The following is a 57,671-nucleotide window of genomic DNA, read 5'->3' on the forward strand; positions in this document are numbered from 1 at the left end:
CGTCTAATTTCAGCAGTGACTGTCTCTCTCTCTGCTCTCGTGAGCGCAGCGAACCTCTCGACAACGCTCTTTCTCGATGGTCTTTGTTTTCCCGGCGCAAGCCGAACTGGCCTGCGCAGCAGACTGCCCTTTGCGAAGAAAAGAGTGGCCACCGAAGGTGACTGGCGTTTATTTCCCTCCTGCGCAGCAGCATCACTTCCCCGGATGTACTTCCCAGCCTCACTTCCCGACGAAGTCGGCCTCGCCTCCTTCCGAAGGCAGCCTTGTGTCTTCCAACTGCTGTTTCACATGGATTACGTCCATAAATCAATCTTGGTATAATCAAGAATCGCGATACTGTCTGGAATTCTTGCAGCTTCTGCAGGGGAGATGAGTCTTTGAGATCGAAAGTGGGTAACGCAACCGTCTATGCTATTCTTGGAATTCTTTTGGGAACTCTTGCTCTTCTAGACTATCTCTTCCCGTTGAATCACATGCCTGTACCTGACGGACCTCATAAGGTTGGATTTCGTTCTTTCGAAGTAAGAAATCCCGAACCGATTGGAGTTGCTGGTCTAAGCTACTCGGATTCTACGAAGATAGGTCTGGATATCTGGTATCCAGGAGATGAGGTTTCCGGTTATGAAAGAAAGGGTTGGATAAACAATGATCCGATTATCTTTGAGGGGTTCGAGATAATGACCGGTTACCCGAAGGGCCTGTTCGAGCATCTATACCGAGTACGAACTAATTCATTCATAGGCGCGCCGCCATCCATGAACTCGTCTGGCTGGCCCGTTATCATATTGCTTCTCGGTTGGTCATCAATAAGTGAATTACATACCTCCCTGGCCGAGTCCCTGGCTAGCAGCGGATATCTTGTCGCAGGAATAGAGCACCCGGGCGCCTGTGCAGTAGTGACATTTTCGGACAATAACGTCTACTATTTTTTGGGAAACGACCTTCTTGACGGCTTGCCTGAAGGCACAAGAGAGAATAAGCTCAGGTTTCTGTCAGAGTATCTTTCTCGTGATATAGACTATGTAATTGAGTTTCTAAAAGAGATGAATGAAGATCCTTATTCAGATTTCTATGAAAGATTGAATATGGAGGACATCGGTCTCTACGGCCATTCCGGAGGCGGGAGCGTTGCCTTACGGTATGCGCTTTCAAACGAAGAAGTTCCGATGGTCCTGGCCGATCCTACCCTTGAAGGTTTCACCATTCAGGAATTGGTTTCAGGGCTTTCAAATCCAGTATTATTGATGACTTCAAGTGAATGGGAATCCGGTGTCAATGGCGAGTTTCTTTCAGTGGTTTCGAAAGATTCTGCCAAATCGAACTACAACTTAAGCATAAGCGGCATGAGACATGTCGACTTTGCAATGGTCAGAAATCTCTCTCCACTAACTTACTTCTTCGGCGAGACAGGAAGGTTCATGAACAAGAGAGATGCGGTAAATTACCTGGACAGCGCGGTGAAGTTCTTCTTTGATAGTATCTTTTTCGGAAGAAGCATAGAGGAGCTTTTCAAGCTCTCGGATTCCGTGCCCGAATTCTCTTTGAGTGAGTATTAGTCTCTTCTATTGAAGTCATATTCACTATTTATCAGTAGCTCGGCCATCTTGAAGTCGAGAGGAGTAGTTATCTTTGGGTTTGGAGCGATCGAGTCGACAGTAACCACTCTGCCGCCAAATCCTAAGAAAAGTTGCGCATCATCAGTTGAGCAATGAATCCCTTCTGCGGCTGCTTTTCTGTGTGCCTGCAGGATTTCGCAGAACGGGAAGGTCTGTGGGGTCTCTGCCCGTCTGAGATTACTTCTATTAGGAACGTCAACCACCACTTCATCTTCCACCAGATAGACTGTATCTGTTGCTTTCTCAGTTACTACGACTCCCGTTCCAGGTGTAATAAGTCTAAGGATCTCCGGAATCTGCTCTTTCGAAAAGAAAGGTCTTGCTGCATCGTGGATCATGACTATCTCTGGTTTGATTCTTTCGCAGAACAAAAGCCCGTTGTGAACGGACTCTTGCCTTGTCTCTCCTCCAGATACCATACTTACCGAGTCGATTCCTCTTTTCTCGAGAATCTTCCTCGCCTGACCTATCCAGTCTTTGTGAACGACCAGCACAATGAAATCAACATAAGCAGATCCGTGAAATACTTCCACGGATCTGACGAATATCTCTTTTCCTGAAAGAGGCATAAACTGTTTTGGAAGAGAGGAATGCATTCTCAGTCCTAGACCGCCTGCTATTATTAGAGCCCCTGTTTTCATCTAAGTAAATGAACCACAAGTCCACTGCGCAGTTTTGGTTCGAACCAGGTTGATTTCGGAGGCATTATCCTTCCCTGATCGGCGACAGCCAAAAGCTCCTCCATCGAAGTGGGGAACATTGAGAACGCGACCGCCCAGCCATTGGCTATTCTGTTCTCAAGAGCCTTCAGTCCTCTTATTCCTCCTACGAAGTCGATTCTGGAATCCTTTCTTGGATTGTCAATTCCAAGAATGGGATGGAGAAGATTCTTCTGAAGAATGTCTACATCGAGGCTTGAAACAGGATCGCTTTCATCAAAAGTGCCCTCTCGGGCCGTCAATCTGTACCACTTGCCTGTCAGACACATTCCAAATTCGTGTCTCTTAAGAGGCCTGTATGGAATATTGGGAGCTTCTTCAACATCGAAAGCCTTGCTTACCTTTTCGATGAAATGCGATTCGGTCATGCCGTTCAAATCCTGAACGACTCTATTGTAGTCCATTATCTTTAGATGAGAATGCGGAAACGCAACGGCCATGAAGAAGTTGTATTCTTCGTTCCCTGTATGTGCTGGATTTTCCTTCTTGAAAAGCTCTCTTACCCTGGAAGACGAAGCTGCTCTGTGATGACCATCGGCAATATACATGCACTCGACACTTGAAAATGCAGCTCTCAGTTCATCGACCTTCTCTCTTTCCTTTACTGCATAAAGTCTATGTTCAACATCATTTTCATCGATAACACGCATTGATAATGGCAGTTCCTTGGAGTATCTCTGAAGAATCTTCTCAAGCCCTTCATTTGCTCGGAACGTCAGGAAAACCATGCCCGTATTTGCACCGGTGGTTCTTATGTGTTTAACTCTGTCCTCTTCCTTGTCCTGCCTCGTTAGCTCATGTTTCTTTATGAGGTCTTTCTGATATTCATTTACACTGGCTCCTCCAACCACTCCGATCTGAACGTGGTCTTTCATCTTCTGCCAATAGATGTAGTACATCGGCTCATCTTCCTGCACGAGAATTCCATCCCGGATCATTCTATCAAGGTTATCCCTTGCCTTCAAATAGATCGTGTCGGCGTAATGATCGGTTTCCATTGGAAGGTCGATTTCTGCCCTAATCACATGCATGAAACTCTCGGGACTCCTCCCGATCTCTCTCGCTTCTTCAAATGAAACAACATCGTATGGTGGGCAGTTCACCTTTTGCGCCATTCCTTCTGCAGGTCTTACTGCTCTAAATGGTCTAAAATCAGACAAAGCCTATCCCTCCTTAACAAAGCGCGTGAAATAATCTTTTTGGAGATCAAACATCTCTTCTCCTCCATTATCGTATCCTTCATGAGTGTACCCTAGAACATGTAGGACGCCGTGAATGAGAATGTAGTATAGTTCTTCCTCAAAAGAATTGTCGAACTCAGCAGCTTGCTCAGAGATTCTGTCAAGCGAGATTACTATATCACCAATAGTTTCCTCTTCCAAGCCGTACTGGAAAGAAAGAACATCGGTTGATTCATCTTTGTTTCTGAATTCCCTGTTTATGCTTTTGATTTCTGAATCGCCCGTGAGCAGAATGTTCAGTACCCCCGGATTTTTATCACCAAGCTCTGCTCTTATTACTTTCTCCGCGATGTCAACTACTATGTTCTCTTCTACCTTCCTCTGTGTCTTGTTTTGTATCAGAATCTCCATTGAAGGACACCACCTTTTCGGTAGCCTCTTTAGGGTATTCAATTCTTGGCTGATTCATACTCATTAGAACTCTAGTGAAAGCTTCAATGATCTTCTCAAGATCATCGAGATCTAATCCGCTTTGATCAAGCTGCCTTTCATTGTAGATACCGTTGACGACCTCTTCAACAAGCTCTTGAGTCTTTGCGGGAGTAGGTTTCTTTATACTCTTGAACGCTGCTTCAACGGAATCAGCCAGCATAATTATCCCAGACTCCTTGAACTGCGGCTTCGGACCAGGATATCTGAAGTCATCGCTTCTCTCCTCCTGACCCATAGTCTTGGCTTTGTGAAAGAAGAATTTCTTTATTCTTGTTCCATGATGTTCTTTTATTACGTCCTCTACAAGAAGCGGAAGCCTATACTTTCTAGCCTGTTCGATTCCTTGCTTCACGTGTTCATTTATAACGAGATTTGACATTGATGGCGTGATATTGTCGTGAGGATTTGCCCCCTCTTGCAGGTTCTCAGTGAAGTATTGCGGACGTTTAGACTTTCCGATGTCATGAAAATAGGCTGCTACTCTCGCCAGTATGGCGTTTGCTCCTATCCTCTCCGCGGCAGCTTCAGAGAGATTTGCAACGGAGATGCTGTGATAGTAGGTCCCTGGCGCGTATATCGACAGATTCTTCAGCAAAGGATGGGATAGATTTCCGAGTTCCAGCAAACCCGTATCCGAGTAAATCCTGCTTGCGTACTCGAGATAGGGTATTATTCCAATTACAATCACAGACGACAGTATGGGATTAGCAAAAGCTATTAACAGATCGACCGCACGAATTGCCTCTCCTTGAAGTGACATTCTGACCCCATTTACCACCGTAAATATCAAGCTAACTTCGAAACCGGCTCTAGCGATCTCAATTCTTCTCTCTATAGCTCTTGTGGTAAGAGCTGTTGCAAGAACCACCACCGACAACAGTATGAATGTTTCCAGAGAGTTGTCGAGATTCGCAGATGCAAGGAAGGACATGAACAGACCGCTGCCAATCCCCTCCTGGTAACCAATCAGAACTGTCACAATTGAAACACTCAGAAAAATCGGTGTCATTTCCGGTAGAAGTGCTTCGTCTGCAAGAGAGGGTACAAAAGAATTCACAAAAACACCAAAAGAAACAACAGAAAAGAAGGTTATTCGATAAGCTCTATGAAGGTTGAAATACCTGTTACTTTTGACGGATCTCTCCGCGAATATGTACCATAAGATCGCCGAACCCACGAAGTAGAGAAATGGTTTTGAAGGAAGCGAAAGGAACGGCAATCTATTGAGCAGTGCTAGGAATATGGGAAAGGCCACGAAATTTGTGAGATCTTTGACATTCAGAAGTCTCTCAAGAGGAAACTGAACCTTTGATATTTCACTATTCTTCGTCTTTTTCTTCTCGTTCATACTCATCGTATGCCTTTATAATGTCCTTAACAAGAGGGTTTCTCACAACATCCTGATCCGTCAAATATGAGAAGCCGATAGTTTGGATATCTCCAAGCACTTTCTGAATGACCACTAAACCCGACCCTGAATCTCTAGGAAGGTCAATCTGAGTAATATCCCCAGTCACAACTACTCTCGAACCAAATCCAATTCTAGTAAGGAACATCTTCATCTGCTGGTAGGTTGTGTTTTGAGCCTCGTCAAGGATGATGAATGAGTTGTTCAAAGTCCTTCCTCTCATATAAGCAAGAGGGACGACTTCGATTATCGAACTCTCTCTGTAGTAGGCGAGTTTCTCAGCGGGTATCATTTCCATGAGTGCGTCATAGAGAGGTCTCAGATAAGGATCTACCTTATCGAGAAGAGTGCCCGGAAGATATCCCAATTTCTCTCCAGCTTCTACGGCTGGTCGAGTGAGGATTATCCTTTGTACCTTACCTGACTTCAGAAAGTCTACTGCCATAGCTACAGCAAGATAGGTTTTCCCGGTCCCAGCAGGGCCAATGGAAAAGACGAGTTCTTTCTCCTTCATCGTCTCCATATAGTTCTTCTGCCCGATGGTTTTCGGTCTTATCCTGTTTGAAAGCAGCGTTGTTTCCTTTACTTCGTTGTAGACGCCCTTGAAGCTTCCACCATCCTCGTCATACTGCAGGTGTTGATCTACTATATATTCAAACTCCCTCCACTCAACAAGGTGGCCATCTCTGCTTATCTGAACAAGTTCATCCACTATCTTTCCTGCAATATCTATTCCTGTTCCATCTTCACCTTTTATCCAAATCTCATCACCGATGATCGAAATCCTTACATCCAGCTTCTTCTGAATATACTTAGCTTTTCGATCATACTCCCCGAAAAGCTCGGCGACTTCAACCCCTGTTGGTAGACTGAGCTTTCGTATCGCCAAAAAAACACCTCCTACTCCAGAGATTATACATTAATATTTTCGGATAAGGAGAGTCCGATGATCGTGGCTTCACTCTTCTCCATCACTTCGTGTCGGATTTTTGGCGGAGCTGTTGAGCTCAGCAAGGAGATCTCTGATCCTTCTTGTAGTCAAACCAAATTCCTTTGAGAGTTCGTTAATATCGTTTCCGAGGACTTCTGAACGTTGTTGGAGTAGTTCCTGAGAGGCGCTTTTATAGACTTCCTGGAGAAAGTCTTTGTAGGTTGTTCCGTTTACTATTCTAGCCACCATCGCCTCTTCGGCGAGAAGTTTGACATTTTTCGACATCGAAGAGTTTACGGAAGCTTGAACAACATCGTTGACCGCGAGATACTCTTCAACCATGTTGATCAACTCCCTGACGTTGCCTGGGTAGCCGTAGGTAAGAAACCTCTCCTTAAGCTCTTTAGGGATATTATCGAATTTTACAAGGTATCCCTTCTTCTCTAGAACGTCGTCAAAAATCAGCGGGATGTCCGTCTTTCTCTCTCTTAGCGGTGGGAGATCTATCTTCACTGCGGACAGTCTGTATCTTAGGTCATTTCTTAATGCAGAATCATCATATCTGTTCGTTGCCGTTATGAACCTAACATCTACCTTCATCGGTTTTGTCGCACCAATCTTAAAGAACTCCCTGTTTTCGGTTATCGCCAAGATCTTTGCCTGCAGATTCAGTGGCATATCTCCGATCTCATCTAGAAATAACGTCCCGTAGTTCGCCTGTTCGATAAGACCAACTTTTTCGGAAGTTGCTCCGGTGAAGGCCCCCTTCTTGTACCCAAAGAGCTCGCTTTCCAGTAAGTTCTCCGGTATCGCCGCGCAGTTTATCGAATAGAAGGGCCTGGAACCTCTTGGAGAGAGCTTGGCTATTACTTCTGCAAGTAGATTCTTGCCAGATCCCGTCTCTCCGAGAATCATTATTGAGCCGTCATAAAACATAGTGAGGACCATCATCTTCTTCATCTGAAGAACTCTATTGCTTTTTCCGATTATCTTATCCAGGCTGCCGTCGATACTGGATACTATCTCCTGAACTATCTGCCTCGCACTCTTGTAGCTGCTGACAACGCGGTAGTAACCTTTGAACTCCTGCAGCTCTTCAGAATAACCCCTAATGATGAATGCCCTGATTGGATTGTTATTAATAAGGATAATATTCGTGAAAGCGAAGATCCAGTCGTTGAGAACATCTTTGCTGTATTTGCTCGCGTCTATGAAAAGAATCGTCGGCATATCCTTTCCAAGACCGACCAGATAGTCGAAGTCGACATCAAACAGGCTTTCGAAATACATCTCGCACTGCATGGATTCAAGATTCTCTCCAACCATGATCTTTCTGTAGAGCAAAATCACACCCCCAAATTGTTAAGTGCCGCCTTAGTGATTATACAACGCATGCTTTTCCATGATGGCATCAAAACACTCTTACTAATCGACTCATAGAGGGAGATTTCTTTCAGCTGTTGAACTTGTATGCCGAAGATGAGCTTTGCCAACCCTTTAGTTGTACTATATAATTGGTTAGAAGAGAAAAGGAGGCTTGATATGGATTACAAGAGCCGCTATCAGAGGTGGCTTAATAGCCCCGAAATCGATGGACCTACCCGAAATGAATTGCTCTCTATATCGAACAGTGACGACGAGATAAAGGACCGCTTCTATAAAGAACTCGAGTTTGGTACAGCAGGTTTAAGGGGCAAGTTGGGCGCTGGCGACAACAGGATGAACAAGTACAACGTTGCCAGAGCAACGCAGGGATTGGCGAATCTGATTCTGACCGGAAGTCTTGAGCAAAGGGATAGAGGTGTTGTAATCGCCTACGATTCCAGACATATGTCAAGAGATTTCGCCGAAATTGCAGCGTCGGTACTCACAGCAAATGGAATAAAAGTCTACCTCTTCAATGATATAAGGCCAACACCGCTGCTTTCCTTCTCCGTTCTTACACTCTCAACAGTAGCGGGAATAATGATTACCGCCAGCCACAATCCAAAAGAGTACAATGGGTACAAGCTATACTGGGAAGATGGGGCTCAAGTACTGCCCGAAGTGGCCGACAAAGTCTACACCCAGATGCGAAAAACAGAGCTGTTTGTTGGCCCGAAGACGATCCCTCTTGAAGAAGCAAGAAGGAATGGACTGCTGGTTGATGTGGGTAAGGAGCTCGATGATCTCTACATCTCTAAGGTCTTGTCACTTACCCTTCGAGATTCAGAGGAGGAGCTGGACAAATCAATAAGAATCGTCTTCACTCCTTTGAATGGTACCGGCAACGTCATGATACGTCGTGTATTGAGAGAACGGGGCTTCAAGAATGTTTTTGTGGTTCCTGAACAGGAGAATCCAGATCCAGACTTCTCTACAGTTGGTTATCCAAATCCTGAAGATGTTAGGGCCTTTGCACTTGCTAGAAAGCTCGGGCTTGAAAAGAAGGCCGATTTGCTTCTTGCAACTGATCCAGATGCTGATCGTCTCGCAGTAATGATCAAAAAGAATGAGGACTATGAACCACTTAACGGGAATCAGACGGGGGCACTCCTCGTTTCCTATCTTCTTCTATCTATGAAAGAGAAGGGAGTTCTACCTGAAGATGGCTTCATCGTTAAGTCTATAGTAACGGGAGACATGGCGAAAACGATTGCGGAAGAGTACGGGGTAAGAACTTTCGAAGCGTTAACTGGATTCAAGAATATCTGCGGAAAAGCCATTGAAATTGAAGAAGGTGGAAAGGGGAGATTCATATTCGGATACGAAGAAAGCATAGGTTATGTCACGGGAAACTTTGTAAGAGATAAGGATGCCGTTTCTTCATCCATGCTTCTTTGTGAGATGGCAGCTTATTTCCTAAAGAGAGGAAAGTCATTGTTGAACGTACTCGATGAGCTATATGTCAAATACGGTGTCTTCTCGGAGAAGCAGATATCAATAATTCTTGAAGGCGTATCGGGACAAAAGAGGGTCGACAGAATTATGAAGGAGTATAGGATGGAGTACCCCGTTGAGATAGGCACTTCGAGAGTGGTGAATTACATAGACTTTCTGAGCGGCGTTAATACTGATCTTCATACCGGAAAAGCGAGCGCAACGAAGATTCCAATCTCCGATGTCATTAAGTTCATCTTCGATGATGGTTCATGGTACGCGATAAGACCGTCGGGAACAGAGCCCAAACTGAAGGTTTACATCTATGCTAGAGCGAAAGATAAAGACTCGGCGTTAACTAAACTAGTGAGAATAGAGCAATTGGTACTTGAGAAGATAGAGTCCATACATTGATCTGATTCTTCTATCTGGACTGGAGGTAGTGGCTTGAAAGCATCTAGAAGCACAATAATGATCTTCCTCTCGATATGGGTCTTCTCATACATCCTTGCGGTTATCCTGACGGAAATCATTTCCTCGAACAGCAATGGATATCTGCTCCCTGCGATTTCGAGGAGCCTTCTGTGGCCAATTCTAATCATTGCACACTTTCTTTTCGTAAGAAAGTTCGAAGAAACTGCTTTTGACGGCTTCTGGCTTGTCTCTCTCTATGCCATGCTTGCCGGTTGGATTCTCTTCGCTGCAGTAAATGTGGGTAGCGCATTGCTGATTCTATCAATTCCGATCGTCTTCCTGTCCTTACAGCTCTTCAGGCTGAGCAAGATGAACTACGGCAACTTGTTGAAGCATATCAGATCAAGCTTTCTTGGAAGTCTCACTTTCTCATTAAGTCTTGTAATTCTTGTCTGTAGCCTTTCTTTCTTCTTTTCTTCAGAAGCTGCCTCTGTCTTACTTTTGTTCGCTCTGCTTATCCCATCGGTACTCCTCACCCATTTCAAGGCAGACGTCTTGTCGGGAACCGTCTTCGCATGGTTCTCTTTTGCAGTTGGAATGGCGAACAGCGGAGCCTCTGGTCACATAGCGGTTGCCGGCTTCTCTCTTGGACCAATGTTCATGCTTTTATCTATCTTCTCTTCTTTACTGGCAAGTGAAGATCCATCTAAAAAGGTTTTTGCAACGGTGAATCCAAGTAAGCCAGTAGATGAAGATGATCTCAGAATTCGGCTGGACGCTGACAGGACTAGATCGAAATAGTACCCCTTATTAACGTGACTGCTTCTCCCAGGATTAAAATTCTGTTTTCCTCCAATAATCTGAGCTCGATTTCTCCCATTCTAGAAGAGAGTTGACGGGCCTTGAGAACTCTCTTTCCAAGTTGATTGGACCAGAAAGGACCTAGAACTGTGTGAGCAGATCCGGTTACCGGATCTTCGTTTATGCCTACCCATGGAGCGAAATATCTAGAGTAGAAATCATATCTTTGGTCGCCGGGAGATGTAACGATCAAACCCTTGACTTCAATACCAAAGTCCATCTTCTCAAGAAGATTGAAGTCCGGCAAAATCGCTTCGAGCTCAGAGATTGATGGTATGAAGTAGAGAAGTTTTTCCGTTGCGGGTGAATAGTAGCCTTTCCCTTTCACTCCGATGATACTCTCCAAAGCATCATCGATTGGTACCCTAACTGGATTATCTGAAGGGAAATTCATCTCTATCTTTCCATCGACATACCGAACCTTCAGTCTGCCGCTTAGAGTCTCATAGAAGATTTCTCCTTCTATTCCCAGCTCGGTGAATTGTACCCAGGCAGTAGCAAGAGTGGCGTGCCCGCACATCTTCACTTCAGTCTTAGGAGTGAACCACCTCAACCCAAAAGTATTACTCTTCGTCAAAGGATTCACAAAAGCAGTCTCGGAAAGATTCATCTCAGCCGCAATGTTAAGATACTGCCTCTCTTCAATTTCCTTTTCAAGTATACAGACCCCTGCAGGATTTCCGCCAAAAGGCACTCCCGTAAATGAATCTACCTGAAAGATCTTCAACAATCTCCCTCCTTCTGCCACAATTATACGTAGTTGATTCACTCCTGTAAAATCCACTTAGGTCATTGGAAACGATCCACCTAGATTCTTTTCAGATCGTTCACATGCAGCGGCAGCCGTTTAATGATACAATCTTATTGAGACAAATTCTCAATAATGGTGATGTCAATGGTTGTTCCACTGTCAAGAATGTGCGAAGGTGAAAAGGGCAAAATCAGAAAATTAGAGCTTCCCCCGATAACGAGGGAGCGGTTATGTGGTCTCGGTTTTGTTAGCGGCGAGGAGATACAGCTGATCAAAGTCGCTCCTTTTGGTGATCCAAAAGTCTACAGAATAAAGGGCACAGATATTACTCTTAGAGATGAAATATCTATGTGGATACTTGTAGAGACATCTTCAATTTCTCTTTCATACGCTTCCAAAGGAGATTACTTGGTTAGTCTCATAAACGGTGGGATGGGATTTAGAGAAAGGCTGCGATTGCTGGGGATCGAAGAAGGCAAAGGACTTACAGTAATCGGTAATCTTGGAAGGCGGATTGAAATCAGCGTTAAAGGCAATTATTCAACGCTTTCGAGAGGTCAGGCGATGCGAATCATAGTCAGGGAGAGATAAACTTATCCGTGAAAAATCAGCCAGATAGAATCGATTCAAAGGAAATTACCGTAGCGCTTCTAGGAAACCCAAACGTTGGAAAGACAAGCATATTTAACAGTCTAACCGGCTCGAGACAGGTTGTTGCGAACTGGCCCGGTGTTACTGTTGAAAAGAGAGCCGGAGTGATGAGGCATCACAATCACACCATAGATGTTGTTGATCTGCCAGGCACTTACACTCTGGGTGCCACCAGTCTTGATGAAAAAATAGCTAGGGATTTCCTTGTGAATGAGAAGCCTGGTGTCGCAATAGTCATAGGTGATGCCGTCAACCTGGAAAGAAGTCTCTATCTTCTTCTTCAAGTTCTTGAGCTTCGCGGAGATGTAGTTCTTGTAGTAAACGCAGTCGACGAAGCGAGGAAAGCAGGCTTTGAGATCGACAAGAACGAGCTTTCGAAGCAGCTTGGCATTCCGGTTGTCGTTACCTCGGCGGTCACAGGCGAAGGTATCGAAGAGCTGAAGAATACTCTTGTGAAGAGCACCAAGAGCAGCAGCCATGTCCACTATCTTTTCTCCGATGAAGTGGAAGCTCACCTTAGGGATCTATCAGAGAGAATAAGGGGAAACCCTTCTCTGGCCGGGTTTGACGAACGTTGGCTTTCGATAAAGCTTCTGGAAAAGGACTATGAAGTTCAAAAAATAACGGGAATAACTCTGGACTACGACTTCTCTGTGGAAATCGCTGAAACTCGCTATAAATATATAAAAAGGATCCTTTCCACATCAGTTAAGGGTAAAGAAAAGATAGGGTGGAATTTTTCCGAAGCAATAGATCACGTTATGACCCATAGATTTCTTGGGATTTTGATATTCCTTGCGGTTATGTACATCGTCTTCCAGCTGACCTTCACTATCTCAGGACCCTTATCTATCATGATTGAAGAACTGCTCGGAGGCCTTGGCCGCGCATTTGGCGGCTTCATCGGCGTAGATTGGCTTCGTTCTCTCGTTGTTGAGGGAATAATAGGAGGCGTTGGAGCCGTTTTGGTTTTCGTGCCTAACATTTTCATACTTTTCCTAGCGCTTGGAATTCTTGAAGAAACCGGCTACTTGCCTAGAGCTGCCTTTGTCATTGATAGACTAATGTATTCAATGAAACTCAGCGGGCGCTCCTTCATGTCTATGCTCCTTGGATTTGGATGCAATGTTTCATCTATTATGTCGACAAGATCGATCTCTGAACCAAAAGAGCGAATAGTAACCATTCTTGTCTCACCTTTTATCTCTTGTAGCGCGAAGCTTCCAGTCTATGTTTTGATTGCAGGCACCTTCTTCGGCGCAAGAGCCGGTGTAGTGATTTTCTTTTTGTACGTTTTAAGTATTGTTATAACGGTCCTTTCCGCGCTGCTGATCAACAAGCTCTTCTTCAAGGGCGAGCCCTCCACGTTGATAATGGAGCTTCCACGTTATAGAAAACCGAGGCTAAGTTCATTAATTCTCTATACCTGGAACAAGGGGCGTCACTTTCTCGAAAAGGCTGGTACGATAATACTTGGCGCCTCTGTTGTAATATGGTTTCTCAGTTACTTTCCCACAGAAGGGACAGGGAGTTTCGCAGCCATGATTGGGAAATCACTTGAACCGCTCTTCATACCCCTGGGTTACACGTGGGAAATGATAACCAGTTTGGTTTTCGGAATAGCCGCGAAAGAAGTCATCGTTTCATCGCTCACAACGTTCTTTGGAAATCTTAGCGTCTCAGGAAGCTCTCTTGGTGCTATAAGAACGTTGATTACCCCTGAAATAGCTTTGAGTTTTCTAGTTTTTGTACTTCTGTATGTTCCGTGCATGCCAACACTTGCTGTGATAAAGAATGAAACCGGAAGCTACAAGTATGTATTCTTCTCCGTCTTCTACAGTCTTACAGTTGCCTATACTGTTGCACTAATCGTAAGAGTAGTTGGGGGATTCCTATGAGAGGCAGGTCGATAACATTCTGGCTTATGTTCGGTGGAGTACTCTTTGCAGCTCTCGCGATAAACTCATTTTTCGGATTGCTTCTGACTGATCGCGATCGGTTTCTTGCCATCATCATTGGAATAAACTCCGCTATCTACTTTTTCGGAATCGCTGAGAAGAAAAGCAATGTAAGAAAACGGTATTCGCATCTGTTGGTTGGAAGCTTCTTCTCCTATGTGCTCTCAATATACCAGGTTCTTGTGGTGTTTAGTGTCTGGCTCGAGGGATTACTGATCTCAAGTTGCCTATTGACTATTGAGGTATTGAACCTCCCTCTCATTGTATCCGGCTTTGCCATATCCTTTCTTTTTGACTTCGCAAAGAAACAAATCGAGACAAACAGTTTCTAAGAATTCCATTTGTGGAAACTCTCAAACACTATTTGAGCTTAATGTGGTAATATGATTTGTGTTGTGGAGGTGATTGCATGGCACTCGTTTACGTGGTCGATGACGAGCTGAATGTCAGGCGAATTGTCAAGAAGACCATGGAGAACGAAGACAATGAAGTCCATACTTTCGTGACTGCCGAGGAAGCCCTGGAAGAGATTGAGAAACGAAAGCCAGACCTCCTATTCACAGATCTTAGCTTGCCTTCTATGGATGGAATTCAATTCCTCCAGGAACTTAAGAATAGAGCATATTCAATTCCCGTAATAGTAGTCTCGTCAGACATATCTCCCGAATCAATGAGAAAAGCATTTAAAGCGGGAATAGTGGATTTTCTTACCAAACCGTTCACACCTCAGGAAATCAGAGATGCCTTTGAACTTGCCTTGAGAGAAGAAGACAGTATCTATAAGCGCGCGAGGGAAATCAGAAGATTGATCGAAGATGGCCAAACCGCCAAGGCCGAATCACTGATGAGTGCCCTATTCTCCGACTTCCCTGGGTCACCATTCCCTCACTTTCTTTATGCACTGCTGGTGGCCAAAGATAATCCAAAACTTGCTGCAAAACATCTTAAAGCCTCACTTTCTCTTGATGAGGCTTTCAAAGAAGCTTCTGAAGAACTGAAGAAGCTGGAGGAGTAAGAGATGCCTTTCATGAAGGGTGCAATCAAGAAGGATGAGTATTACATCGTTATCTTCGGTTGCGGGAGACTTGGATCGAGAATGGCTAACTGGCTCTCTTCAATGGGTTGCAGTGTGGTTGTCGTCGATAGAAACGAATCTTCTTTCAATGCGCTCTCGTACGAATTCACAGGTTTCAACATAATGGGCGACGCAACAGAACTCGATGTATTGAAGGAAGCCAAACTTGACAAGGCCGACGTTGCCCTCGTTCTCACTACGGATGATAATACTAACTTGATGATCTCAATGTCTGCCAAAGAGTACTTCGAAGTTCCAAGAGTCGTGGCAAGAGCTTATGATCCGAATAACATCCAGATGTTCTCCGATTTTGGGATAGAAGTTATTTGTCCAACACTGTCAGCGGTTGAAAGCATCAAGAACGCGTTGTACTTCATCGGCGGTGACGACAAATGAAGATCGTGCTTATCGGGGGCGAGAAGATCGCTTATCACCTGGCAAGGAGATTTCTGAGTAAGGGTCATAACGTGATGATGGTTAATAAGAACGATCGGTTTTGTGACGAAATGGCCAAGAAACTTCGTGCGGTGGTCGTAAGAGGCGATGGCAGCAAAAGATACATTCTTGAGGAACTAGAGCTTGATCGATCGGACCTCTTTGTTGCTTTGACTCCTAATGATCAGGACAATCTCGTTGCGTGCCTAACGGCCTCCAGAGTCTATGGTATCGAGCGCCCGGTAGCTATGGTGAATGATCCAGACAACAAAGCAGTCTTCGAAAAGATGGGAATTAAAAGTGTTGTAAGCCCAACGGAAATACTGGGCGTTGCTCTTGAAGATAGCCTCTTCAGAGAGAATATTACGAACCTCCTTCCTTCTTCGGAGAAAGTCTCGATTCTAAGGATAGAGATGACGGACAAGTCCCCAATAATCGGAGAAGCTATCAAGGATATCCCTCTTCCGGACGAAAGCGTCATAGGTGCGATTGTCAGGGATGACGAAGTGGTCATTCCAAGAGGTAGTACAATCATTGAAAGGGGCGATGTTCTTCTAGTTCTGAGCAGTCCAACCGTTCAATCTTCAGTCTTTGAAACCCTCCTGGGAGAGGTGTAGATGTTTCAAAACATTCTGAAGCAAAGATATAGGCTTGTTTTTGGATACTTGGGGAATCTCTTCATCTTCTTCCCGATACTATTGCTGATTCCCTTGTCATATTGCATTTGGAATCCCTCCACATTTGCCGAGAGTCTTTCGTTCATCGTAACTGCGTTTCTGAGTTTTGTCATGGGACTTGTTCTAAAAATGACAATGCGAGTTAAACCTGGCTCCGCAATCACAGTTCAAGAGGGCGCGATAGTAGTCCTCTTCTCCTGGATAATCGCAATTCTACTGTCTGCCCTTCCTTTTGTTATCGGGGGCTATCTAGACTTCACACAGGCAGTTTTTGAGTCGACAAGTGGTTGGACAACGACTGGTCTAACCCTTGTGGACGTTGAAAAAATCCCCGGAACGTTTCTGCTTTGGAGAAGCTTGATGCAGTACTTCGGTGGAGCTGGCATTGCAATCATAATGATGTCCGCGATTCTCGGACCTTCGGGGCTCGGTCTTTATAAGGCCGAAGGACGAATGGATAATCTCGTTCCGAATATAAAGAGCTCCACGCGAACTATAGCAGTGATTTACGGTTCATATGCACTGGCAGGAATCGCGATGTACGTGCTAGCTGGAATGAATGTCTTCGATGCTGTAAATCATTCTTTGACGGCTCTGGCAACTGGCGGATTTTCGACTAGAACCGGATCAATAGGGGAATTCAACAGCATCTTCATAGAAATAGTCACTATTGTGTTGATGATACTGGGTGCCACCGGATTCGGAATACATTACGCATTGTGGAAGAAGAATTTCAGAGCCTTCTGGAAAAACGGTGAACCGAAACTGATGTTCGTAATTCTTGCTGTTTTCACACCTCTTCTTATGACCGGTACTCTTACGGTGGTTTACTCATCGGGCGCAGAAAGATTTCGGCACGGCCTGTTTCAAACTGTTTCGGCTCTAACAGGTACCGGTTTCTCTACCGTGGACTTTGTCCCATGGAATCAGTTCGGTATCTATTTGATAGTTTTGTTGATGATTTTCGGTGGAGACCTTGATTCAACCTCGGGAGGCCTCAAGCAATACCGTTTGTTTGCTCTGATCATGATTCTCTGGCTCGAAATCAGACGCTATTTCCTTCCAAAGGATGCGCTTCTCAAACAGGAGATATGGAAAGGTGAAACGAAAAGGTATATCGACGATTCACTGGTCAAAGAGATTCTGTTGGTCTTTTCATTGTACTTCTTCACTTATGCAGTCGGAACAGGAATATTGATGTCATATGGAAACTCGATGGCTCTTTCTGCCTTTGAGTTTGCTTCGGCATTGAGCACTGTTGGCCTTTCGGTAGGTATAACGTCCCCCGGAGCACCGGCCGGACTCCTATGGACCGAGACAATAGGAATGTTTCTCGGAAGGCTTGAATTCGTTGTCGTAATATATGCTATAACTAAACTACTTAGAGATGGAAAGATCATATTCAGAAGACGGAGGAATGCTTAAAGTCATGATTACAAGAATAAAGGGAACTCAGGACATATCTTATGAAGACATTGGATACTGGCATTATGTTGAAGAGGCCATAAGGAATATATCTCATAAGTACGCCTTCACTGAAATCAGAACGCCAATCTTTGAAGCGACTGAACTCTTTCAGAGGGGCGTGGGTGAATCTACCGACGTTGTCCAGAAGGAGATGTACACATTTGAAGACAAAGGCGGCAGGTCGATCACTTTGAGACCCGAAGGAACGGCAAGCGTGGCCAGAGCATTCATCGAAAACTCTTTTGTGAATCTCGGGTCGCCTATTAAGCTCTTCTACAACGGGCCGATGTTTCGCTACGAAAAGCCACAAGCCGGTAGACTAAGGCAGTTTCATCAGTTCGGCGCGGAAATACTTGGCTCAGAAAGTCCCTTGGCAGACTTCGAGATAATTGAGATGGCTTACAGCTTCCTCAAAGAATTGAGATTGAACAAAGCGAAGTTATTCATAAACTCTATCGGCTGTCCTAAGTGCAGAGAGGATTATAAGACGGCTCTCAAAAAATACTACAGTGACAAGCTTCCCGAAATGTGTTCTGACTGTCAGCGTAGGTACGAAACGAATGTCCTAAGACTTCTTGACTGTAAGGTTGATAGAGAACGGGTTGCAGGAGCCCCCAGTATTCTAGATTACCTCGACGTTGACTGTAGAAGTCACTTTGAAGAGCTTCAGTGGTACCTCGATAAAGCAGGTATTCAGTATGAGGTTGATCAATTCATGGTCCGCGGACTAGATTATTACAGTAGAACTGCCTTCGAAGTAAGGTCCTCTTCTTTAGGTAGCCAGGATCAGTTAGTCGGTGGGGGTAGATACGACGGTCTTATTGAGTACATTGGAGGAAAGAGCTGCCCCGCAGTTGGTTTTGCGATAGGTCTTGAGAGAATTATAATGCTTCTCAAATCGGAAAACTCGAAAGCCGGTATCCCAAGAGGCTCAGAAGTTGCAGTTCTTACCTTTGGAAGAGAAGAGAGTGTTAAAGGATTCGATTATGCCAGAAGGCTCCGGAAAGCTGGGGTCTCAACTTACGTTGACGTGATGGAAAGAAACATGCGAAACAAAATGAAACATGCTGCAAGAATCGGAGCGAAGATCTCTCTGATTATCGGAAAGGAAGAAATCGAAAGAGATATAGTGACCGTCAGGGTAATGAGTGACGGGTCGCAGTTTCAGGTAGATAGCGACTATATGGTTGACTACGTAGTCGATAAGCTAAGAGATATTACGTAAAACTGCCAATTTAAGTTGTCTGCGAAAGAAAATTGATAATAATCACCTTTAGTCAACTGTAATCACTTGAATTATCTTCCTGGAGTATGTTATCATCTACTCGAGGAGAAACTCATGCCCAGGAGGTTTTCAACATGATTAACGAAGAAATTCAATCTTTTCTAAGTTCCGACCCGACGATTCAGGATCTCCGACGTTTCGCGAAAATGATGGGGATTAACCTTAAGAGAACTATGGGAAAAAAGGATATCTCTCGTGCTCTGAAGAAGCATGCTCAGGAGAGCAAACATGTTTCGAGCGATGCAGCGACAAAGACTCCCTCAGAGATCCTTCGCCCTTCCAAGCCAGTAAATGCAGAGATCCCATCATCCTACTTTCATGATTTTGTTACTATCCATCCAGTGAATCCTTACTGGGTGTATGTGGAGTGGGATCTTTCTGAACGAACTGCTCGAGATCTTTCGACCTCTCAATTCAGGCTTCTTGTAAGAGTCAGTGATATTACTAACATCATCTACGATGGAAAGAATGCTCACAGATTTAAGGAGTCTGACATCTCTATCGATGCAGGCAACTGGTATTTCCAGGTTGATTTTCCCGATGCAGACTACATTGCCGAGATCGGTTACTACAGTGACGGTCATTTCAAGAGCGTTCTTAAATCTGGAATTACGCGGACACCGAGGAACTCGCCGAAGTTTACCGATAATGAAATCTGGGTAGATCTGAGAAAAGGCTCTAGGAAAGAGTTGAAAGTCTCTCACGAGAGTTCTAGACGTGCGAGAATCACGAAATCTTCGGGACCAACAGGCAATCCTTCTTCTGAAGAGTTCATCAAGACTATCTCGAAGAGCAGAAGCGGGAGATGATTTTATGAGCAGAGGGAGATTCGTATTAATGCTCCATGCGCATTTGCCGTTTATCAACCACCCTGACTTCCCGAGTTTCATGGAAGAGAGATGGCTATTCGAGGCCATTACAGAGACATATATACCGCTCTTACAGGCTTTCAGAAGGCTGAGGAGTGACGGAGTGAATTTTAAAGTGACGATGAGCATAACTCCGCCTCTGATGGAAATGCTTGCCAATAACGACCTGCAGAAGAAGTATCTCAATTATCTTGGATCATCGATTGAGCTTGCAGAAATAGAGATTTCGAGAACCTCTGCAGAACACCCGGCCGCCAACAGACTGGCTACGCATTATCTTCATGAACTGGAAGACATTAGGAAAGTCTATGAAGAATGCAACTGCAATCTGGTTGGAGAATTCTCAGGGTTCCAGGATAGCGGAGAATTGGAGATTGTAACATGTAACGCTACTCATGGTTTTCTACCTCTGATGACCAATTTCCCTGAGGCGATAAATGCTCAAATAAGCATCGGAGTTGACTCCTATAGGAGACATGTTGGGAAGGACCCTAGAGGAATCTGGCTGGCCGAGTGTGGTTATGTCCCAGGCTTCGATTCGTATTTGCGCGAACACGGACTTTCTTTCTTCTTTGTTGACTCTCACAGCCTTTGGTACGGAGATCCGGCACCGAGATACGGAGTATACAGACCGGTAGTTACACCAGAGAATGTTTTTGTGCTCGCAAGAGATCCCGAATCAAGTCAACAGGTATGGAGTGCCGAAGTTGGTTATCCCGGTGATTCAAGGTATAGAGAGTTTTATAGAGACGTGGGCTTTGACAGGGAAGAGGACTATATTAGGCCCTACATAGATCCGAGTGGAGAGCGGTGCAACACTGGAATAAAGTATTATAAGATAACTGGCAAAGATGTACCCCTCAACGAAAAGAGCTATTATGACTTGGACGATGCCCGAAGAGCTACTGTAGAACACGCAAAGGATTTCGCAAACAGAAAGAGAGAACAGGTTAGGAGGTTATCCAGTCAGTTTGACGGAGAAGAACCTGTAATCGTTGCTCCTTTCGATGCAGAGTTGTTCGGTCACTGGTGGTATGAAGGTCCTCTGTTCATTGAGGAGCTTTTCAGAGAACTTAGCGGAGATGACATTGTTGTTCCTTCAACTCCTCCAGAAGTTATCAACTCAATGGATCAGGCACAGGTAGTCACTCCCAATACCTCTACCTGGGGAGCCAACGGATACAACGAAGTTTGGCTGAATGGTAGAAACGACTGGATATATCGGCATCTGGATGAAGGCTCCAGGAGAATGATTGAACTCGCAAGGAAGTTTGAAAGAACAGACGACGCACTTAGAATCAGGGCGCTAAATCAGATGGCTAGAGAGCTTCTTCTTGCTCAGTCAAGCGACTGGGCATTCATCATAACAACTAACACGACAGTGGAATACGCTGTTAACAGAACCAAGACTCATATTGACAGGCTGCTGAGGCTCTATGGAGAAATCGAGAGTAATTCGATAGATGAAAGCAGACTGAAAACCCTGGAATGGATTGACTCCATATTTCCGCACATTGACTTCAGGGTCTACGCTAAGCAGGTCGGTTAGTTAAATCCATCATTTTTCTTGACGTTGCGCCGATTACAAGAGCAAACTTACTATGGTATAATTCGTGAAGCCGGGGGAGGCATGAACCTCCCCCTCTTGGTTGTAGAGTATTTGGTGCTTGGAGGGAGTTGAAAAGTAAATGCCAAAGAAGAAATCCAGAGGAAATCCTAATTTCATGAAATCTATTCAACGGCCTGTCGTTTGGGCAGTAGCTGTACTCTTTGGAGTTGGAATTATTTGGTGGTCCGTTGCCCAGTATATTGGAAGCGGCTCTCAGGGAAATCAACAGAACACAGGAGCTACGGTCAATTTCAGCGAAACCGTTGGAGGGCTCACAAAGGACGGCACACCTCTTTCTGATCCAAATTACTGGATTACCTATTCAGAGTACGAAACATCGGTACGCGACACACTAACGAACCTGAGAAGCCAGGGGTATACCCTAGATCCGTATTTTGAGATGGAAAACTATCCCAGCGAAATGGGAATTAGATACGACATATTCATGTCATTGATCGATCAGAAGACACTGCTTCTCTATGCAACAGAGAATGAAGTCCTTCCGACGACTGCACAGGTCGAGTCTGAGACAAAGAGGATAGTTGATCAGTATGTTGCAGATGAAGAAACCAGATCCGCAATAATCTACCAGTACGGTTCTGTCGATGCCTTCTCAGCGCTCATCAAAGACTATGTGGCAACGCAGTTGCTAACTGTGAATGTCACAAACAAGGCGATTCCAGACATGAATAGTCGCTTCCAGACTTTTGTTGAGGAGAATCTAGAAGGTTTGAAGTTCGATTATGAGAGGGTAGATGCAGACCATATCCTTGTTTCTGATGAAGCGAGCGCAGTCGAAATAAAGGCGATGATTGAGAATGGTGAGGTCTCATTTGCCGAAGCCGCTACTAGGTATTCGATAGACACAGGTACTGCAGCCAGTGGCGGTGCCCTTGGGGAGTTCAGAAGAGGAGAGATGGTTCCTGAATTCGAAGACGCTTCTTTTGACGCAACTCCCGGCGTTTTGGTCGGCCCTGTCGAGTCACAATTCGGATACCACCTTATACTTGTAAACAACAAGTCTACATTCGACAGCNNATGAATCAGTTTGAGAACGCTGAATTCGACAAATGGATCGCAGAATACAGAGTGGAGAATAATCTATCGCATGTGATAAACGATCCCGATCTTCAGATGTATTCCAAGTATGATGAAGCAAGAAGAGACAGACAGGAGGCCAAGAGATTTCTGGAAGAACTCGAAAGCGACTATTTTGACGAATCCGGAAATGTCCTCATAGGCGAATCGTACCTTCCGGTTGTCTTCTATACGCAGTTAGTTGAGGACGAGGTAACCAACCTCAGATATCAGGTGTTCGATTTGGAAGATCTAGAGGATCTCTTGTTGGCTCTTCCAGCAACCGCAACATCGATGTCGATTGAGGATATTAACGGTCAGCTTGAAACAATTCCGGCAACAAACACTGAATTGAGAAGTGTTCTTTCTGAAGCTAAAAGGGCCCGAGAATACATGACAGAATTCAGTGTTGAGAGTTTGGAAGAAGTTCAGGAGATGCTGGCAGATAAGCGGAAAGTCTATGACGAAACGAACTCCCGTTTCGAGAGCTCTATTAGATACCTCTATTCTGTAATGCCCAACTCAACAAAAGTCGTAAACTATATGTACCAGATAGACGGCAATAATCCAGAAGTCGCATACATGTACAACGAGAACTCCTACAACATGAACGTGAGGCCTCTGCTGGAGAACCCCGCCTTGCTGGACAGCTATCTTCAATACTATAGTCAGTACTTTGGAGCGCAGGCTAGATCTCTCTTGATTGACTCTCCTATTCAGAGCATAGAAGGAGATCTGAATCGAAAGGTAATTAACTCTACAGAAGCCGCGACGGATCTGAAGATTAGTGCGCTTTATCTGCTTGTTGACATCTATGAGAAGATGGCAAATCTGGAGCAAAACGAACCTCTAATGGAGATCTACCTTATGGCTGAAAAGCATTACCTGGAGAAGCTTCTGGAATTTAATCCGGAAGACGAGACTATCAGGAGTCTAATTGAGACTATCGAATTCTATATCTCAGAACTGAACGCTAGCCAAACGATCGATGCAACCGAGACAGCTGACTCAACGGAGTTCGAAACCTCTAGCGACATAGACTTTGACACCGAAGTTACTCCAGGCGAATTGAGTGTTCCATTTGAAATCGAGGCACCTTCACAAATAGGAGATGTCGATCTGGACGTAAGTCTTGATAGCGAAGGACCGAACGAGACAAACAACTAGTCATAAGAAAGGGTGGCGATAGCCACCCTTTTCTGGCTGGGGCGGCAGGATTCGAACCTACGGATGTCAGAGCCAAAATCTGATGCCTTACCAACTTGGCTACGCCCCACAGCAAATAGATTCTAACATCGACTATTTGTGGTGTCAACGATTTGGAGTGATTCTATGGCTAACCACGAGATTTTTGTAAAAGAACTGGGTAGGAAAGTTACAGTAACCAAAGCGACTACTTTCTATGAACTTTCCAAAATGTGTGTCAGCTTCCACAGAGCTCCCATTATGGCCGCGAAATCAGGCAATGCTTTGATAGAGCTTTGCAGAAAGGTAAACGGGGAACAGGAAGTAGAGTTCGTAGATCTGTCTTCTCTAGACGGGTTAAGAATCTACACAAGGGGAACTCTGTTCATTCTCTTCATAGCAATCAGAGAGCTCTTTGGAGCTGTGCAACTAAATGTCCATCACTCAAGAGGCTCTGGCCTTGTCTGTGATATTGAGTGTGTAGAGCCTACTTCGGATAATCTGAAGACAATTGAAGACAAGATGAGACAGCTTGTTGAAGAGAACCATGTCTTCGAAAAGGGAACGTTGGGCAAATTTGAGGCCATTAGGATGTTCAACGAAGATGGGCAGAGAGACAAGGCTCTTCTGTTCAAATACCGAAAGAAGTCAACCGTGAACATTTACAGATGTAAGGGATACCTAAATTACTTCTATGGATATATGCCCTTTTCGACAGGTGCGGTTAAGAACTTCGCGCTAATTCCGTATGGAGAATACTTCATTCTGAACCTTCCCAATACCGAAGAGCCAGACAGACTACCAGTATTTGTTGATCAGCCAAAGATCTCAACAGTCTTTCTGGAGCACGAGAAATGGGGGAAGATTCTTGGTGTTAAGACCGTGGGCGAGCTGAACGAAATAATAAGCAAAGGTCCAAAGGAGATAAGAGAGATAATCAATATTGCGGAATCTCTCCATGAAAAGAAGATCGCTGCGATTGCAGATCTCATAGCCGCACACAAAGAGCCTAGTCTTATCCTTATAGCCGGCCCTTCAAGCTCGGGCAAGACTACCTTTTCTCAGAGGCTGATGCTGCATCTAAAAGTACTGGGGATGAAACCTATACAGATATCTATTGACGACTACTTCGTCGATAGAGAGAAGACTCCGAGAGATGAAAACGGAAACTATGATTTCGAATCGATTTATGCTCTCAACATAGAGCTATTTAACGAACAGATTTCACAGCTGCTTGACGGAAAAGAAGTCTTGCTTCCAAAGTTTGACTTCATTCTTGGAAAGAGCGGATTTCATGACAAACCTATCAGGATCTCCGAGGGTCAGCCTGTCATAATCGAGGGAATTCACGGCCTAAATGAGCTGCTCAGCAGTTCCGTACCTCACGAGAGAAAGTTCAAAATATACGTCAGCGCTCTGACGCAGATGAATCTCGATAACCTGAACAGAATACCTACTACTGATGTCAGATTATTGCGTAGAATCGTGCGTGACAATCGATTCAGAGGGCACTCGGCGCTTGATACAATAAGAATGTGGTCAAGCGTTAGGAGGGGAGAAGACAAGTATATCTTTCCCTTCCAGGAAGAGGCGGATGTGATGTTCAATTCTGCAATTGTATACGATTTGGCAGCATTGAAAGCATTCGCAGAACCTTTGCTAGTTCAGATAGACGATTCGGTACCAGAGTATCTTGAAGCTAAGAGGCTTCTGAGGTTCATAGATTACGTGCTCCCCATGACGAATCTGGAGGATATTCCGAGAACCTCCATTATAAAGGAGTTCATAGGCGGCAGTGTATTCGGTTCCTAAGAGGTGAAGGCATGCACGGAGTTGATGAAGAGACCAGGAAAGCGGTCTTGAATAGGTTGAAGAGGATCGAAGGCCAGATCAGAGGCTTGCAGAAAATGGTTGAAAACGACAGGGTTTGCGGAGACATTCTTACTCAGGTCTCTGCAGTGAACTCGGCTCTTTCAAGAGTATCGGAGATGATTGTCAAAGGCTACGCAAGAAAGTGCGTTGTCGAAGCCAGTGAATCTGGCCAGATCGAAGAACTCGATAGCCTGATTGAGAACATAATAAAACTCAGAGGAGTCTAGATGATTGAATACGGTGACAAAGTACTGATCCTGCTTGAAGATGAAGAAACAAAGTACTTCTCTGAAGTCGAGAAAGGGACAGTTCTCAAGACTCACTGTGGAAACCTAATGATTGATTCAATTGTGGGCAAGGAATTCGGAGAAAGGATCAGTCTTGGTCTGAGAGATGCGTATTTGATAAAACCGTCTATCATCGACGGAATCTTTTCGTTGAGAAGATCAACTCAGATCGTTTACCCGAAGGATATTGCGTTCATTCTCTTAAACCTGGACATAAAACCGGGTGACGTTGTCTACGAAGCCGGAACGGGTACTGGCGTAATGACTTCAGTCTTCTCTCGTCAAGTAGGTGAGTCTGGCAGAGTCGTCACCTACGAGAAGAGATCAGACTTCTTAGAGAAGGCCAAGAAAAATGTCGGGCACCTTGGATTTGCAGAAAGGGTGAACTTCGTAGCGGGAGATATTGTAGAATGCAAAGACAGTAAGATAGCCGATGCCTTCTTTCTTGATGTTCCCGAACCTTCTNNTGCCCTACAGCCAACCAGGTTCAAGAAACGATCGGGATTCTTAGGAATCTAGGAGTTATCGATGTTCAGGTATGGGAGATAATGGCAAGAAGCTATAAGACCAATCCCGAAAGGTTTAGGCCGGAAGACAGAATGGTCGGCCATACTACATACCTGGTGTTCGGTATAAAAGTAGAAGGGAGGAAGTTGCATGACTAAGAAGAAAGCCTTTAGGATAACGGCGTCGATCGCGGTTCTTATTGCGGTCTTCTTCCTGGGGGCATTTACAACTATGACGGACGATGAGATGTTCGAGAAGTTCAGTCCTGTGTTTCAGATACTTACATATATAGATCGAAACTACTACGACATTGAAAAGGTAGATTATGACGTGATTCTAGATGAGACTCTGACAGGTACGATGCGTGGACTCGATGATCCATTTGCATGGTATTTTGATCCCGTTCAAACCAGGGAGAATGAGCTTGACACAAGCTCCAAGTATGGTGGTATTGGTTCTACTGTTCAGTACAACATTCAATTTGATTGTCTTGAAGTGGTGGCACCTATGGCCGGGAGCCCGTCAGAAAGAGTGGGCCTAAGACCCGGCGACTTGATTCTTACAATAGATGGAGTACCAATTTCCGATGTCGGCTATTACGGTGCCGTCAACATGCTCAGAGGAGACCCCGATACCCAAGTGGTTTTGGAGGTCTACAGAGAAACTCTCACTGAGCCTTTCTTCGTTGAAATTACCAGGGCATTCATTGAAATAAGGAGCGTAAAGAGTGAGTTGATAGATATTGAAGATATCGAAATCTCTTATATACACATTACGGGCTTCAACGCGCCAACCTACGATGAATTCCAGGATGCGCTAAACCTTAGCAGAAACAGCGAGGCCTACATAATCGATCTGCGAAACAACCCAGGCGGACTTCTGCAAAGTGTTCTGAACATCTCATCTCTCATTCTGCCCAAAGGCCAGAGAGTAATAACGATTAGGTACAGAGACGGTCAGGAAGAAATATACAACTCATGGGGATCCAGATACAATGCCTACTTCAAAGACAAACCAATCGTTGTGCTTGTTAATGAAGGAAGCGCATCGGCCTCAGAGATACTTACTGGAGCGTTGAAAGATCACGGACTGGCAACGGTTATCGGAACAAAGACCTTTGGGAAGGCTGCAGTTCAGACTGTTTTCAATCTTTCCAATGGAGGCGAAATATGGCTGCCAACTGCTCATTATTTCACTCCAGATGGTAATGATATTCATCTTCAGGGTATAGAACCAGATATCATCGTTGAACCGGGTGATGATGTCCTTGAAGAGAACGGAAGCGAACTAACACTATCCAAAGCCACTATAGACATCGAACATGATCTTCAACTCTTAAAAGCAATCGAGATAATCCTCGAAAGTCCAGGAGTGAAGACCGTAAATTGAGAATCGCAAGTTTGCCAATCGTAATTTCGCTAATTGCCTTGATTTTCGGGCTTTTGGTGATATTGTATGTTAATCTGGAAGCTCTTCAGAATATCGGGAGACGGAGTGCCGCTCCCGACTTCTTTCTTAGAAACAAGTTTCTGCCGGTGCTTGAAGGTTTCAAGAATCATCTCGAAGCAGTTGAGGAGTTCAGCTCTGTACTTAAACAGCTAGAGAAGGAAAACGTAGGACCCTGGATAATGTCTACTGAAAACGAGGTGAGAACGTTTGTCAGTCCATACTTTGAAACCTTCTCGAGATTGCAGACACTTTTTGTCATTGAAAGCGGAAAACAAGGTTCAAGAGAAAGAGAGACAATCGACTTTTTCGGTTCAGCTGTAACCAGGCTGGAGTTCATCGACTACGGAGCTTTCCGACTAAGTTATATCCCCGGCTACACAATCGTTATGGAATCAGACTTCAATTCATTGCAGGAAGAAGGGTTCGAATTCGCCAAAGTCCATTATATGCACTCTCTCAGTCCTGGAAGGTTCGTTTCAGATGTTTTCTCCGGCAGTGGGCCCATTGTGGTTCTCAGAGAAGGCGCGACTATTAGCGAATCCTTCTTACAGACGGTCGAGAGATACTCGATACCATTTCTTCCGGTCAGATATTTTCTTATCAGGGACTGAACACTCAGCTTTGGTCGCTTAATATCGATCTCTGGCCATGCAAAAGTTGATATACTAGAGTTGCTTGTTCAATTTAGAAGAAATGACTGAGAGTGATTATTTGTTGCAGAGATTGAGTGAGTTCGTGGTAAGACACCGTGCAGCAGTAGTAGTGTTTTTCGTAATTCTTGGTGCATTTGGTGCATACCTTTCATTGAAACTGAATATTGATTCAGATCTGCTTAAGATTCTTCCACAGGACGATCCTGTCGTGAAGCAGTACAATCGCTTCATAAACGGAGACACTTCTGGCGATGTCACTTACATCGTTCTGCAAACACAAGACAAAACTGAAAAGGGAATAGAGAATCTTATTTCGGCTGCGAGAGGGATTTACGAAGGATCAAACGAATTCAGGAGTATCGAATCCTTTGTGAGGTTCGATCTAATGTCTGATCTCGGGCCTCTGGGCCTCCTAATGGTCGATCCAGGACAACTCTCCTCAATCAGAAATCGAGATCAGGATCTTTCAAGGACCGTCCAAAGACTCGTCAACTACGATTTCTCTGCTATTCGAAGCCTTGGACAGATGTTGCTCGGTTTTGAGGACCTCAAAGGACTAGTTGCAAACGAACCGGAAGGCGAAGACTTCATCAGCTTCATAAGACTTCCAGAATCAATTCCTGTTAACGACCCGATGGTTTTGGTTATGGGTATCAGGCTCGATGGGCCTTCTTCCGATGTATCATACGTGAAAAGAGTGATTCCAGCACTAAGAGAGTGGCTTGACGGTGTCTGCAGAGTTTACGGAGTAACTTATGGAATGGCAGGAGATCACTTCGGAACTTACGACTCGCACAGGCAAGTAAATGATGATTTCATGCTGACAACAGTGCTGTCGCTTGTAGGAATCTCTCTTCTCTTCTTCATTGCCTATTCAAGCTGGAAGGTTACCCTATGCGTTTTCTCTTCACTGGCTATTTCGATGTTCATCACTCTCGGCCTTGCTTACGTAATCTTCGGCTCTCTAAACATCATCACTACCTTCGTCACCGCCATAACGCTTGGACTGGGAATCGACTATGGAATACATATGATAACCAGACTTTCGGATGGGGCAAACAGAGAGAAGAACCCGGTAACTCTTTTGTACAGCTCCTATAAAGCTCTTATAAAACCTCTTTCGGCAAGTATGATAACGACAGCTCTTGTCTTCATGATCCTTGCAGTAATCAGCTCCCCGGCCATTCGAGAACTGGGGATTCTCTCTGCAATCGGTATTGTTGTCTTCTTTATCGTAATGACAGTCTATCTGCCCGCAATTTCGATCATGACCGTAATAAATCCTGGAAAGAAGGCAAACATTCACCTGCTCGACAGATTTTTCCTGAGAATCTCGAAGGTAATCTTGAAATTCGGCGTCGTTTTCGGAGGAGTTGTCTTCATGCTTATCCTGATGCTCAGCTATCTTGGTTTGAACAATATTAGAAGCTTTTCCTATACTCCACCCGGATTGATGTCAACCGACTCAGAACAGATCGCAGTTCCCAGCCTAATTGAAAGAACCTTCGGGGGAAGTATTATAAACACAGTGCCATTTATACTTCCAGATATAGATTCTCTAAGAAGGGCGCATGAGGAAATCGATCAGAACCCGAATTTCAAGAGCTCCTTCTCAATACTTTCTGTCATCGAAGGAGGAGAGGGAGATTACATTAATCAGATGCAGCAAGTTACCAGGGAAATCAATGCGCTGAGAGACTCTCCGTTAATTGAGGCCGTTTTCAAGAAAGCAAATTACTATGACTTCGTTGTAGAACTCCTTGACAGAGCGGAATCCATTGAAGGCTCGAATGATCTAATTGACCTTGCTACCGAGGTCATACCGGAAAGCCTGAGAGATCAGCTTCTCTACAAGGCTGCCAATGGTGAGACGTATTTCGTTATGAACTCAGAACCATTATCGATAATCTATAGAAACAACGTCATAAAGATTATTTACGACAGTCTCAGCCCTGAACTCAGAGCTTCTTTCGGAGGGTATCCCAAAGTTTTCCATTACCTGATGGACCTTGTGAGAATCATCTCCCTTCCAATATGTCTGGTTGCCTTCTTAGCAATCTTTGTCGTCGTTTCTATCGAAAGAAAGTCCATCATAGACGGACTCAAAACATTAGTTCTAATGGTCGGAATTTTGATGTCGATGTTTGGTTTAATGGAATTGATGGGAATTGAGACGACTTTTGTAACTGTAATCTCTGCCCCGCTGATAATTGGAATTGGTGTAGACTCACTTGTTTACGTTATACATAGTTCTAGGGAGAAGAAGAACACAGAGCTGGCCAGAACCTTCAAATCAATAACCATGTCTTCGGCAACGACAATGCTAACCTTCTTCTCATTCATTTTTGCAAGGGGAAAACTCCTGAGCACATTCGGTGTAAGCCTCGGATTTGGGGTTCTTGTCGCACTTGTTGTTGCAACCTTTCTAGTTCCTGTGCTACCATGGAACAGCAAAAAAAAGATCGGAGGTTGAGATATGCCATTACATCTTCTGGTGGCTTACTATGTAGTTGATCATGCATTTGTAAATAATCGAAAGCTTGCAAAGATGGATGATAAGAAGTTCTGGATGCATTTCATTTGGGTCGTTCTGATCTTTCTTGCCTTCACTTTCGACGTCTTTCTATCAAGCCCTCTTGGAATACTTTTACTGATACTTTCTATCGGCCTGACAGTCACTGTTGACATGGGCCGCAAGAGGTTGCCAAACCTCTTGATCGAAGTCATTGCGTTTTTCCTGCTGCTTTTTTTCACCTTACTTGGAAGAAGCTTCCTCATAGAATCATTTGTCACTGTTGAGTTTTCCTGGTATCTCATGGGAATGCTTCTGGTAACCGTGGGTGTCACGTACTTTCTTCGAGGGGCCATACTGCCGGAAGAGGCTACCGACTCAATCGGAATCGCTGAGAGAATGTCTATATTTATCTTCATTCTTGCAAATCACTGGACTTGGGTCATTATCTCGGTTGCTGCCGGGCTTGCTTTCCGGGCAGTCTTTTCAAGGGACTCCAAGAAAGAATGGATAATTAGCCCGCTTGCAGGAATTGTAATATCCTTTCTCTGGCAACTCTTTATGAGGAGATTTCTCGGTTGACCTATGCAATCGGTGACATACACGGTTGCCTTTCACCGCTCAAAAGACTTATAAAGGCGATCGATCTCAAAGCTGACGACACTCTTGTTTTCATTGGTGATTATGTGGACCGTGGACCGAACCCCAGGGGAGTCATCGATTTTCTGATATCACTTTCCGTAAACCATGACTGTCATTTCATTCGAGGTAACCACGAGCAGATGTTCCTTGATTATCTAAGAGGCGCCGAAGGATCTACGATCTGGGCTTATAACGGGATGGAAACAACAATCAGAAGTTATGGGAGTATTAGATCTGTTCCAGAATACCATATTGAGTTTCTCAACGAGACTGTTCTTCACTACGAAGAGAACAACTTCATTTTCGTTCATGCCGGGGTACGGCCGGGAATCTCCTTGAAGAAGCAGAATCCAAAGGATCTTCTGTGGATCCGAGAACCATTTCTGGAGACTCCAAACCCTATCAGGAACCGTACGGTTGTGTTTGGTCATACACCCTTAATTAGCGGCCCACTAATTCAAGAAGGAAAGATCGGTATAGACACTGGCTGTGTTTATGGAGGCTATTTGACAGCCTACAGAGTTGACGACAACTTCTACTTATCTGAGCTACTCTGATTCTCCCAACATATAAGAAGAGCGGAAGACAATTCTTCCGCTCCGTGAATCTGACAGCAGATGTATCAGGGATAGATTCCTCTGAGTTTTGTGGCGTGAGCAACCTTCTCTATAGAGTCAACATATGCGGCAGTTCTCATATCGATGTTGTACTTGTTCATTGTCGATGCTACGGAAGCGAAAGCCTCTCTCATTATCTTTTGGAGAGCTCTTCTTACGTCCTCCACATCCCAGAAATAATGCTGTAGTCCCTGTACCCATTCGAAATATGAGACTGTGACTCCTCCGGCATTTGCCAGGAAGTCGGGAACAACGAAGATCTTGTTTCCAAGAACTATGTCTTCCGCTTCCGGTGTCATAGGACCGTTTGCGCCCTCGACGATTATTCTTGCCTTTATGTTCTTTGCATTCTTCTCAGTAATCGCATTCTCAAGAGCTGCTGGAACGAGGATATCCACATCGAGTCCGAGCAGGTCTTCGTTACTGATCTTCTGTCCCTTCGGGTAGCCCTCGATCACTCCGTTGTTCTGATCCCTGTATGCGATCAGATCATCGATGTCGAAACCCTCAGGATTATAAAGTCCACCAGAAACATCACTCACACCGATGACTTTTGAACCCATCTCTTCATCTATTAGCTTCGCCGCAAACGATCCTACGTTTCCGAATCCCTGAACGGCCACCTTCGCCTGCTTCGGATCCATGTCTTTGTACTTTAGAGCTTCTTCGGCAACCACTCTTACTCCGCGACCCGTTGCTTCCGTTCTTCCCTTAGAACCACCTATTTCCAGAGGCTTGCCTGTAACGATTCCGAGAACTGAATGACCAACGTTCATGGAGTATGTGTCCATGTACCAGGCCATTATCTGAGCGTTAGTATTTACGTCTGGCGCAGGAATGTCTTCTCCTTCACCTATTATGATCTGAATCTCTGAGAAGAATCTCCTTGAAAGTCTTTCAATCTCGTTGATTGAAAGCTCTTGAGGGTTCACACAAACTCCGCCCTTTCCACCTCCGTACGGGATACCAACTACCGCGCATTTCCATGTCATCCAGAAAGCCAGTGCCTTCACTTCATCGAGAGTAACGTTCTGATGGTACCTGATTCCTCCCTTTGCCGGACCTCTGGCAACATTGTGCTGTACCCTGTGTCCAGTGAAGACCTTGATTTCCCCGTTATCCATTCTTACGGGGAAATTGACAGTTAGCTCTCTTTTCGGAAAGGACAAGACCTGCCTCATGCTCTGGCTAAGATCCATGACATCGGCAGCTTTATTGAATTGCTTAAGTGCATTTTGAAACAGACTTGTTTCGGCCACGAGAATACCTCCTCCATATTGGTGTTCTTCATTAGAATTCTATGACCATAATGAATACTTCTCAAATCGATGTACGGGCGAATGGCACCGTCTACAGCTAATTAACGTACTCTAAGTAGCCTTTTCTGTGCCAGTTTCCATTATGCTAATTACCAATAAAAAAGGCGAGGAAAACCCCGCCTGGTACCCCCAGAAGGAATCGAACCTTCATCTGCGGATTAGGAATCCGCTGTTCTATCCGTTGAACTATAGGGGCACATCGTGAAAATTATAGCATCATGGTTCCGGCTTTTCAATGACGCCGACTCTTTGAGTAGATTTAATTACGTAATGCATAATAATTAAATCTACTCAAGAGAATTATCATACATTACGTGACGTTCTGTTAAAATTGATTGGACAGACTTCTTAGAGCCTGCTTCAACAGTTCTTTGAAGCCTGGGTTCGCAGCTGTTCTGGTTGTCTGAAGAGATTTATACACAGCTTGCCGCATATGAGAATCATGAGAGGTGAATATTGTTGAAAAGAGTTGTAGCTCTTGAATCTACAGTTATAGCTCACGGCCTTCCACAAGGTATTAACTTCGAAACTGCTCTGAACATGGAGCGGGCAGTCAAAGAAAATGGCGGAATACCAAAAACCATAGGAATTCTAGACGGAAGAATTATCGTGGGTGTCAACGAGGAAGAGATGAGAAGACTTGGAACAGGTCGAAATGTCCTCAAGGTCGGCACTGCAGAGATATCCTACGCAACAGCGATGAAGAGAGATGCAGCAACGACCGTCAGCGCTACAATGGCTATTGCAAAATTGAATGGAATCTCTGTATTCGCTACGGGGGGAATCGGAGGGGTTCACAGAGGAGTAGATTGGGATGTCTCTCAAGACATCATAGAGCTTTCGAGAACTAGAATGATCGTGATATCGGCAGGTGTGAAGAGCATTCTTGACGTACCAAAGACCCTGGAGTTTCTTGAAACCTTTGGAGTAACAATCGTTGGTTACAAGACCGATTGTTTCCCGTTCTTTCACTGCTCAAAAAGCCCTTACAAAATCAATCTAACCATAGATTCCCCAGAAGAGGCAGTGATGATTCTGAAAGAAAAAGAAAGGCTTGGAATAGAGGGCGGACTGCTAGTAGCTAATCCTATTCCCGAAATGGACTCTATGGACTACGATGAATTGAGAGCTCTCATTGAATCCGCTCTAAAAGCAGCCGTAAAAGAAGGGATCTCGGGGAAGACTCTCACTCCATATCTGCTCAGCAAACTCGCGCTGCTGTCAGGAGGGAAGACACTTGATGCAAACATTTCCCTACTGATAAACAATGCCGCGCTCGGTGGTCTTATAGCCGCTAACTCGGGAGAAGAACTATGAATGGTTACTCCCTGAAAGGCGGATTTGTCTATTTGGAAGAGACCGGAGCTTATTCTCGCAAGGACCTCTACATAGACTCAGGAGAATTCTCTGCAGATACTCCTTATGGTGCTCAAGAGATAGATATTTCAGGCAAATTCGTTTACCCGGGATTTGTCGACTCGCATGCACACCTCATTGGAACGGGAAGAAAGTCTCTGGAGGTTGATCTAGAGGGCTGCAGCTCTATCGAATCGCTTGCCGATAGGTTGAGCGTTGATCGAAGGATAGTAAGAGCTAGAGGCTGGGATCAGGAAGTGTTAGGGTTTATGCCCGTGAGAGGAAAGCTTGATCTCATCACTTCAGAACCGACGATTATTACCAGAAGATGCGGACATATCGCCTGCGTAAACTCGTCCCTGATAAAGCTATTCGACCTTGAAAGGCTTCACGGTCTTGATGGTTCGGACATCGATCTTGGAATACTCAAGGAGAGAGCTCTAGAGGAGATGGACCGGATAGCAAAACTCTCTCCTGCTGAAGTCAGAGAAGCGATTGAAGCGGGAACAAGGTCCTTTTTGAAATATGGAGTAACTTCGGTACACAGCGACGATTATCACGGCATAGATTATGAACTCCTTATGGAGGCTCTCTCAAACGCGAACAAAATGAGAGTCTACGAAAAACTCTGCATCTCCAGAAAAGAAGATCTGGAAATGATCAAACATGGCAGGCAATTCGAAACTGATTTCTTCCGACTGAGAGCTGCAAAGATGTATCTTGACGGGTCGCTCGGAGCAAGAACGGCGGCGATGATTGAGCCTTACCACGATTCTCCGACCGAAACCGGCGTCCTCTATATGACTGCCGATGATCTTAGGCCGATCGTGAGGAGAGCAGACAGAGAAGGAATTCAGGTCTGCGTACATGTTATAGGAGATCGGTCACTGGAAGAGGCCCTCTTGGCTTTTGAAGGATCGAACAGTGAAACTCTCAAGCATAGACTAATTCACGTTCAGATCGCGTCTGAGGACCAGATAAGAAGGATTGCCGAGCAGAGACTAACCGCATCGATTCAACCGGTTTTCGTTGACTCTGACAGCACAATTGCACCGGAGAGGTTCGGGCCGATCCGGATCAAAGATGCCTACCCGTTTGGAAAGATGAGAGATATGGGAGTAGTTGTTGCCTTCTCAACTGACTCACCGGTAGAGAGCACTTCGGTAGTCAAGAACCTCGTTTCGGCCGATAGATTCTTCTCCAGAAAGGACAGCATAGAGATGTATAGCAAAACCGGACACACTCTAGCAAACAGTGTCAGATCCTTCGCGCTCAATCCGGGGGACCCAGCAGATTTCTTCGTAACCGGCTCAGATATCTTAAAGACCAGAGAAGATACTTTCGCGGACATGACATTTGTTTCAGGAAGGTTAGTGCATAAACTAGAATGAAATCAGTCTCGAACCGTAAACCGCAACTCGTATTGTACATAAATGCTTCATCTACTTTCTTTACGTTTCGTCACTTATATGTTAAATATAAGAAAACTATCTTGAAGAACACTGGCAAAACTGCTAAAATTAGTACAGAAAAAGGCGGCATAAGNNGACCGCCCGGTTATGAGCCGGAAGCTCTAACCAAACTGAGCTACGAGCCCAGACACAAAATTGATTATAATATTCCTCATGACTTGTGTCAAGAGGTTCAGGAGATGGTCCAATGCTAAACAACAGCTCTGTGGGTCTTCGGATATCTGCAGATCCGGTTCAGGAAATGACTGTGAAGTATCCTAGGGTTCTTGTAATAAAGGCCGCGTTCTCTCTTCTGAAAGACGGAAAGTCAATTGAACATAGAGATCTGGAAAAAACATTACAGACCTTGCTCTCGCGATAACACCAGAACCCAACTCGGATCTTATTTCTGGTTTTGATGCTTGAGATGAAAAGATAGATTCATGATGTCTGAGGGTGTCAGCCCGGGTATTCTCGTTGCTTGGCCTATCGTTGTAGGCTTTGTTCTTGTCAGCTTTTCTCTTCCTTCTGTTGAGAGGTTGGAAACTTCACTATAATCTAAGTTGGAGGGGATTAGATCTCCCTCGAGCTCTTCAAGCCTCTTGACCTCTTCCCTAAGACGCTTAATATATCCACTGTACTTGATCTCTATTTCAACTTGTTCTATCACTTCATCATCAACAATCGGTTCGGGATCGTAGTATGAAAGGTCCCTGTACTCAACTCCCGATCTTTTTAGCAGACCCGAAAGTTTTGCGGGCGTATCGAGTCTCGAACTCCTCTTACTAATTAATAGCTGGTTCAACCTTTCAGAAGGTCTGACGGTCACTCTTTCAAGTCTTAAGACCTGATTCCTGGTCTGGTTTGCTAATCGGGATACCTTCTCACTGAACCAGTCGGGCACTAGTCCGTATTCATGACCGTACTCTGTAAGCCTGATGTGCGCGTTGTCGTGCCTGAGAAGCAATCTGTATTCCGCTCTTGACGTGAGAAGTCTATAAGGTTCATCCACTCCCTTCGTCACAAGATCGTCGATCATAACTCCAATATAAGCTTCCGATCGACTTAGTACAAGCTGCTTCCCGCCATGCAGCTTCGCTGATGCGTTGATTCCCGCGATCAAACCCTGACCGGCAGCTTCCTCGTAACCACTGGTCCCGTTTACCTGACCAGCGAAATACAGATTCTCGACTAATTTGCTCTCCAGCGTTGAGTACAACTGAGTCGGATCTATATAGTCGTACTCGACAGCATAAGCAGGCCTGACGATTTCCGCCCTCTCAAGCCCCTTTATTGTTCTGATCATTTCGAGCTGTGTCTCGAAAGGAAGGCTGGTTGAAAGACCGTTCAAGTAGTACTCGTCGCTCAAAGCACTCTCGGGTTCAACGAACAATTGATGGCTACTTTTATCAGAGAACTTGATCACCTTATCCTCAATCGAAGGGCAGTATCTCGGTCCCCTNNAAGCTTAACATCCCCGTACAGCGGCGAGAATCTGAGGTCTCTCTTGATGATGTCGTGTGTTCTCTCATTTGTCCTGGTCAGCCAGCACGGATGATTGTCTTCAAGGACAAAGGGCTCGGAAAAGTATGAGAAACAAAGTGGGGTATTTGAGGTACCCTGACGCTCCATACTGGAGAAATCGATTGATCTGCCTGCTATTCTTGCAGGGGTCCCAGTCTTGAAACGTCTGACTTCGAACCCCAAAGCTTTAAGCGATGCAGTTAGCTCGGTTGCTGGAAACTCACCAAGCCTTCCCGCGGGAAACTCCNNTCCTGTGGTCCGATGAATATCTTCCCTCCAAGAAAGGTGCCCGAAGCAACTATTACTGAACGTGCAGAGTACCTGAGGCCAAAGTGCGTCGTGATGCCTCTTACACGACCCTTATCCACTTCTATGGACTTCACAATTCCGGACTGCAGGTGCAGATTTTCCTGCATCTCAAGTATTCTTTTCATTATCTGGCTATACCTGTTCTTGTCCACCTGAGATCTCAGTGCTCTGACGGCAACTCCTTTGCTGGTGTTTAGAACTCTTATATTGAGTGATGCCTTATCTGTTGACTTGGCAATCTCCCCACCGAGCGCGTCTATCTCTCTTACGACAATGCCTTTCGCTGGGCCCCCCACAGCCGGATTGCAGGGCGTCCAACCAACCGTGTCGAGGTTAATATTTAGAATAAGCGTTCTCATGCCCATTCGCGCGCCCGCTAATGCGGCCTCGATACCGGCATGTCCGGCCCCTATGACGATTATGTCGAATTCGTAATCTCTTTTATTTGATTGCATAACATCACTCCTCTATCATAGTATTGTACACAGAAAGGAGGCATTAAGTTGAGAAAAGTCTGTTTCGTTGACACTACGATGAGAGATGCGCACCAGTCACTTCTGGCCACTAGGGTTACAACAGCTGAGTTGGCAGATATAGCTCCTCTTGTCGATCAGGTTGGTTACCACGCAGTAGAGGTCTGGGGCGGAGCAACCTTTGACTCCTGTGTTAGATACCTTAATGAAAATCCTTGGGAAAGACTCGATGTACTCAAAGAGAGATTTAAGAATACTAAGCTTCAGATGCTTCTAAGAGGTCAAAATCTTCTCGGTTACAGAAACTACGCAGATGATGTTGTAGAGCTCTTTGTTAAGACGATGGCAAATCACGGGATTGATATTGTAAGGATCTTTGACGCCCTTAACGACCTAAGAAATCTGGAAAAGTCGGCAAGCGCAGTAAAGGATGCCGGAATGCACCTTCAAGTAGCAATGTCGTATACAACCAGTCCCGTTCACAACATCGATTACTTCGTGAAGATCTCCGACAAGGCTGCGGATTTGGGCGCAGACTCTCTCTGCATTAAGGACATGGCTGGTCTTTTGAAGCCTGGAACGGCTTCAACTCTTGTAAATGAGATCAAGAAGAGGCACTCTATCCCTTTGGAGGTACACTCTCATTTCACAACGGGTATTGCCGATATGGCTTACTTGAAGAGCGCTGAGGCCGGGGCCGATATTCTCGACACCGCCACGTCTTCAATGGGATTCGGAACCTCACAACCTGGAGTCGAGAGCATATGGACAACATTACACGATATGGGGCTATCAGAGAAGCCAAATTACCCTCTACTCAAAGAGATAAACGACTACTTTTCAAGGGTTAGGAAGAATCACAGTGGCACTGATGCAGGTTTCACTATAAACACTTCAGTTTTGGAAAATCAGATTCCGGGAGGAATGTACTCCAATCTAATAAACCAACTGAAATCTCAGAACATGAGCGACAGATTCGAAGAGGTTCTCGAAGAAGTTCCGCAGGTACGCGCTGATCTCGGTTATCCCCCCCTTGTTACTCCAACATCTCAAATAGTGGGCGTGCAAGCGGTCTTGAATGTTATGAACAACGAGAGGTACAAGACGATCACGAAAGAAGTAGAAAGATACATAAGGGGATTCTATGGAACACCTCCTGCAGAAATCGACAAGTCACTGAAATCAAGAGTTATGGGAGATGAAGAGTCGATTTCTCATAGGCCGGGCGACACTCTTGACCCAGAAGTCGAAAAAGGAAGAAACGAACTCGGCCTGCTGGCCGAATGCGATGAGGATCTTCTTATATACCTGTTACTTGGAGAAGTTGGAAAGAAGTATCTTAGTCNNGAGATACAGAGATTCTCTCAGAGTCGACTTTGAAGTCGCGAAGGATTTTAGAGAAGGAATAACGGTATATCCAGTTTGATTCGTATTATTAACAATATTCACGAAGATAGAACTGTATTAAAGCTAACAAGAGGCAACTATAGACTGCTTAGCGCCTTCATGAAGAATGGGGGCGTTTTTTTTGTTCAGTCCCTGCATTAACACTTCTTTAATTAACCGGAACTTTCTGATACAATTTGTTTAGGGTGTATCCCAATTCTATCAAAGGAGGGTTCAGAAGATGAGAAAACTCGCAGCTGTTCTTTTCGTGCTACTTCTAGTCTTATCTTTTGCAAGCGCAAAGTTGGTGATTTGGTCCTCTGAGAACCAGATCCCTGCACTTGAGAAGTTGGCGGCAGATTTCGAAAGTGACTATGGAATTCAAGTGGAGATTCAGCAGGTGAACTTTGGCGACATAAAGTCCAAGTTCCTTACCGCAGCTCCCGCAGGCGAGGGCCCCGACATCATAGTAGGCGCACATGACTGGGTTGGTGAACTCGCTATCAATGGCCTTATCGAACCGATTCCATTTCTTCCCGAAGCCGATCAGTACTACGATGTCACTCTAGATGCCTTCAGCTACGGCGGAAACCTCTACGGTGTCCCCTATACTGTTGAGGCGATTGCAATCATCTACAACAAGGATCTCGTATTCGAAGCACCGAAAACAATCTCAGAGCTTGAAGAACTTGCTTTCGAAGCTGCAGATGATGAAGTCGTGGGCCTGATCTACGCAGTTGGGGATTTCTATCACTCCGCACCTTTCATACTGGGAAGAGGCGGCTATATCTTCAAGGAGACTGCTGCGGGTCTTGATGTAACCGACATAGGCCTGAACAACGAGGGTGCGATTGCAGGCGGAAACCTCATCAAATCTTGGTTCGACAAAGGTCTAATTCCTGGCGGTCCAAATTACAACCTGATGGACTCTTTGTTCAAAGACGGACTGGCCGCATTCATTATTAACGGCATATGGGCAACCCCAAGTTACCGCGATGCGGGTATCGACTACGCGATTCTTCCTTTCAGCGAAATCACATTCGACGATGGGACAACTCCGAGACCATTCGTTGGAGTACAGGGCTTCATGATAAACTCAAAGTCTCCGAACAAGCTTGAAGCCACTGAATTCGTAGTGAATTACATCGGCAGCTTCGACGGCCAGTACGGAATGTTCCTCGGAGAGAGAAGAGGTACGGCAAGAGCCGACGTGTTTGCATTTATTGAAGCGGACGCCGGTCCAGAGCTGTATGATGTTTTACAGTTCTCCAAGAGCGCTTCAGTAGGAACACCAATGCCAAACGTTCCGGAAATGGCGAGCGTATGGGGAGCAATGGGCGATGCACTTGGCCTTATTATCAACGGTCAGGATACAGTGGAGAACGCTTTCAATTCTGCAGTAGAGAAGATCAAGACTACAATTGGAAACTGATTGTTCTCTCTTGACTTATCCACAAATCTTAATTTTGTTAGACTGAGCGCGGGAGACTCCCGCGCTCTGGTTTAACTGTCTGGAGGGATTACCTTGAGTGGAAGACGATTTGTAATCTTTCTCTTTTCTCTCGCTATCCTCGCAATATTCAATGCCTTTTCTCTATGGAGCATATATCTGTTATTTGCCGATGGGAATTTCGGCTTGATGGTAACAATGGTCATCCTGACTCTGCTAATTGATATAATTGCGTTGAATCCAAAGGGTTACCCGTACAGATATATGATTCCCGCAATGATATTGCTTTTCATTCTCACGCTATATCCAATGTACTACACTTTCAGAACTGCCTTCACTAATTACGGAACCGGGCATCTATTCACAAGGCAGCAGTCAATTCAAAAGCTTCTCAGCGATTACTTCTACATCCCGGAAAACCCCGAGGAATTCGAGTTTTCCATCTTTATCGAGCTCGACAACTATAGCCCCACAGACAGATTCATAACTCTTCTGAAGTCGAAGACGGATGGAGAGATGTATGCCACTCTTAGGCCTCAGGTAGTAAGCAGAGATGCATCGGGGAACATCACACTGGCCACCGCCAAGATGTTGGAGATAAAATCGGACAGTTTCGTTATCGGCGGGGTGAACTACACTCTTTCACGCTCTCCGGATGACCGAATCCTGGCTATCCTATCTGATGCCGGTGCAAGGTATATATACTTTTATTCTCCCCAAGACACCTCCACCAGGCCGAACGCTCCCTTCTACTTCAGCGAAATAAGAGGAGTGTGGCTCCGAAATGCCGAATTTACAGACTCGGAGGGTAACCAGATAAGACTATTCCCAAACTCTCTTTACACAACCTTTGCCACCACTGAAAGGAAGTATGCGTTAAGGACTGAGACTTCATTCTCCGCCGGAAGAGCCATTCAGGAGACCGTTGTCTATAACAGGCAGACGGGAAGGACCTTGATCGAGGAGAGTGGCTTTTTCTATGATATCGACGCAAATGGAAACGAGTTCATAGTTGAGGGCTACATATCTGACGTTGGTTTTTGGAACTTCGTTAGGATGTTCCAGGATCCGAAGATAAGGGACCCGTTTTTTCAGGTATTCGGCTGGACGTTTACCTGGGCCGGACTTAGCGTTCTCTTCTCATTCGTAATTGGCCTGGCGCTGGCAATCACACTGAATGATCGGAGACTTAAGGGAAAGAAGATTTACAGAACACTGCTCATCATTCCCTGGGCCGTACCTGCCTTTATCTCTGCTCTTGTATGGAGAAATGGCTTCTTCAACGAAACCTATGGAGTTCTGAATAGGTTCATTGTTCAGGGACTCTTTGGGCTTGAACCAATAAAGTGGCTGAACGATGCCTTTTGGGCCAAGGTTTCAGTCTTGATTGTCAATACATGGTTGGGCTTCCCGTACATGATGACAGTAAGCCTCGGTGCTTTACAGAGTATTCCCGAAGAGTTTTATGAGGCCTCATCGATCGATGGTGCAACGAGACTCCAGAGATTCAGAATGATTACCTTCCCCCTGTTAATGGTTACTGTTGCACCTTTGCTTGTCGGCAGCTTTGCCTTCAACTTCAACAACTTCACCGGCATTTATCTGGTAACCCAAGGTGGACCCGCAATTCCTGGAGCTTCGACACCCGCTGGGGCAACTGATATCTTGATCTCATACACTTTTAAGCTGGCGTTTGAAGGGAGAGGTCAGGACTTTGGCTTTGCCAGTGCCATTTCGATTATCATATTCATAATCGTCGCCGGCTTCAGCTGGATAAACTTTAAATTGTCCGGTTCCTTTGAAGAGGTGAGCAGATAATGGCCGTTGAGAGAAGAAAATACTGGTTAAGACACATAATCTTGATAGCTGTTGTCGTTGTGGTTCTCTTTCCAATGGTTTGGTTGATAAGCACTTCAATAAGACGTGACCAGGCAGCTTTCTCGTCAAGGCTCTTTTCAACCAGAGTAACTCTTCAACACTATAGGAACCTTCTTTTCCCGGAAAGAAGCGTAGGAAGGCTTGTTCTTGATCTCCAGAGTGCAACATACGCCACAGGAGACTACAGAGGGAAAAGCCAGGAGGATCTGAAGAATACAGTTGAGAAGTTCCTCACTAAATTCGATTCTCTTATGGATGAGAGCGAAGAAATGGTTAGGGCAGTCGAAGGCGGTACCGCTGCAATTGAAAGCAATCTGGTAGAAATGGAGAGCATGATAATCAAGGAAATGAATGAGCTGAGACTCAAAGACAAGGTCCTCTTCGAAGAGAGACTCAAAGAGATAGGTAGACTAGACGAACTGAAGACGGCCTACGCGGTAGGAGAAATTCTTCAAACTGCCTCTCCTTCACTTGAAGGAACCTATCCCTTCTACATCGGACTGCTTGGCGAAAGGTCATCACAAGTCATCGAGTCTCTCGAAGCTTACAGAAACCTGTACGAAGAGGTATTCCGTCATCGCGACGAGACGCTGCTAGCAATAGAAACCCTTGAATTTGAGAACAAGAAAGAAGTGGTGGAATCACTGAATTCTGTTGAAGATTACATATCTCTCTCTGGCATTGACTACTCTGAATGGCGAAGAGTTGAGTGGCTTCAAGTTATTAACAGATATCTAAGGGAGGTCGAATCTTCGATGCCCGAAGATCAAGCCTCCGAGCTCAACCGGATCAGGACAGGCCTATATGATTCCTTCAGATCTGCCGGTAACGCATGGGAAGCGGCAACTGCTTCCAGTGCAGCCCTTTCTGAAGAACTATCTTTCCTGGCGGAGACGGCCTTTGGAACCGACTACTATGAGTACCTGGCCGCAAATGAAAAGTTGGAAGCAATAAAAAAGAGCCTCGAGTCTACCGAAAAGGCTCTAGTAGTCTTAAATTTGGCATTAGGCGAACTAGAAGACTCTTTTGAAGTCGCATTTCCGACCATCGTGTCTGAAACTAGAAAACTCTCTTCCCTGATTCCACCGCTGCAAATGGTAATCAGTAAAGGCGCAGGTAATAGCACGGCTGTGGCTGAAGCAAAAGTCAGGTCATCACTCGAGAGAGTCGATTCAGCAAAGGAGACCATAGATCTTCTCCAGCAGCAGCTATCAAGTATGCAGAACGTCCGTGGGCTGATCACAAGTCTTTCCGATCTCTCGGATAAGATGGCCTGGTTCTCAGGCAATGGCGAAGCTCTCCTAAGCGCATCTGCAAACTCAGAAGTCTTAAAAGGAGCAGACGTGATAGACATAGCCCTGTCAAACTTGTCGAGGGTATTGCCTGTTCTTGAGATGAGTGTTGCAGAGTATATTGAGGTATCGGAGAGAACGATCGCTCTCACGACGGAACTGGAATCCCTGAAGAAAAGCATGGAAGACCTCGAGAACAGGATCTCTGAACTTCAAGAAGAAGCTGAGAGAGCAGAAAGAGAGCATGCAAAAGTCCTTGAGGCGATTAGTATACAAGCTGCGATGCTGTTTGTGGAGGAGGAAATAATCTCGCTGGAAGGCGCCAGAAATTATGTATCGAAGCTGTCTGATGTGCTGAACAACTACTTCAACATAAGAGCATCAACCCGTTACAGGACCCTTCTGTGGTACGATGATTTCATTCGGGCTGATTTGGAGGCAAAGGAAGGGACGGCTCTGCTGAATCAGCTAATCTCAACTATGAGATCGATGAAGGATGAACTTGCTTCCAAGGTAAACTACTACATCGATCTGAGATTCCTTGGGACTTCGGTAACTCTGGACGACTTCGGAAGGATGCAGGAGACTTACAATTCTCTCTTTCAGCAGGTTAACGCCAAGTACCAACGTGCATCCAGGCTAATATCCGATCTAATCGAGAAGCCCACAACCTATTCATCTCCATATGATGGCATATTGAAGGAGATAGACAGGGCCTTATTCAGAACAAATCAGATCTGGGCACAAAAAGAGAGTACTTATTTCTATTTCGTCAGGTGGCTTCTTAATTCAATAATCGTAGCACTTACTGTGTCGCTTATCAGCGTTGCCGTTGCAGCTCTCGCTGCGTATCCTTTCAGCAGAATGAGATTCCGTGGAAGGAAGCAAGGCTTGCTTGGCCTCCTCCTTATTCAGATGTTCCCTACAATAATGTTCATGGTGGCTCTCTACGCCTTGCTGCAGTTCATTGGAAGTTTAATTCCATTCCTGGGACTAAACACGCTTGGAGGCCTGATATTTGCTTATTCAGGAGGAATTGCCTTCAACATCTGGCTGATCAAAGGCTATTACGATACAATCTCTAGCTCTCTCGAAGAGGCAGCAATGATCGACGGGGCAACAAAATTCCAGGCCTTTTTAAAGGTGATTTTACCGCTTGCCAGACCGATTCTGGCTGTTGTGGCTATTCTGACGTTTATGAACATCTTCAACGAGTATCTGATTGCAAGGATAATTCTTCAGGACATGAACAAATGGACATACGCAGTTGGCCTTTGGCAGTTCTCGGGAAGATTCGAAACGAGCTGGGGCCCATTCACTGCCGCAGCGTTGATTGGAGCAGTTCCGATGGTCATATTCTTCCTCGTGTTACAGGACTACATCGTTGGGGGTTTGACACAGGGAGGAGTGAAAGAGTAACTTACCCTAAACTCGTCCGATTTGTGATGAGAGCTAGTTAATTTTCAGGAGCCCGTCCCTAAGCAACCGGGATCGGGCCCCTGAATTTTGAAGGTCGTGAGTATTTCGAACAGTGAATGTTGGGAGCGGAAAGACCTATGTCATATATAATTGAAGAGAAAGGATTCAGTAAAGTTTTTTCTCACTCTGTTCGAGTGTAGATACTAGTAAGATAGGAATCTGTCGCGCTCAAGATTGTCCAGATGGAAGGTGTTGCAGATGGAGTTCGTTTATCCCAATTACGACAGAGGTTCAATAGTAAACCTATCAGCTGCCATTCTGAAGCACTTCGATGCTGAGATACCTTCAGGGGTGAAGGAGTATTGCTTCTCAGAGCACGGAATTAGCATCGATGGAATAGATAAGCTAGTGGTATTCATAATCGATGCTGTTGGCTATTATAACTTGATGAAGGTTCTTGAGAAAAGCAGTTTCAAACACTTCTCTGTCGAAGATGTAAGAAGTCTGACTTCTGTCTTCCCTTCAACCACTTCCAGTGCTCTCACTTCGTTGTTCACGGCCACAACGCCTGGAGAGCACGGAGTACTCGGGTATCTTCTCAATATTCCAGAGTACGGCGGACTAGTGAATATGATCGAGTTGACTCCCTACACTCAGGATAGGGACAATCTCACCAGATTGGGCTTTGACCCCCTTAAGTACAATCAAAATCCAACTATCTTCGAATCGCTGAAGGAAGCTGGCGTAAGAGGTTATCATCTCACATCCAAGAGTTTCGTGAACACAGGACTGACGAGAATGCATTCTCGCGGAGGCACAGCCAGGGGTGTTCATGGATTGGGAGATATGTTCGAGGAACTCAATACCATCCTTGCTGCGGATGAATCCGAAAGTCTGACGGTTGTCTACTGGGGTCTTATCGATACTTACGGTCACAAGTACGGTCCAAACTCCCTGTCGTATATTTCGGAGACCGCAATACTGTTCTCCGCAATTGAAAAGTTTTTCGAAGAGAGGGTGCAACAAGACACGGCATTATTGATCACTGCCGATCACGGTCAAATCGAAACCCCTTGGGAGCAAGAGATCTGGTGGTCAAAGTTCGACGATATCTTCGATGAGATGTACTCCATGCCGGGAGGTGAACAGCGCATGTCCTACATATATTCTCTCGATAAAGAAAAAACAAGAAAGAAGATGGAAGAGCTTTTTGGAGACTCTATTGAGATCATAGAGCCATCCCATCTTGATGAAATAAAGCTCTTCGGCAGGCCTCTGAGCAATTCTTTCAGGAAGAGGATAGGTGAGCTCATTACCGTATCCAAGGACGACTCATCATTGTGTTTCAAATACACAGGTCAGGAACACTCGCTCAAAGGAAGGCACGGAGGTTTGACGAAGGAGGAAATGAACGTCCCTCTAATACTTCTGAGAAGGGATTAGTGGCTTTTTTCAGTCTTTCTATTCTCCCAGTTTATTTCGGCGATTGACTTCTGCAAGTATATCGGTTTAAGGTCAGAATAACGTATGAACTCTCCTGCAGCAAACTTCTCAACTGCGATTTCTCTCATCGCTGAGGGGTCCTGATGTCTCACTTCACTGCAATCAAATCTTTCGAAGGCCTGTTCTATTTCACCGTCAAAGAAGAGTTTCGTCCCTGACAAGTCGATCGCGGAGACTAACTCGGCGGTACTACTGAACTCAGTTTCTCTGACCGGCACTCTCTCTCTGTATTCTCTCCAGTAATAGTGTCCCTCTCTTCCGCGTCTCAGGACAATGAATCTCTCATCATCGATCGAGCTTGCCAGTACATCAAGAGAGTTAAAAGGAACTACGCGGATATTATACGGAAAGGCGATACCTTTGGCTGTTGCAATGCCTACTCTCAAACCCGTAAGGGAACCGGGACCAACACCGACCCCGATGAAGTCGAGTTTCGGGACCTCAATCTTGAGATTCTCTATCGCCTGCTCTACCATTACGGCTAACAAAGAGCCAAATTTGTCGATTTCTCGAGCCTTTATCTCCATCTCTCCCCTGCCATTACATGCCGAGAGAAGAAGAGTTCTAGAAGAAGTATCGAAAACTATATACTTCATCGCATCTCCTCAGCTGAGATTCTTGAAGCCTTCACCGAAGACCTCGGCATTGTTCACAATTATCACAAAAGCTCGTTTGTCTGTGGCCTTCACTATATGCCTTAACTGCCCAATCTCTCTTCTTCTTATTGATACCATCAAAACAGGTCTATCTTCTCCGGAAAAGCCGCCCGTCGCCTTAATCATCGTCGTGCCACGCTCCATTTCCTCAATAATTCTCTTCTTTATTGAATCACTTTCCACGCTAATAATAAAAGCCGTTCTTGTGTTGCCGATACCCTCGATTATCCCATCTATTGTCTTGCTTGTAGTGAAAATCGTTATTATTCCGTACATTGCTGCGATAGGTCCGAATACGACAATGGCAAGCATTGTGATTAGTGAATCGCTTATTAACAGACCCGTTCCTGTGCTGAAATTCAGATACTTTGAGAAGATCATAGCAAGTATATCTGTTCCTCCAGTGGAAGCACCGCGCCACAACACCAAGCCCATGCCGGCACCAGCAATAACGCCACCGTAGATTGCCACCAGCAGAAACCCGTCTTGTGTAGAAGAAGCATCGAAAATCGGGAAGTGCAGCTTCTGAAGAAGATCAACCGTTATGGACATCAGTACCGCCGAGTAGATCGACTTTATTCCAAAACCTACTCCCAGAATCACGAATGCGATAATAAACAGAGCTAGGTTATAAACGAACATCTGAGCTCCGACCCAGAAACCGAAGACCCTGTAGATAATTATTGCAAGCCCACTTACGCCGCCGGCGATAATGTTGTTCGGAATCATAAACGAAACAATTGAAACAGCAGTCAGTATAGAACCGACCGTAATCAGGAAGTAGTCAGCGAATACCTTCCTATTCACTTCACTCTACGACCCTTGAGTTTTTCAGTTTTGCGATTTGCTGTAGGAGCTTCTTCTCTTTGCTTGAAGGCTTGCTAATATTCACCCTCACCGTTACGAGAAGATCTCCACGCCTATTGCCGGAAACACTAGGAACACCAAGGTTTTTCATCCTGAATACCGTGTTTGGACTAGTTCCCGCCGGGATCCTAAGGGTCTCCGTACCTCCTTCGGGAAGGGGTATCTCAACCGTGGTGCCTAGTGCGCTTTCAACATAGTCTATCTCCTTGGTAATATACAGATCGTTTCCACTACGTCTGAACTCCGAAGGCATTTCGACTCTTACACTTACGTAAAGGTCTCCGTACGGACCTCCATTCTGCCCTGAATTCCCGTGACCGCCAATTCTAAGAGTTGCTCCATTCTCAACTCCTGCAGGTATCGCAACGCTCACCTGGTGTCTCTCCTTCACGTAGCCTCTTCCGCTGCACTGACCGCAGCGCTTATCGATTATCCTTCCCGTTCCGTTGCAGGTATTGCAGGCATGAGTGTTGCTGAACATCCCAAAGAAAGATCTATGCTCCTCTTTCACATAACCGCTTCCATTGCAGGTAGGACATGTCTTGAAACTCGTGCCGTCTTCGGCACCCGTTCCTTTACACTTGTGACAGACCTTATTCCTGTCATACTCAAGTATCACTTTCTTTCCAAGTATTACGTCTTTCAAATCTATGGCAACCGAAGCATGAATGTCCTCTCCCCTAACCGCTCTTGGACCCTGGGATCTGGAACTCGTACCTGACCTGCTCCCTCCAAAGAAGACATCGAAGACATCCTGAAAATCGCCGAACATATCGTCGAAGTTTCCTCCAGCGCTTCCAGGAGTTCTTCCAGAACCACGGCTATAGGAGGAAGGATCTCCCACATATCCGAAGCGGTCGAACATCGCACGCTTTTCTTTGTCGGACAAGACCTCATAGGCCTCCTGAATCTCTTTAAATTTCGCTTCGGCGTCCTTCTTGTCTGCGCCTTTGTAAGCATCAGGATGCCATTCCTTGACGAGTCTTCTGTAAGCCTTCCTTATATCTTCATCAGACGCATTTCGTGAGACTCCTAGAATCTCATAATAGTCTTTTCTTGATTGAGCCATCTACATCACCACCGAATGCTCTTATTCAGACTCGGAAGAGTTGTTTATGGCAACAACGACTCTTGCAGGTTTGAGAACCTTGCCGTTAAGATAGTATCCATGTTCGACGACATCATGAATCGCCATATCGGGAACATCGTTTGAAGTAATCGTCTCTTCAACTTCATGAGCGAAAGGATCAAAGGGCCTGCCCACCTCGGGGATTATCGGGGATAGCCCTTCGTCGAACATGAGCTTTTCAATGGATTTATGAATAAGCCTGACACCAGAAATGAACCCTTTCCTGGTCCCTTCTGCGTTTCGCAGAGCGCGACCAAGATTATCATAGATTTCTATGATTCTAAGGATCATCCTCTCTTTGTATCTTTTTGTAACCTCCTCCGACTCACGAATAAGAGCATTTCTATAGTTGATGAATTCCGATCTCAGCCTGGAGTTTTCATCTTTGAGAACCCTTATTTCATTCTTAAGACTCTCCACTTCATCTATTTCAAGCTCCTTTTCTTGTTTTTGTACGTCTTCCAACTTAGTTTCTTCCTCTTTTACTTCTTCCGACACATTTGGTTCATTCTCTTCTTGTATCGAGCCACCCTTTTTCTCTAGATCCTCGAGATTCTTGGTGTTCTTGTCCTCCAACATAGTTCACTCCTCCTATCTATTCGAAAAAACCTCTGACAATCTGTTAATTGAGAAGTCGAGATAGGCATTTACCTTCTCATAGTAAGTCAGCTTAGGCGAGATAACGAATACACTACCAATCTTCTCATCGTTTCTGGAATAGGGAGATACAAATACTGCAAAGTTTCTGAGCTCCTCTCTGCCCACTTCCTCACCTATGAAAACCCTTTGATCATAAACATCGCCAAAGGAGTTAAGCAATATCTCAAGATTTCTCGGATTCTCAACCGATCTTACGAGTCCGGAAATATCGGCAGAGTCCAGAAGATCGTTTGAAATTATGAACTCCAGGCCATATTTGTAGTACTTCTCTTCGTTCTCCTTATCAAAGATACTCTGAAGGAAATTTATTATGTCTTGCAATCTCCTATCATGCCACTGATCGTACCTCAGTTCAACGTCTCTTATTCCCTTTCTTATTTCCCCGATTGTCTTTCCTACGACTGCCATGTTCACGTACTTCTGGAAGCTGTCTATATCGAATTCACTAGCTCCAAGGAAGACTGTCGTATTTAAACTGACTCCAAGATCGGTTACAATGGATACATTAAGATAACCCTCGGTTATCTTCGAGATCGAAACGCTGTTCACCAGCAGTCTGTCAAACTTCGGCTTCTCAATGACCACAAAACCCGATACAGCACGTGCCAGAATTCTGGTCATTCCCTGAAGAAGATGCTCAACATCACCTACAGTGCTGGTCTGTCTTATTGCAATTGCTACATTGCTTTCTTGAAGATCCTCGGTGATCGTTTTCACTGAATCGAGATAGAACCTTAAGCCCTTGTCGGTCAAAATCCTGCCTGCTGAAGTATGAGGCTGATAGATGTAACCTAAAAACTCCAGCTTTCGCATGTCGTTTCTTACCGTCGCAGAACTATACTTAAGGTTAGAGTGCTCCAGAACCTGCTTTGAACTCACAGGTCTTCCAGAAGCTATGTATTCTCTCGAAATACAATAAAGCACTCTTATCTGCCTTGGATTCAATTCTGGACCACCTGTACGTTTTTTTGACACCTAGCACTCCCTCCCATAGACTGCTAATAAATGTTACCATATGCCGCCTCTGTTGTCAACTTCAGAGACCGATGATACAATCTATAAGAGCGAAAGGGGTGTGATCAATGAGGTTATCTCAGGTCATAGAACTCCTCGGTAACAGTGTTCTTCAGGTTGTGAATCCCGGCAATACAGATCCGGAATTTGATCATATCGAGAGTGACTCACGTGTTCTTAGAGAGAGAAACCTCTTTGTATGCATTAAGGGTTCGAGCTTTGATTCACACCTGGTAGTGAGGGAGCTTCAGAGAAGGGGCGCAGTCGCTCTGATAGCGGAGCTGCCGATTGAAGACGAGGAAGTCGTCGTTCCGATTGTTTACGTGAAGAGTTCTCGTCTTGTTGAAGCACTACTTACCATGGAGGAGTACAGCCATCCTTACAGAAAACTCACTACTATCGGTGTAACTGGCACAAACGGGAAAACAACAATTACAACTCTCATCTATCACGTTCTCTCTTCCTTTGAGAGAAAGGCATCTTTAATCGGCACCGTTAGAAATGTGGTTGGCGAGAGCGTTTACTCAAATCCAAAGAACACCACTCCGGGACCTGTAGAACTCGCTAAGCTTCTCCAACTGTCGGCGGAGAAGAAGAGCGAATACTTCATTATGGAGGTCTCATCACACTCTCTTTCGATGAACAGGGTCGAAGGTATGCGTTTCGATGTCGGGATAATCAGCAATGTTACGAGAGATCATCTAGATTTCCACCCAACTTTCGATGATTACTATAGATCAAAGATGAGACTGTTCTCGTTGTTGAAGACAAATGGAATCGCCATTGTAAATGGAGACAAGATAAACATTGCAGATATCCATATAGCTAGAAACAGAATAACAACCTACGGATTTGGCGATGAATCAGATTACAGAATCGAGAATCTCGATATATCGAGGACGGGGATGGACTTCACCATACAGACTCCATACGGTTCTTCCCATAGAATATATTCGAGATTGATCGGCGAACATAATGCTTACAATATTGCAGCAGCAGTAGCAACTCTAAACTCACTGAATTACGACCTCGACCACATCGCTAAAGCCATTTCTTCCTTTGGAGGGGTACCGGGGCGATTCGAGTTTGTTGAGGAGGCTACCAAATATGGCTTCGATGTGGTAATAGACTTTGCCCATACGCCAGATGCTCTCGAGAAGCTTCTTAAGACAGCGAGAAGACTGACTCCCGGAAGAGTAATCCTGGTATTTGGTGCTGGCGGGTCGGCCGATAAGGGGAAGCGACCGCTGATGGCAGAAGTATCTTCGAAGTTCAGCGATGTGGTTATACTCACTTCTGACGATCCGAAACTCGATGATCCCACCGAGATTCTTAGCGATCTCGAGAGCGGGGTAGACAAGTTCAAACCTTATCTCGTCATTCCCGATAGACGGGAAGCTATATCAGTTGCTCTCACCCTAGCAAACCGCCAGGATATGGTCTTGATAGCAGGACGTGGTCACGAAGACTTCCAGATTCTGCGTGACAGGAAGATCCCCTTCAACGACAAACAGGTCGTAAAAGATATTCTAGAAAGTAAGTTTCGGAGGCACATCAAGAAGTGATTCCAACATCGGTAATTGAAGAACTCTTGAGTTACTCGGAAGATAGTCGAATTGCTCTCGATTCCAGAAAGGTGTCTGCCGGAGACGTCTTCGTCGCGATAAAGGGAGATATAGCCGATGGAAATGATTTCGTTGAAGACGCATTATCTGCTGGCGCGACTCGCGTTTTTTCGAACAGACCGTGCGCGGATCCTAGAGTGATTACGGTTCATGATACGGTTGAGCTTCTTATGGAAGCGGCTAAGGAAGTCATGTCGCGCTCGCACCTCAAGAGCAGAATAGCGATAACCGGCTCCAACGGAAAGACCACGACGAAGGAAATCACAGCCTTTCTTCTTTCACAGCTTGGAAAGACCTTCAAAACGGCCGGCAATCTCAACACAGAGATAGGCTTGCCTCTCTCCTTACTTGAAAACAGGAGGGAGCTGCTATCGGCTAAATATGGGGTTTTTGAACTAGGTACCAATGCCAAAGGAGACATAAGAAAACTTGTGGATCTTGTTGAACCGAATCTTTGCGTTCTTCTAAATGTCGGCACGGCACACGTTGGAAACTTTGGAGGAATCGATGAACTGCTTGAAGAGAAGTTGTCAATCTTCGAATCAGGAAAGCTCTCTAGAGCTGTTTTGGGCGGAACCGACGAAAGATTGAGGAAATTCGCCGCCGATATGCCTGTTGAAACTCGTCTCTTTGGAAGGCATGACGCAGACTTTTCCATAGTAGACTTCTCTTACGACAGTGGCGAGACTTTGCTTCATTTCGACTGCGAAGGCGATAGATTCGTCCGACTTAAAGGTATCTGGAGTCTTGGACAGTTGATGGATCTGGGGGCCGCTTACCTAGTGGCTAACTTTGAAGGCCTCGAAGAACCTTCAATCTTCCTGAGCGATTACAAGTCTCCATTCAGAGATCGTTTCAGCGTCGAACACCTTCATGGAATAACTCTGATCAGCGATTTCTACAACAGCAGCCTCGAATCTTGGGAGTCGGCAATTGTCTCTATAGAGAAGCTCAGTCACTCCCGAAAAATCGCTGTAGCCGGCTCTATACTGGAGCAGGGCGAAGAAGAAGCTAATACTCACGAAAAGCTTGGCAGATTGCTGGGGAAGTTCGATATGACGATTCTTTTCAATCACGACAAAGCGATTGAGGCTGCATCGAAGTATGTAGAACCCTCGCTAATTACTGACAGTGTTGAACAGTTAGCCGAATGGCTATTCGAGAACGTAAGAAAAGGGGACCTGGTTTTTCTCAAGGCTTCAAGGGCAGTAGCCCTGGAAAGAGTGCACAAAGCGTTTGTCGAGATGATGAGAAATGTATAGGGAAGCCCTTTCCTTTCTCCTGGCATTTCTGCTGGCAGCTATTGTCATTGAGCCTTTCAAGAGATATCAAAGGAAGAAGAAAATAGGTCAGTACATTCGAGAAGAAGGACCGGACCTCCATAATTATAAAACGGGAACACCAACCGCCGCCGGAATTGTCTTTCTTCCTATTGCTCTTGCAATTTCCGTCATATTTGCCTTTAGGATAGAGGTTTTGCTGGTTGTTCTTGCCGGCGTTTTATTTGGCCTGATAGGTCTCGTGGACGATGTCTCTAAGATCGTTAAGAAGAACGCATCCGGTTTGAGTGGCAAGAAGAAGTTGTTGCTCCAATTGGCTTTTGCATCAGCCATAGTCTTGCTCATTCAGCTTATCAATCCCCATACTCACATGGCGGTTCCACTTTTAGGAGAGATAGATTTTGGCCTCGCCTACTATCCAATATCGACCGTGGTAATTGCTGGAATGAGCAATGCAGTTAACCTTGCTGACGGGGTAGACGGGCTGGCAGGTTCTATGTACATATTCTCGCTCGCTCCTATGATGCTTCTTCCAGTTTGGCAGAATGGGATAATCGCACCGATTTGCGGTGCACTGGCAGGATTTCTGTGGCACAACTGGTTTCCCGCCACGGTTTTTATGGGCGACACAGGGTCGATTTCTCTCGGAGCAATGATAGCCGTGATGTTCGCATTGGACGGACGGGAAGGCTTCCTTCTCTTCTTCGGTATGATGTTCCTCGTAGAGATGTTTAGCGTGATTATTCAGGTGTTTTCATTCAAAGTCTTCGGGAAGAGAGTGTTCAGAATGTCTCCAATACATCATCACTTCGAACTGCTCAATTGGAAGGAAAGCAAAATCGCTTTCAGGTTTTCATTGATCGCTTTTATTGGTGCAGTCTTCGGTCTGCTCTCATGGTAGGTGAATAGTTTGCTTGAAGGAAGAATCGGTCTTGTGGGATTTGGCGTCTCAAATCAGGCGCTTCTGAGAAGGTTATTAGAAGATAAAGATCCTCTCTCTTTGTTCGTCTCCGACAACGGTAATATTGGGGATGAAGGAAAGAGAATACTGAAAGAGAATCTTGTGGAGTATGAAGAAGGCGGACATACGGAGAGACTGTTCAGCTGCGATACTTTCGTGGTTTCACCCGGTATATCGCCCTTTTCCGATGTCGGCAAAAGGATAATTGACTCTGGAAAGCTCTTCACTACAGAACTCGAAATCTCCCTTGACCGACTGTGGTCAAAACCAAGAGGGACGGTCATTGGCGTAACCGGAACAAATGGAAAGTCGACAACCGTAACGATGCTGAATCACATTATCTCCGGAAAGAATAAGAAGGTCTTTCAGGGCGGGAACCTCGGAAACCCTCTTGCAGGAGTGAAAGACGACTTTGATTACTATATTCTGGAGGTGAGCTCCTTTCAGCTAAGATGGTTTGCGGAGGAAAAAATACGGTTCCACCTGTCCGCTATAATAAACCTAGGAGAGGACCATCTAGACTATCACAGGAGCATTGACGATTACTTCAAGTCGAAGTTGAGAATTGCAAGAATGACTGAAGGTTTCACTCTACTGCCGAAGGCAGTAGTCGACAGTCAAAAGGAGAATCTTGCCGACTGCAAGCTCATGCCTTTCTCTACTTCCTGCGAAGCAGACAACTGCTTCGACAGGGAACATTTAGTGGTAGCCGGAGTGCCGTTTGAGACTTCATCCCTTCCGTTCACCGGACTGCACAACTATGAAAATTCTCTTGTAGTTCTCATGATCTCACGACTCATTGGGCTGTCTGCAGAAGATGTTTTTGAAGAGCTGAGAAGCTATTCATTTCTCTCCCATAGACTTCAGCTGGTAAGAGAGTTTGAAGGAGTGAAGTACTACGACGATTCGAAGGCGACCAACGCCCACGCAGTCAGTGCCGCTCTCAGGAATTTCGAACTGTCGAAAACAATTCTGATTCTCGGGGGTCAGGAGAAGGATGAGACGTACATCGAGTTGATCGAACAGCTTGGTCAACTTAAGCACGTAGTAATGCTGGGAACCTCAATGAAGATATTATCTGCTAAACTTCAAATGAGAGGAATACCGTTATGCATTGCAGGAAACATGGCAGAAGCAGTTGGTATTTGCAGAAGGTTAGCACTCTCAGGCGATAGCGTAGTACTGAGTCCGGCCGGTTCAAGCTTTGATCTTTACAAGAACTATGCAGAAAGAGGAAATCATTTCAGAGAGATAGTCAGTGCATTGGAGTAGTCATGAAGAGAACTTATCTGTTACTGGCACTGTATAGTAGCGTCTTTATTATCTTTGGATTTGTGTTCATTTACAGTGCCGGAATAAGTATGGAGGCAAGACATCCGGGAGTGACTGCTTCGGAGTTCCTTGAGAGGCAGCTGATAGCTTTTGCAATAGGTCTGGCCGGCGCGGTGATAATCATCTACATGAAAGGCTCCTGGCATTTTAAGAGGGCCTTCACGGTTTATTACCCGCTTACACTTATACTGCTTGTCGCAGTTCTCTTCTTTCCCGATAGGGGCGGCTCAAACAGGTGGATAGAAATCGGAAGTTTCTCGCTTCAAATTTCGGAATTTTCGAAGATCTCCTTGCTGATAGTTCTAGCTAGATACTTCGGAGGGTTGAAGAAAAGGAACTTGGTGACGACGTTCTTGATTCCGCTGGGAATCCTTGCGCCAATCGCTATGCTCGTGTTTATAGAACCCGACCTCTCCACAACTGGGATACTGGTTGCGATCACTCTTGTTATGATGATAATCGGAGGAATAAAGCTGCGCTATATTGCGCTTGCGTTGATCTTTGTGGTTATACTGGTGCTTGTTCTCTACAGCGGAGGGTTTATAGAGGATTATCAGATTCAAAGAATAACCTCTTTCCTTAGTTCGATTACCGGTGAGGAACATGAGCAGGTCTCATATTCGCTGATGGCGATTTCATCCGGGGGCCTCACCGGAAAAGGGTTGGGAATGGGGCTTGTCAAGTATTACCTGCCGGTTAGCTACTCCGACTTCATATTCGCCGTCATT

At 45.2% G+C, this 57,671-nt stretch carries 48 protein-coding genes, 2 tRNA genes and 2 pseudogenes (1 of these 52 running past the window's edge); 36 read left to right on the forward strand and 16 right to left on the reverse strand.

Annotated features, from left to right (window positions below; genetic code table 11):
• Positions 1-377 precede the first annotated feature (377 nt).
• Positions 378-1,556 carry a hypothetical protein gene (locus B3N33_RS00440; protein ID WP_292588843.1) on the forward strand — a complete coding sequence of 393 codons (1,179 nt, stop codon included), beginning with the start codon at positions 378-380 and terminating at the stop codon, positions 1,554-1,556.
• Here the strand turns inward: B3N33_RS00440 and B3N33_RS00445 are convergent.
• From B3N33_RS00445 to B3N33_RS00470, 6 genes are all read right to left on the reverse strand, one after another.
• Positions 1,553-2,257, reverse strand: coding sequence for an IspD/TarI family cytidylyltransferase (locus B3N33_RS00445; protein WP_292588841.1), 705 nt, complete (start codon positions 2,255-2,257; stop codon positions 1,553-1,555). The two genes, B3N33_RS00440 and B3N33_RS00445, sit on opposite strands and share 4 nt — an antisense overlap.
• Positions 2,254-3,495 (reverse strand): DUF1015 domain-containing protein, encoded by a 1,242-nt coding sequence (locus B3N33_RS00450; RefSeq protein ID WP_214060430.1) that lies wholly within the window; start codon positions 3,493-3,495, stop codon positions 2,254-2,256. The genes B3N33_RS00445 and B3N33_RS00450 overlap by 4 nt, the downstream gene beginning before the upstream one ends.
• A gap of 3 nt (positions 3,496-3,498) precedes the next feature.
• Positions 3,499-3,927, reverse strand: coding sequence for an rRNA maturation RNase YbeY (gene ybeY / locus B3N33_RS00455; RefSeq protein WP_292588838.1), 429 nt, complete (start codon positions 3,925-3,927; stop codon positions 3,499-3,501).
• Positions 3,869-5,362 (reverse strand): HDIG domain-containing metalloprotein, encoded by a 1,494-nt coding sequence (locus B3N33_RS00460; RefSeq protein WP_292591790.1) that lies wholly within the window; start codon positions 5,360-5,362, stop codon positions 3,869-3,871. Before B3N33_RS00460 ends, ybeY begins: the two co-directional genes overlap by 59 nt.
• A complete protein-coding gene (locus B3N33_RS00465) occupies positions 5,328-6,305 on the reverse strand; it encodes a PhoH family protein (RefSeq protein ID WP_099829146.1) in 978 nt (325 codons plus the stop codon). The genes B3N33_RS00460 and B3N33_RS00465 overlap by 35 nt, the downstream gene beginning before the upstream one ends.
• A gap of 69 nt (positions 6,306-6,374) precedes the next feature.
• On the reverse strand, positions 6,375-7,691 hold the full coding sequence (locus B3N33_RS00470) for a sigma 54-interacting transcriptional regulator (RefSeq protein ID WP_292591792.1): 1,317 nt from the start codon (positions 7,689-7,691) through the stop codon (positions 6,375-6,377).
• Between the two features lie 198 nt (positions 7,692-7,889).
• Between B3N33_RS00470 and B3N33_RS00475 the strand changes: the two genes are divergently transcribed.
• A complete protein-coding gene (locus B3N33_RS00475; RefSeq protein ID WP_292591794.1) occupies positions 7,890-9,620 on the forward strand; it encodes a phospho-sugar mutase in 1,731 nt (576 codons plus the stop codon).
• Between the two features lie 33 nt (positions 9,621-9,653).
• A complete protein-coding gene (locus B3N33_RS00480) occupies positions 9,654-10,421 on the forward strand; it encodes a hypothetical protein (RefSeq protein ID WP_292588830.1) in 768 nt (255 codons plus the stop codon).
• Here B3N33_RS00480 and B3N33_RS00485 read toward each other — a convergent pair.
• Positions 10,408-11,208, reverse strand: coding sequence for a PhzF family phenazine biosynthesis protein (locus tag B3N33_RS00485; RefSeq protein WP_292591795.1), 801 nt, complete (start codon positions 11,206-11,208; stop codon positions 10,408-10,410). The genes B3N33_RS00480 and B3N33_RS00485 overlap by 14 nt on opposite strands.
• A 168-nt stretch (positions 11,209-11,376) precedes the next feature.
• On the opposite strand from B3N33_RS00485, the gene B3N33_RS00490 reads away from it, so the two are divergent.
• The 12 genes from B3N33_RS00490 (at position 11,377) to B3N33_RS00545 (ending at position 23,502) form a co-directional block, all read left to right on the forward strand.
• Positions 11,377-11,823, forward strand: a complete 447-nt coding sequence (locus B3N33_RS00490) for a FeoA family protein (protein WP_214060059.1) — start codon at positions 11,377-11,379, stop codon at positions 11,821-11,823.
• Positions 11,824-11,831: 8 nt separating this feature from the next.
• Positions 11,832-13,781, forward strand: a complete 1,950-nt coding sequence (gene feoB, locus B3N33_RS00495; RefSeq protein WP_214078604.1) for a ferrous iron transport protein B — start codon at positions 11,832-11,834, stop codon at positions 13,779-13,781.
• Positions 13,778-14,173 carry a hypothetical protein gene (locus B3N33_RS00500; RefSeq protein WP_214078603.1) on the forward strand — a complete coding sequence of 132 codons (396 nt, stop codon included), beginning with the start codon at positions 13,778-13,780 and terminating at the stop codon, positions 14,171-14,173. The genes feoB and B3N33_RS00500 overlap by 4 nt, the downstream gene beginning before the upstream one ends.
• 77 nt (positions 14,174-14,250) lie before the next feature.
• A complete protein-coding gene (locus B3N33_RS00505) occupies positions 14,251-14,856 on the forward strand; it encodes a response regulator (protein ID WP_099829153.1) in 606 nt (201 codons plus the stop codon).
• Between the two features lie 3 nt (positions 14,857-14,859).
• Positions 14,860-15,312 carry a potassium channel family protein gene (locus B3N33_RS00510; RefSeq protein WP_214078602.1) on the forward strand — a complete coding sequence of 151 codons (453 nt, stop codon included), beginning with the start codon at positions 14,860-14,862 and terminating at the stop codon, positions 15,310-15,312.
• Positions 15,309-15,968, forward strand: a complete 660-nt coding sequence (locus B3N33_RS00515; protein ID WP_214061300.1) for a potassium channel family protein — start codon at positions 15,309-15,311, stop codon at positions 15,966-15,968. Before B3N33_RS00510 ends, B3N33_RS00515 begins: the two co-directional genes overlap by 4 nt.
• The gene (locus B3N33_RS00520; protein ID WP_214061299.1) at positions 15,969-17,453 is read left to right on the forward strand and encodes a TrkH family potassium uptake protein; all 1,485 of its coding nucleotides are present in this window, start codon (positions 15,969-15,971) and stop codon (positions 17,451-17,453) included.
• A complete protein-coding gene (hisS, locus tag B3N33_RS00525) occupies positions 17,446-18,720 on the forward strand; it encodes a histidine--tRNA ligase (RefSeq protein WP_292591799.1) in 1,275 nt (424 codons plus the stop codon). Before B3N33_RS00520 ends, hisS begins: the two co-directional genes overlap by 8 nt.
• 134 nt (positions 18,721-18,854) lie before the next feature.
• On the forward strand, positions 18,855-19,589 hold the full coding sequence (locus B3N33_RS00530) for a DUF4912 domain-containing protein (RefSeq protein ID WP_214078600.1): 735 nt from the start codon (positions 18,855-18,857) through the stop codon (positions 19,587-19,589).
• A gap of 4 nt (positions 19,590-19,593) precedes the next feature.
• Positions 19,594-21,198 (forward strand): glycoside hydrolase family 57 protein, encoded by a 1,605-nt coding sequence (locus B3N33_RS00535; RefSeq protein WP_214078599.1) that lies wholly within the window; start codon positions 19,594-19,596, stop codon positions 21,196-21,198.
• An 868-nt stretch (positions 21,199-22,066) separates the two neighbouring features.
• Positions 22,067-22,300 carry a peptidylprolyl isomerase gene (locus tag B3N33_RS13100; RefSeq protein ID WP_422655888.1) on the forward strand — a complete coding sequence of 78 codons (234 nt, stop codon included), beginning with the start codon at positions 22,067-22,069 and terminating at the stop codon, positions 22,298-22,300.
• Between the two features lie 47 nt (positions 22,301-22,347).
• Entirely contained in the window at positions 22,348-23,502 is a 1,155-nt protein-coding gene (locus tag B3N33_RS00545; protein WP_292591803.1) for a hypothetical protein, read from the forward strand.
• Between the two features lie 33 nt (positions 23,503-23,535).
• On the opposite strand, the gene B3N33_RS00550 is transcribed toward B3N33_RS00545, so the two are convergent.
• Positions 23,536-23,611 (reverse strand) — tRNA-Gln (locus tag B3N33_RS00550).
• A 56-nt stretch (positions 23,612-23,667) separates the two neighbouring features.
• On the opposite strand from B3N33_RS00550, the gene B3N33_RS00555 reads away from it, so the two are divergent.
• From B3N33_RS00555 to B3N33_RS00590, 8 genes are all read left to right on the forward strand, one after another.
• A complete protein-coding gene (locus B3N33_RS00555) occupies positions 23,668-25,332 on the forward strand; it encodes a nucleoside kinase (protein ID WP_214078597.1) in 1,665 nt (554 codons plus the stop codon).
• An 11-nt stretch (positions 25,333-25,343) separates the two neighbouring features.
• Entirely contained in the window at positions 25,344-25,619 is a 276-nt protein-coding gene (locus B3N33_RS00560; RefSeq protein WP_099829161.1) for a metal-sensitive transcriptional regulator, read from the forward strand.
• A 108-nt stretch (positions 25,620-25,727) separates the two neighbouring features.
• Positions 25,728-26,198, forward strand: coding sequence for a methyltransferase domain-containing protein (locus B3N33_RS00565; RefSeq protein WP_422655889.1), 471 nt, complete (start codon positions 25,728-25,730; stop codon positions 26,196-26,198).
• Between the two features lie 138 nt (positions 26,199-26,336).
• Positions 26,337-27,575 carry a S41 family peptidase gene (locus B3N33_RS00570; protein WP_214078595.1) on the forward strand — a complete coding sequence of 413 codons (1,239 nt, stop codon included), beginning with the start codon at positions 26,337-26,339 and terminating at the stop codon, positions 27,573-27,575.
• The gene (locus B3N33_RS00575) at positions 27,572-28,246 is read left to right on the forward strand and encodes a hypothetical protein (protein ID WP_214078594.1); all 675 of its coding nucleotides are present in this window, start codon (positions 27,572-27,574) and stop codon (positions 28,244-28,246) included. The genes B3N33_RS00570 and B3N33_RS00575 overlap by 4 nt, the downstream gene beginning before the upstream one ends.
• Before the next feature lie 100 nt (positions 28,247-28,346).
• The gene (locus B3N33_RS00580; RefSeq protein ID WP_292591808.1) at positions 28,347-30,761 is read left to right on the forward strand and encodes an efflux RND transporter permease subunit; all 2,415 of its coding nucleotides are present in this window, start codon (positions 28,347-28,349) and stop codon (positions 30,759-30,761) included.
• 3 nt (positions 30,762-30,764) lie between these two features.
• A complete protein-coding gene (locus B3N33_RS00585; RefSeq protein ID WP_214060502.1) occupies positions 30,765-31,382 on the forward strand; it encodes a hypothetical protein in 618 nt (205 codons plus the stop codon).
• Positions 31,379-31,999: a metallophosphoesterase family protein gene (locus B3N33_RS00590; protein ID WP_214060503.1), complete on the forward strand. Its 621-nt coding sequence runs from the start codon at positions 31,379-31,381 to the stop codon at positions 31,997-31,999. The genes B3N33_RS00585 and B3N33_RS00590 overlap by 4 nt, the downstream gene beginning before the upstream one ends.
• A 65-nt stretch (positions 32,000-32,064) precedes the next feature.
• Here B3N33_RS00590 and B3N33_RS00595 read toward each other — a convergent pair whose 3' ends face one another.
• Positions 32,065-33,318, reverse strand: a complete 1,254-nt coding sequence (locus B3N33_RS00595; protein WP_214060504.1) for a Glu/Leu/Phe/Val family dehydrogenase — start codon at positions 33,316-33,318, stop codon at positions 32,065-32,067.
• A 181-nt stretch (positions 33,319-33,499) separates the two neighbouring features.
• Positions 33,500-33,574: transfer RNA gene (locus tag B3N33_RS00600), tRNA-Arg, on the reverse strand.
• 263 nt (positions 33,575-33,837) lie between these two features.
• Here B3N33_RS00600 and B3N33_RS00605 point away from each other — a divergent pair.
• From B3N33_RS00605 to B3N33_RS00615, 3 genes are all read left to right on the forward strand, one after another.
• The gene (locus B3N33_RS00605) at positions 33,838-34,695 is read left to right on the forward strand and encodes a pseudouridine-5'-phosphate glycosidase (RefSeq protein WP_214060505.1); all 858 of its coding nucleotides are present in this window, start codon (positions 33,838-33,840) and stop codon (positions 34,693-34,695) included.
• Complete coding sequence (locus B3N33_RS00610) at positions 34,692-36,125, forward strand: amidohydrolase (RefSeq protein WP_214060506.1); 1,434 nt, start codon at positions 34,692-34,694, stop codon at positions 36,123-36,125. Before B3N33_RS00605 ends, B3N33_RS00610 begins: the two co-directional genes overlap by 4 nt.
• Positions 36,126-36,393: 268 nt before the next feature.
• Positions 36,394-36,567, forward strand: coding sequence for a hypothetical protein (locus B3N33_RS00615; RefSeq protein WP_165775337.1), 174 nt, complete (start codon positions 36,394-36,396; stop codon positions 36,565-36,567).
• A gap of 21 nt (positions 36,568-36,588) precedes the next feature.
• On the opposite strand, the pseudogene mnmG reads toward B3N33_RS00615, so the two are convergent.
• A pseudogene (mnmG, locus tag B3N33_RS12915) lies at positions 36,589-38,473 on the reverse strand (tRNA uridine-5-carboxymethylaminomethyl(34) synthesis enzyme MnmG).
• Positions 38,474-38,521: 48 nt separating this feature from the next.
• Between mnmG and B3N33_RS00635 the strand changes: the two are divergent.
• The 5 genes and pseudogenes from B3N33_RS00635 (at position 38,522) to B3N33_RS00655 (ending at position 47,359) form a co-directional block, all read left to right on the forward strand.
• Positions 38,522-39,917, forward strand: a pseudogene (locus B3N33_RS00635) (pyruvate carboxylase subunit B).
• Positions 39,918-40,118: 201 nt separating this feature from the next.
• Positions 40,119-41,309 carry a sugar ABC transporter substrate-binding protein gene (locus B3N33_RS00640; protein ID WP_214060509.1) on the forward strand — a complete coding sequence of 397 codons (1,191 nt, stop codon included), beginning with the start codon at positions 40,119-40,121 and terminating at the stop codon, positions 41,307-41,309.
• A gap of 93 nt (positions 41,310-41,402) precedes the next feature.
• Positions 41,403-43,145, forward strand: coding sequence for an ABC transporter permease subunit (locus B3N33_RS00645; protein ID WP_214060510.1), 1,743 nt, complete (start codon positions 41,403-41,405; stop codon positions 43,143-43,145).
• Positions 43,145-45,916 carry an ABC transporter permease subunit gene (locus B3N33_RS00650; protein ID WP_214078592.1) on the forward strand — a complete coding sequence of 924 codons (2,772 nt, stop codon included), beginning with the start codon at positions 43,145-43,147 and terminating at the stop codon, positions 45,914-45,916. The genes B3N33_RS00645 and B3N33_RS00650 overlap by 1 nt, the downstream gene beginning before the upstream one ends.
• A gap of 258 nt (positions 45,917-46,174) precedes the next feature.
• Entirely contained in the window at positions 46,175-47,359 is a 1,185-nt protein-coding gene (locus B3N33_RS00655; protein ID WP_214078591.1) for an alkaline phosphatase family protein, read from the forward strand.
• On the opposite strand, the gene tsaB is transcribed toward B3N33_RS00655, so the two are convergent.
• Genes tsaB through hrcA form a run of 5 tightly spaced genes read right to left on the reverse strand, consistent with a single transcriptional unit; the run spans position 47,356 to position 51,706 of the window.
• Positions 47,356-48,015: a tRNA (adenosine(37)-N6)-threonylcarbamoyltransferase complex dimerization subunit type 1 TsaB gene (gene tsaB / locus B3N33_RS00660; protein WP_214078590.1), complete on the reverse strand. Its 660-nt coding sequence runs from the start codon at positions 48,013-48,015 to the stop codon at positions 47,356-47,358. The two genes, B3N33_RS00655 and tsaB, sit on opposite strands and share 4 nt — an antisense overlap.
• A 9-nt stretch (positions 48,016-48,024) precedes the next feature.
• Positions 48,025-48,882, reverse strand: coding sequence for a YitT family protein (locus B3N33_RS00665; RefSeq protein WP_214078589.1), 858 nt, complete (start codon positions 48,880-48,882; stop codon positions 48,025-48,027).
• A gap of 1 nt (position 48,883) precedes the next feature.
• Positions 48,884-50,011 (reverse strand): molecular chaperone DnaJ, encoded by a 1,128-nt coding sequence (gene dnaJ, locus B3N33_RS00670; protein ID WP_214078588.1) that lies wholly within the window; start codon positions 50,009-50,011, stop codon positions 48,884-48,886.
• A 21-nt stretch (positions 50,012-50,032) separates the two neighbouring features.
• On the reverse strand, positions 50,033-50,650 hold the full coding sequence (locus tag B3N33_RS00675) for a nucleotide exchange factor GrpE (RefSeq protein WP_214060918.1): 618 nt from the start codon (positions 50,648-50,650) through the stop codon (positions 50,033-50,035).
• A gap of 12 nt (positions 50,651-50,662) precedes the next feature.
• Complete coding sequence (gene hrcA, locus B3N33_RS00680; protein ID WP_214060917.1) at positions 50,663-51,706, reverse strand: heat-inducible transcriptional repressor HrcA; 1,044 nt, start codon at positions 51,704-51,706, stop codon at positions 50,663-50,665.
• Positions 51,707-51,813: 107 nt separating this feature from the next.
• On the opposite strand from hrcA, the gene B3N33_RS00685 reads away from it, so the two are divergent.
• The 5 genes in view from B3N33_RS00685 to B3N33_RS00705 are tightly spaced (at most 2 nt apart) and all read left to right on the forward strand, a layout consistent with a single transcriptional unit that may run on beyond the window.
• Positions 51,814-53,310 carry a UDP-N-acetylmuramoyl-L-alanyl-D-glutamate--2,6-diaminopimelate ligase gene (locus B3N33_RS00685; protein WP_214078587.1) on the forward strand — a complete coding sequence of 499 codons (1,497 nt, stop codon included), beginning with the start codon at positions 51,814-51,816 and terminating at the stop codon, positions 53,308-53,310.
• Positions 53,307-54,632: a UDP-N-acetylmuramoyl-tripeptide--D-alanyl-D-alanine ligase gene (locus B3N33_RS00690; RefSeq protein WP_214078586.1), complete on the forward strand. Its 1,326-nt coding sequence runs from the start codon at positions 53,307-53,309 to the stop codon at positions 54,630-54,632. Before B3N33_RS00685 ends, B3N33_RS00690 begins: the two co-directional genes overlap by 4 nt.
• The gene (locus tag B3N33_RS00695) at positions 54,625-55,551 is read left to right on the forward strand and encodes a phospho-N-acetylmuramoyl-pentapeptide-transferase (protein ID WP_214078585.1); all 927 of its coding nucleotides are present in this window, start codon (positions 54,625-54,627) and stop codon (positions 55,549-55,551) included. Before B3N33_RS00690 ends, B3N33_RS00695 begins: the two co-directional genes overlap by 8 nt.
• A complete protein-coding gene (gene murD / locus B3N33_RS00700) occupies positions 55,552-56,883 on the forward strand; it encodes a UDP-N-acetylmuramoyl-L-alanine--D-glutamate ligase (protein ID WP_292588787.1) in 1,332 nt (443 codons plus the stop codon).
• 2 nt (positions 56,884-56,885) lie between these two features.
• Positions 56,886-57,671, forward strand: partial view of an FtsW/RodA/SpoVE family cell cycle protein gene (locus tag B3N33_RS00705; protein ID WP_292591814.1) — the 5' portion only. Its footprint extends 324 nt past the window's final position; the window shows 786 of its 1,110 coding nt (coding positions 1-786); the start codon lies at positions 56,886-56,888; the stop codon falls past the right edge of the window.

This window comes from Mesotoga sp. UBA5825 (assembly GCF_002432955.1).
Classification (GTDB): Bacteria; Thermotogota; Thermotogae; order Petrotogales; family Kosmotogaceae; genus Mesotoga.

Excerpts from the sequence above, each read along its gene's own strand:
- B3N33_RS00535 (WP_214078599.1), top strand. The coding sequence starts at position 19,594 with ATGAGCAGAGGGAGATTCGTATTAATGCTCCATGCGCATTTGCCGTTT.
- B3N33_RS00500 (WP_214078603.1), top strand. The coding sequence starts at position 13,778 with ATGAGAGGCAGGTCGATAACATTCTGGCTTATGTTCGGTGGAGTACTC.
- B3N33_RS00695 (WP_214078585.1), top strand. The coding sequence starts at position 54,625 with ATGTATAGGGAAGCCCTTTCCTTTCTCCTGGCATTTCTGCTGGCAGCT.
- B3N33_RS00685 (WP_214078587.1), top strand. The coding sequence starts at position 51,814 with ATGAGGTTATCTCAGGTCATAGAACTCCTCGGTAACAGTGTTCTTCAG.
- dnaJ (WP_214078588.1), bottom strand. The coding sequence starts at position 50,011 with ATGGCTCAATCAAGAAAAGACTATTATGAGATTCTAGGAGTCTCACGA.
- B3N33_RS00555 (WP_214078597.1), top strand. The coding sequence starts at position 23,668 with ATGGCTAACCACGAGATTTTTGTAAAAGAACTGGGTAGGAAAGTTACA.
- B3N33_RS00530 (WP_214078600.1), top strand. The coding sequence starts at position 18,855 with ATGATTAACGAAGAAATTCAATCTTTTCTAAGTTCCGACCCGACGATT.
- B3N33_RS00585 (WP_214060502.1), top strand. The coding sequence starts at position 30,765 with ATGCCATTACATCTTCTGGTGGCTTACTATGTAGTTGATCATGCATTT.
- B3N33_RS00650 (WP_214078592.1), top strand. The coding sequence starts at position 43,145 with ATGGCCGTTGAGAGAAGAAAATACTGGTTAAGACACATAATCTTGATA.
- B3N33_RS00520 (WP_214061299.1), top strand. The coding sequence starts at position 15,969 with ATGTTTCAAAACATTCTGAAGCAAAGATATAGGCTTGTTTTTGGATAC.
- tsaB (WP_214078590.1), bottom strand. The coding sequence starts at position 48,015 with ATGAAGTATATAGTTTTCGATACTTCTTCTAGAACTCTTCTTCTCTCG.
- B3N33_RS00640 (WP_214060509.1), top strand. The coding sequence starts at position 40,119 with ATGAGAAAACTCGCAGCTGTTCTTTTCGTGCTACTTCTAGTCTTATCT.
- B3N33_RS00510 (WP_214078602.1), top strand. The coding sequence starts at position 14,860 with ATGCCTTTCATGAAGGGTGCAATCAAGAAGGATGAGTATTACATCGTT.
- B3N33_RS00570 (WP_214078595.1), top strand. The coding sequence starts at position 26,337 with ATGACTAAGAAGAAAGCCTTTAGGATAACGGCGTCGATCGCGGTTCTT.
- B3N33_RS00515 (WP_214061300.1), top strand. The coding sequence starts at position 15,309 with ATGAAGATCGTGCTTATCGGGGGCGAGAAGATCGCTTATCACCTGGCA.
- B3N33_RS00655 (WP_214078591.1), top strand. The coding sequence starts at position 46,175 with ATGGAGTTCGTTTATCCCAATTACGACAGAGGTTCAATAGTAAACCTA.
- B3N33_RS00460 (WP_292591790.1), bottom strand. The coding sequence starts at position 5,362 with ATGAGTATGAACGAGAAGAAAAAGACGAAGAATAGTGAAATATCAAAG.
- hisS (WP_292591799.1), top strand. The coding sequence starts at position 17,446 with ATGCTTAAAGTCATGATTACAAGAATAAAGGGAACTCAGGACATATCT.
- ybeY (WP_292588838.1), bottom strand. The coding sequence starts at position 3,927 with ATGGAGATTCTGATACAAAACAAGACACAGAGGAAGGTAGAAGAGAAC.
- B3N33_RS00615 (WP_165775337.1), top strand. The coding sequence starts at position 36,394 with ATGCTAAACAACAGCTCTGTGGGTCTTCGGATATCTGCAGATCCGGTT.
- B3N33_RS00675 (WP_214060918.1), bottom strand. The coding sequence starts at position 50,650 with ATGTTGGAGGACAAGAACACCAAGAATCTCGAGGATCTAGAGAAAAAG.
- B3N33_RS00505 (WP_099829153.1), top strand. The coding sequence starts at position 14,251 with ATGGCACTCGTTTACGTGGTCGATGACGAGCTGAATGTCAGGCGAATT.
- B3N33_RS00475 (WP_292591794.1), top strand. The coding sequence starts at position 7,890 with ATGGATTACAAGAGCCGCTATCAGAGGTGGCTTAATAGCCCCGAAATC.
- B3N33_RS00490 (WP_214060059.1), top strand. The coding sequence starts at position 11,377 with ATGGTTGTTCCACTGTCAAGAATGTGCGAAGGTGAAAAGGGCAAAATC.
- B3N33_RS00610 (WP_214060506.1), top strand. The coding sequence starts at position 34,692 with ATGAATGGTTACTCCCTGAAAGGCGGATTTGTCTATTTGGAAGAGACC.
- B3N33_RS00560 (WP_099829161.1), top strand. The coding sequence starts at position 25,344 with ATGCACGGAGTTGATGAAGAGACCAGGAAAGCGGTCTTGAATAGGTTG.
- B3N33_RS00445 (WP_292588841.1), bottom strand. The coding sequence starts at position 2,257 with ATGAAAACAGGGGCTCTAATAATAGCAGGCGGTCTAGGACTGAGAATG.